At 67.2% G+C, this 55,455-nt stretch carries 59 protein-coding genes and 2 tRNA genes (2 of these 61 running past the window's edge); 30 read left to right on the forward strand and 31 right to left on the reverse strand.

Features of this window, described 5'->3' with window-relative positions; genetic code table 11:
• The 6 genes from AB0J97_RS01390 to AB0J97_RS01415 all read right to left on the reverse strand — a co-directional run.
• Window positions 1-233, reverse strand: the 5' portion of a protein-coding gene (locus tag AB0J97_RS01390; RefSeq protein ID WP_357692867.1) for a DUF742 domain-containing protein. The gene continues 142 nt to the left of window position 1, outside the view; the window shows 233 of its 375 coding nt (coding positions 1-233); its start codon is at window positions 231-233; its stop codon lies beyond the left edge, outside the window.
• Complete coding sequence (locus AB0J97_RS01395) at window positions 230-2,449, reverse strand: nitrate- and nitrite sensing domain-containing protein (protein ID WP_364083071.1); 2,220 nt, start codon at window positions 2,447-2,449, stop codon at window positions 230-232. Before AB0J97_RS01395 ends, AB0J97_RS01390 begins: the two co-directional genes overlap by 4 nt.
• Window positions 2,450-2,505: 56 nt before the next feature.
• Window positions 2,506-3,189 (reverse strand): DUF998 domain-containing protein, encoded by a 684-nt coding sequence (locus AB0J97_RS01400; RefSeq protein WP_364083074.1) that lies wholly within the window; start codon window positions 3,187-3,189, stop codon window positions 2,506-2,508.
• A gap of 185 nt (window positions 3,190-3,374) precedes the next feature.
• Window positions 3,375-4,793 (reverse strand): FGGY family carbohydrate kinase, encoded by a 1,419-nt coding sequence (locus AB0J97_RS01405; protein WP_364083077.1) that lies wholly within the window; start codon window positions 4,791-4,793, stop codon window positions 3,375-3,377.
• 86 nt (window positions 4,794-4,879) lie between these two features.
• The gene (locus AB0J97_RS01410) at window positions 4,880-5,068 is read right to left on the reverse strand and encodes a hypothetical protein (RefSeq protein ID WP_364083080.1); all 189 of its coding nucleotides are present in this window, start codon (window positions 5,066-5,068) and stop codon (window positions 4,880-4,882) included.
• A 70-nt stretch (window positions 5,069-5,138) separates the two neighbouring features.
• A complete protein-coding gene (locus AB0J97_RS01415; protein ID WP_357692879.1) occupies window positions 5,139-5,588 on the reverse strand; it encodes a MarR family transcriptional regulator in 450 nt (149 codons plus the stop codon).
• Between the two features lie 63 nt (window positions 5,589-5,651).
• Here AB0J97_RS01415 and AB0J97_RS01420 point away from each other — a divergent pair, with 63 nt between their 5' ends.
• Together AB0J97_RS01420 and AB0J97_RS01425 are read left to right on the forward strand one after the other, a co-directional pair.
• Entirely contained in the window at window positions 5,652-6,161 is a 510-nt protein-coding gene (locus AB0J97_RS01420; protein WP_364083083.1) for a VOC family protein, read from the forward strand.
• Window positions 6,162-6,204: 43 nt separating this feature from the next.
• Complete coding sequence (locus AB0J97_RS01425) at window positions 6,205-6,435, forward strand: hypothetical protein (protein ID WP_357692883.1); 231 nt, start codon at window positions 6,205-6,207, stop codon at window positions 6,433-6,435.
• Window positions 6,436-6,534: 99 nt separating this feature from the next.
• On the opposite strand, the gene AB0J97_RS01430 is transcribed toward AB0J97_RS01425, so the two are convergent.
• Window positions 6,535-7,815: a TIGR04013 family B12-binding domain/radical SAM domain-containing protein gene (locus AB0J97_RS01430; protein ID WP_364083086.1), complete on the reverse strand. Its 1,281-nt coding sequence runs from the start codon at window positions 7,813-7,815 to the stop codon at window positions 6,535-6,537.
• Window positions 7,816-7,830: 15 nt separating this feature from the next.
• Complete coding sequence (locus tag AB0J97_RS01435; protein ID WP_364083089.1) at window positions 7,831-8,409, reverse strand: NAD(P)H-dependent oxidoreductase; 579 nt, start codon at window positions 8,407-8,409, stop codon at window positions 7,831-7,833.
• A 79-nt stretch (window positions 8,410-8,488) separates the two neighbouring features.
• Between AB0J97_RS01435 and AB0J97_RS01440 the strand changes: the two genes are divergently transcribed.
• Complete coding sequence (locus tag AB0J97_RS01440) at window positions 8,489-8,827, forward strand: helix-turn-helix domain-containing protein (RefSeq protein WP_357692889.1); 339 nt, start codon at window positions 8,489-8,491, stop codon at window positions 8,825-8,827.
• 162 nt (window positions 8,828-8,989) lie between these two features.
• Window positions 8,990-10,159: an MFS transporter gene (locus AB0J97_RS01445; protein WP_364083092.1), complete on the forward strand. Its 1,170-nt coding sequence runs from the start codon at window positions 8,990-8,992 to the stop codon at window positions 10,157-10,159.
• Here AB0J97_RS01445 and AB0J97_RS01450 read toward each other — a convergent pair.
• Window positions 10,116-10,667, reverse strand: a complete 552-nt coding sequence (locus AB0J97_RS01450) for a hypothetical protein (RefSeq protein ID WP_364083095.1) — start codon at window positions 10,665-10,667, stop codon at window positions 10,116-10,118. The two genes, AB0J97_RS01445 and AB0J97_RS01450, sit on opposite strands and share 44 nt — an antisense overlap.
• 164 nt (window positions 10,668-10,831) lie before the next feature.
• On the opposite strand from AB0J97_RS01450, the gene AB0J97_RS01455 reads away from it, so the two are divergent.
• From AB0J97_RS01455 to AB0J97_RS01465, 3 genes are all read left to right on the forward strand, one after another.
• Complete coding sequence (locus AB0J97_RS01455; RefSeq protein WP_364083098.1) at window positions 10,832-11,947, forward strand: S1 family peptidase; 1,116 nt, start codon at window positions 10,832-10,834, stop codon at window positions 11,945-11,947.
• A 164-nt stretch (window positions 11,948-12,111) separates the two neighbouring features.
• Window positions 12,112-12,489, forward strand: coding sequence for a VOC family protein (locus AB0J97_RS01460; RefSeq protein ID WP_364083101.1), 378 nt, complete (start codon window positions 12,112-12,114; stop codon window positions 12,487-12,489).
• 2 nt (window positions 12,490-12,491) lie between these two features.
• Window positions 12,492-12,860, forward strand: coding sequence for a VOC family protein (locus tag AB0J97_RS01465; protein WP_357692899.1), 369 nt, complete (start codon window positions 12,492-12,494; stop codon window positions 12,858-12,860).
• Window positions 12,861-12,995: 135 nt separating this feature from the next.
• Here AB0J97_RS01465 and AB0J97_RS01470 read toward each other — a convergent pair whose 3' ends face one another.
• Window positions 12,996-13,601, reverse strand: coding sequence for a hypothetical protein (locus AB0J97_RS01470; RefSeq protein ID WP_364083105.1), 606 nt, complete (start codon window positions 13,599-13,601; stop codon window positions 12,996-12,998).
• A 460-nt stretch (window positions 13,602-14,061) separates the two neighbouring features.
• On the opposite strand from AB0J97_RS01470, the gene AB0J97_RS01475 reads away from it, so the two are divergent.
• From AB0J97_RS01475 to AB0J97_RS01485, 3 genes are all read left to right on the forward strand, one after another.
• Window positions 14,062-14,637, forward strand: coding sequence for a DoxX family protein (locus AB0J97_RS01475; protein WP_364083108.1), 576 nt, complete (start codon window positions 14,062-14,064; stop codon window positions 14,635-14,637).
• A gap of 293 nt (window positions 14,638-14,930) precedes the next feature.
• The gene (locus AB0J97_RS01480) at window positions 14,931-16,298 is read left to right on the forward strand and encodes a hypothetical protein (protein ID WP_364083111.1); all 1,368 of its coding nucleotides are present in this window, start codon (window positions 14,931-14,933) and stop codon (window positions 16,296-16,298) included.
• On the forward strand, window positions 16,295-16,888 hold the full coding sequence (locus tag AB0J97_RS01485; RefSeq protein WP_364083114.1) for a TetR family transcriptional regulator: 594 nt from the start codon (window positions 16,295-16,297) through the stop codon (window positions 16,886-16,888). The genes AB0J97_RS01480 and AB0J97_RS01485 overlap by 4 nt, the downstream gene beginning before the upstream one ends.
• Before the next feature lie 167 nt (window positions 16,889-17,055).
• On the opposite strand, the gene AB0J97_RS01490 is transcribed toward AB0J97_RS01485, so the two are convergent.
• Window positions 17,056-17,289, reverse strand: coding sequence for a hypothetical protein (locus tag AB0J97_RS01490; protein WP_364083116.1), 234 nt, complete (start codon window positions 17,287-17,289; stop codon window positions 17,056-17,058).
• Window positions 17,290-17,383: 94 nt separating this feature from the next.
• Here AB0J97_RS01490 and AB0J97_RS01495 point away from each other — a divergent pair, with 94 nt between their 5' ends.
• A complete protein-coding gene (locus AB0J97_RS01495) occupies window positions 17,384-18,376 on the forward strand; it encodes a CehA/McbA family metallohydrolase (protein WP_364084215.1) in 993 nt (330 codons plus the stop codon).
• A gap of 138 nt (window positions 18,377-18,514) precedes the next feature.
• Here AB0J97_RS01495 and AB0J97_RS01500 read toward each other — a convergent pair.
• Window positions 18,515-18,603 (reverse strand) — tRNA-Ser (locus AB0J97_RS01500).
• A 164-nt stretch (window positions 18,604-18,767) separates the two neighbouring features.
• The gene (locus tag AB0J97_RS01505) at window positions 18,768-19,328 is read right to left on the reverse strand and encodes a YceI family protein (RefSeq protein WP_357692911.1); all 561 of its coding nucleotides are present in this window, start codon (window positions 19,326-19,328) and stop codon (window positions 18,768-18,770) included.
• Window positions 19,329-19,422: 94 nt separating this feature from the next.
• Here AB0J97_RS01505 and AB0J97_RS01510 point away from each other — a divergent pair, with 94 nt between their 5' ends.
• Window positions 19,423-19,914, forward strand: a complete 492-nt coding sequence (locus AB0J97_RS01510) for a MarR family transcriptional regulator (protein WP_364083121.1) — start codon at window positions 19,423-19,425, stop codon at window positions 19,912-19,914.
• A 12-nt stretch (window positions 19,915-19,926) separates the two neighbouring features.
• Here AB0J97_RS01510 and AB0J97_RS01515 read toward each other — a convergent pair whose 3' ends face one another.
• A complete protein-coding gene (locus AB0J97_RS01515) occupies window positions 19,927-20,469 on the reverse strand; it encodes a SigE family RNA polymerase sigma factor (protein ID WP_364083124.1) in 543 nt (180 codons plus the stop codon).
• Between the two features lie 215 nt (window positions 20,470-20,684).
• Between AB0J97_RS01515 and AB0J97_RS01520 the strand changes: the two genes are divergently transcribed.
• Window positions 20,685-21,632 carry a hypothetical protein gene (locus AB0J97_RS01520; protein WP_364083127.1) on the forward strand — a complete coding sequence of 316 codons (948 nt, stop codon included), beginning with the start codon at window positions 20,685-20,687 and terminating at the stop codon, window positions 21,630-21,632.
• A gap of 5 nt (window positions 21,633-21,637) precedes the next feature.
• The gene (locus AB0J97_RS01525) at window positions 21,638-22,429 is read left to right on the forward strand and encodes a MauE/DoxX family redox-associated membrane protein (protein WP_364083130.1); all 792 of its coding nucleotides are present in this window, start codon (window positions 21,638-21,640) and stop codon (window positions 22,427-22,429) included.
• A 103-nt stretch (window positions 22,430-22,532) separates the two neighbouring features.
• Here AB0J97_RS01525 and AB0J97_RS01530 read toward each other — a convergent pair whose 3' ends face one another.
• Window positions 22,533-23,714 (reverse strand): ATP-binding protein, encoded by a 1,182-nt coding sequence (locus AB0J97_RS01530; protein WP_357692921.1) that lies wholly within the window; start codon window positions 23,712-23,714, stop codon window positions 22,533-22,535.
• A gap of 253 nt (window positions 23,715-23,967) precedes the next feature.
• Between AB0J97_RS01530 and AB0J97_RS01535 the strand changes: the two genes are divergently transcribed.
• Genes AB0J97_RS01535 through AB0J97_RS01545 form a run of 3 tightly spaced genes read left to right on the forward strand, consistent with a single transcriptional unit; the run spans window position 23,968 to window position 26,068 of the window.
• Window positions 23,968-24,420, forward strand: coding sequence for a SigE family RNA polymerase sigma factor (locus AB0J97_RS01535; RefSeq protein WP_364083134.1), 453 nt, complete (start codon window positions 23,968-23,970; stop codon window positions 24,418-24,420).
• Window positions 24,417-25,598: a hypothetical protein gene (locus AB0J97_RS01540; protein WP_364083137.1), complete on the forward strand. Its 1,182-nt coding sequence runs from the start codon at window positions 24,417-24,419 to the stop codon at window positions 25,596-25,598. The genes AB0J97_RS01535 and AB0J97_RS01540 overlap by 4 nt, the downstream gene beginning before the upstream one ends.
• An 11-nt stretch (window positions 25,599-25,609) precedes the next feature.
• The gene (locus tag AB0J97_RS01545) at window positions 25,610-26,068 is read left to right on the forward strand and encodes a MaoC family dehydratase (protein ID WP_357692925.1); all 459 of its coding nucleotides are present in this window, start codon (window positions 25,610-25,612) and stop codon (window positions 26,066-26,068) included.
• On the opposite strand, the gene AB0J97_RS01550 is transcribed toward AB0J97_RS01545, so the two are convergent.
• The 7 genes from AB0J97_RS01550 to AB0J97_RS01580 form a co-directional block, all read right to left on the reverse strand.
• Window positions 26,069-26,278, reverse strand: a complete 210-nt coding sequence (locus AB0J97_RS01550; protein WP_352365768.1) for a hypothetical protein — start codon at window positions 26,276-26,278, stop codon at window positions 26,069-26,071. It abuts the gene before it with no gap.
• Between the two features lie 32 nt (window positions 26,279-26,310).
• Window positions 26,311-27,849 carry a radical SAM protein gene (locus AB0J97_RS01555; RefSeq protein WP_364083142.1) on the reverse strand — a complete coding sequence of 513 codons (1,539 nt, stop codon included), beginning with the start codon at window positions 27,847-27,849 and terminating at the stop codon, window positions 26,311-26,313.
• Window positions 27,846-28,577, reverse strand: coding sequence for a prolipoprotein diacylglyceryl transferase family protein (locus AB0J97_RS01560; protein ID WP_357692929.1), 732 nt, complete (start codon window positions 28,575-28,577; stop codon window positions 27,846-27,848). Before AB0J97_RS01560 ends, AB0J97_RS01555 begins: the two co-directional genes overlap by 4 nt.
• A gap of 3 nt (window positions 28,578-28,580) precedes the next feature.
• A complete protein-coding gene (locus AB0J97_RS01565; RefSeq protein ID WP_364083146.1) occupies window positions 28,581-28,838 on the reverse strand; it encodes a hypothetical protein in 258 nt (85 codons plus the stop codon).
• 276 nt (window positions 28,839-29,114) lie between these two features.
• Entirely contained in the window at window positions 29,115-29,387 is a 273-nt protein-coding gene (locus AB0J97_RS01570; RefSeq protein WP_364083149.1) for a hypothetical protein, read from the reverse strand.
• Between the two features lie 198 nt (window positions 29,388-29,585).
• Window positions 29,586-30,212: a response regulator transcription factor gene (locus AB0J97_RS01575; RefSeq protein WP_357692935.1), complete on the reverse strand. Its 627-nt coding sequence runs from the start codon at window positions 30,210-30,212 to the stop codon at window positions 29,586-29,588.
• Complete coding sequence (locus AB0J97_RS01580) at window positions 30,209-31,600, reverse strand: histidine kinase (RefSeq protein WP_364083152.1); 1,392 nt, start codon at window positions 31,598-31,600, stop codon at window positions 30,209-30,211. Before AB0J97_RS01580 ends, AB0J97_RS01575 begins: the two co-directional genes overlap by 4 nt.
• 133 nt (window positions 31,601-31,733) lie before the next feature.
• Between AB0J97_RS01580 and AB0J97_RS01585 the strand changes: the two genes are divergently transcribed.
• Window positions 31,734-32,279: a hypothetical protein gene (locus AB0J97_RS01585; protein ID WP_357692939.1), complete on the forward strand. Its 546-nt coding sequence runs from the start codon at window positions 31,734-31,736 to the stop codon at window positions 32,277-32,279.
• Window positions 32,280-32,337: 58 nt separating this feature from the next.
• A tRNA-Arg gene (locus AB0J97_RS01590) sits at window positions 32,338-32,410 on the forward strand.
• A gap of 84 nt (window positions 32,411-32,494) precedes the next feature.
• On the opposite strand, the gene AB0J97_RS01595 is transcribed toward AB0J97_RS01590, so the two are convergent.
• From AB0J97_RS01595 to AB0J97_RS01630, 8 genes are all read right to left on the reverse strand, one after another.
• Window positions 32,495-33,793 (reverse strand): site-specific integrase, encoded by a 1,299-nt coding sequence (locus AB0J97_RS01595; RefSeq protein WP_364083155.1) that lies wholly within the window; start codon window positions 33,791-33,793, stop codon window positions 32,495-32,497.
• Window positions 33,793-33,975 (reverse strand): helix-turn-helix domain-containing protein, encoded by a 183-nt coding sequence (locus AB0J97_RS01600; RefSeq protein ID WP_364083158.1) that lies wholly within the window; start codon window positions 33,973-33,975, stop codon window positions 33,793-33,795. Before AB0J97_RS01600 ends, AB0J97_RS01595 begins: the two co-directional genes overlap by 1 nt.
• Complete coding sequence (locus tag AB0J97_RS01605; protein ID WP_364083161.1) at window positions 33,965-35,299, reverse strand: replication initiator; 1,335 nt, start codon at window positions 35,297-35,299, stop codon at window positions 33,965-33,967. Before AB0J97_RS01605 ends, AB0J97_RS01600 begins: the two co-directional genes overlap by 11 nt.
• A 122-nt stretch (window positions 35,300-35,421) precedes the next feature.
• Entirely contained in the window at window positions 35,422-35,580 is a 159-nt protein-coding gene (locus AB0J97_RS01610) for a hypothetical protein (protein ID WP_364083164.1), read from the reverse strand.
• Between the two features lie 166 nt (window positions 35,581-35,746).
• Window positions 35,747-36,088 (reverse strand): hypothetical protein, encoded by a 342-nt coding sequence (locus AB0J97_RS01615; RefSeq protein ID WP_364083167.1) that lies wholly within the window; start codon window positions 36,086-36,088, stop codon window positions 35,747-35,749.
• Between the two features lie 10 nt (window positions 36,089-36,098).
• On the reverse strand, window positions 36,099-36,794 hold the full coding sequence (locus AB0J97_RS01620) for a DUF2637 domain-containing protein (RefSeq protein WP_364083170.1): 696 nt from the start codon (window positions 36,792-36,794) through the stop codon (window positions 36,099-36,101).
• A 6-nt stretch (window positions 36,795-36,800) separates the two neighbouring features.
• Window positions 36,801-38,171, reverse strand: coding sequence for an FtsK/SpoIIIE domain-containing protein (locus tag AB0J97_RS01625; RefSeq protein ID WP_364083173.1), 1,371 nt, complete (start codon window positions 38,169-38,171; stop codon window positions 36,801-36,803).
• Window positions 38,164-38,496 carry a hypothetical protein gene (locus tag AB0J97_RS01630; protein WP_189653360.1) on the reverse strand — a complete coding sequence of 111 codons (333 nt, stop codon included), beginning with the start codon at window positions 38,494-38,496 and terminating at the stop codon, window positions 38,164-38,166. The genes AB0J97_RS01625 and AB0J97_RS01630 overlap by 8 nt, the downstream gene beginning before the upstream one ends.
• Before the next feature lie 144 nt (window positions 38,497-38,640).
• Between AB0J97_RS01630 and AB0J97_RS01635 the strand changes: the two genes are divergently transcribed.
• Window positions 38,641-39,021, forward strand: coding sequence for a winged helix-turn-helix domain-containing protein (locus AB0J97_RS01635; RefSeq protein WP_364083176.1), 381 nt, complete (start codon window positions 38,641-38,643; stop codon window positions 39,019-39,021).
• A gap of 191 nt (window positions 39,022-39,212) precedes the next feature.
• On the opposite strand, the gene AB0J97_RS01640 is transcribed toward AB0J97_RS01635, so the two are convergent.
• Window positions 39,213-40,427 (reverse strand): helix-turn-helix transcriptional regulator, encoded by a 1,215-nt coding sequence (locus tag AB0J97_RS01640; RefSeq protein ID WP_364083179.1) that lies wholly within the window; start codon window positions 40,425-40,427, stop codon window positions 39,213-39,215.
• Window positions 40,428-41,198: 771 nt separating this feature from the next.
• Here AB0J97_RS01640 and AB0J97_RS01645 point away from each other — a divergent pair.
• The 10 genes from AB0J97_RS01645 to AB0J97_RS01690 form a co-directional block, all read left to right on the forward strand.
• Window positions 41,199-41,426, forward strand: a complete 228-nt coding sequence (locus tag AB0J97_RS01645) for a winged helix-turn-helix domain-containing protein (protein ID WP_363943795.1) — start codon at window positions 41,199-41,201, stop codon at window positions 41,424-41,426.
• 134 nt (window positions 41,427-41,560) lie between these two features.
• The gene (locus AB0J97_RS01650) at window positions 41,561-42,028 is read left to right on the forward strand and encodes an SRPBCC family protein (RefSeq protein ID WP_364083182.1); all 468 of its coding nucleotides are present in this window, start codon (window positions 41,561-41,563) and stop codon (window positions 42,026-42,028) included.
• Window positions 42,029-42,928: 900 nt separating this feature from the next.
• Window positions 42,929-44,155 carry a Shedu immune nuclease family protein gene (locus tag AB0J97_RS01655; protein ID WP_364083185.1) on the forward strand — a complete coding sequence of 409 codons (1,227 nt, stop codon included), beginning with the start codon at window positions 42,929-42,931 and terminating at the stop codon, window positions 44,153-44,155.
• A gap of 367 nt (window positions 44,156-44,522) precedes the next feature.
• On the forward strand, window positions 44,523-45,803 hold the full coding sequence (locus AB0J97_RS01660) for an IS110 family transposase (protein WP_364083188.1): 1,281 nt from the start codon (window positions 44,523-44,525) through the stop codon (window positions 45,801-45,803).
• 324 nt (window positions 45,804-46,127) lie between these two features.
• Window positions 46,128-47,738, forward strand: coding sequence for a type I restriction-modification system subunit M (locus AB0J97_RS01665; RefSeq protein WP_364083190.1), 1,611 nt, complete (start codon window positions 46,128-46,130; stop codon window positions 47,736-47,738).
• Between the two features lie 37 nt (window positions 47,739-47,775).
• Window positions 47,776-48,534 (forward strand): hypothetical protein, encoded by a 759-nt coding sequence (locus tag AB0J97_RS01670; RefSeq protein ID WP_364083192.1) that lies wholly within the window; start codon window positions 47,776-47,778, stop codon window positions 48,532-48,534.
• Window positions 48,531-49,748, forward strand: a complete 1,218-nt coding sequence (locus tag AB0J97_RS01675) for a restriction endonuclease subunit S (RefSeq protein WP_364083195.1) — start codon at window positions 48,531-48,533, stop codon at window positions 49,746-49,748. The genes AB0J97_RS01670 and AB0J97_RS01675 overlap by 4 nt, the downstream gene beginning before the upstream one ends.
• A complete protein-coding gene (locus AB0J97_RS01680) occupies window positions 49,745-52,810 on the forward strand; it encodes a type I restriction endonuclease subunit R (protein WP_364083198.1) in 3,066 nt (1,021 codons plus the stop codon). The genes AB0J97_RS01675 and AB0J97_RS01680 overlap by 4 nt, the downstream gene beginning before the upstream one ends.
• Window positions 52,811-53,046: 236 nt before the next feature.
• Window positions 53,047-54,975, forward strand: a complete 1,929-nt coding sequence (locus tag AB0J97_RS01685; RefSeq protein WP_364083201.1) for a DUF6571 family protein — start codon at window positions 53,047-53,049, stop codon at window positions 54,973-54,975.
• A gap of 4 nt (window positions 54,976-54,979) precedes the next feature.
• Window positions 54,980-55,455: the 5' portion of a hypothetical protein gene (locus AB0J97_RS01690; RefSeq protein ID WP_364083204.1), read on the forward strand. 112 nt of this gene lie beyond the right edge of the window; the window shows 476 of its 588 coding nt (coding positions 1-476); its start codon is at window positions 54,980-54,982; its stop codon lies off the right edge, out of view.

Consider the following 55,455-nt stretch of genomic DNA (forward strand, 5'->3'; position numbering starts at 1 on the left):
CCGAGCTCCGAGGCGACCTCGGCGACCGGCCTGGACCGGCCGGACAGGCAGCCCATCAGCCGCCGGTGCTGGCCGCTCAGCTCGGCCTTGGCCGGCGCGGGCCGTCCCGTCGAGACGACGGTCGCCAGCAGATCGAGGGCCGGGGACGAGGGCCTGGTGCGCCCCCGCGCCACGGCGTACGGCCGGACGACGGGCCCGGCCTCCTCGTCAACCCACTCGTGCTCGCGGCTCACGGTCGGGAACCCCCATCCTGGTCGCTGTCCTGCCGCCCCCGCTGCCATCCGGACTGGAGTGAGGAGAGCAGCGCCCTGGCCTCCTCAGGGGAACGCTCCTCCGCCACGGGAACCGGGGACGCCGGCACGGGAGAGGGCGCCTGCCTGAGCCGCTGCCGCTGCGGCAGGTTCGTCTGCCGTTCGCGGCGTGGCAGCTCGGGATCCTCGACCGCGGCGGGTCCCGCGCGCTTGCTGGTACGGACCCGGCGCGGCAGCTCGCCCGGCCCGGTCATCTCCCCCGCGTCCATCGGCCGGTCGGCCCGGAGGACGGAGACGGGCTCGAACTCCAGCGGGCGCGCCGGGGTCGTCATGGGCTCGACCAGCGATCCCGGCACGAGCACGATGGCGGTCGTGCCGCCGTACGGGGACAGCTTGAGCGTCACCTTGATGCCGTGCCTGGCGGCCAGCATGCCGACCACCGCGAACCCCAGCCGCTCGGTCTGCGCGGGGTCGAACTCGGGCGGGCTGGCCAGCCGGTCGTTGATGACCCTGCGGGTCTCCTCGTCCATGCCGAGGCCGCGGTCCTCGATCTCGACCGCGAAGCCCCTGCCGACCATCTCACCGCGCACCGAGACCTCGTTGGCGGGCGAGGAGAACGACGTCGCGTTCTCGATCAGCTCGGCGAACAGGTGCATGAGGTCGGCCACGGCCGAGCCGGACACGCCGCACTCGGGCATCGGGTAGACGCGGACCCGGGTGTACTCCTCGACCTGGGCGGCGGCGCCGCTCAGCACGTCCTCGACCGGGATGACGCCGCGCCACCTGCGGCCCGCCGTGCCGCCCGAGAGCAGCACCAGGCCCTCGGCGTGGCGGCGCATGCGGGTGGTCAGGTGGTCGAGCCGGAACAGGCGCTCCAGGGCCTCGGGCTCCTCGGTCTGGCGCTGCATCTCGTCCAGCATCCGGAGCTGGCGCTGGAGCAGCGACTGGCTGCGCCTGGCCAGGTTCCGCAGCGCCTCGGCCACGCCCTCGCGCAGCCTGGCCTGCTCGACGGCGGCGTCCACGGCGGTGCTCTGTACGCTGTCGAAGGCCGCGGCGAGGTCGGCGACCTCGCTGGTGGCGTCGCCGCCGACCTTGATGGGCGGCGCCTCGGACTCGATGTCCACCCGCTCGCCGGTACGCAGCTTCGCCACCACGTCGGGGAGCCTGACCTCGGCCAGGTCCAGCGCCGTACGGCGGAGCGTGGCCAGCTCCCTGGTGATCCTGCGGCCCACCCGGACGGAGATGAAGATCGAGAAGGCCACCGCGATGAGCCCCAGCGCGCCCGCGATCGCGGCCCTGACCACGATGACCACGCCGGCCGGCTGCATCCGGTTCAGCAGCTTCTCACCGGTGCCCCAGACGGCCTCGCTGTAGTCCTTGAGCACCTGGTCGGCGATGCCGCGCCACAGGTCCATGTCCGCCGGCTGGCCCGCGACGAAGCTCCGCAGCAGGCTCTCCATGGTGATGTACCTGGAGGAGTAGAACAGCTTCTCGAACGGCGCCCGCAGCTCGGTGTCGAGGTTGGCCAGCGCCTTCGGGAACAGGAACGTGCGGGTGCCGTCGATGCCGGCCAGCAGGTGCACGTCGTGCATCGAGGGACGGCCGTTGGAGCCGACGAGCAGGGCGTTCTCGCGGCTGAGCAGCTCGCGCACCTCGTCTGCCGCGATCAGGCCGTGGGCCTGGAGGGAGAGTTCGAGGTCGGTGCTGACGGTCAGCCTGGAGTACAGCAGGTGGACCTCGTCGGAGACCTTGGCGTACTCGGTGACCAAGTTGCCGGGGGTGAGCCGGCGCTCGTCGACCTTGCGTCTGACCTCGGGGAGCCGGTCCACGGTCTCCAGCACGACCTGGAACTGCTTCTTCATGTCCTCGGTCATGGCCGACTGGACGTCCTCCGCCAGGCCCTGCTCGCGCAGGGTCTTCCTGCTGGCGTCCACCTTGGCGCGGGCCTTGGACAGGGCCGCCTGCTCGGTCGCCGTGCCCGCGACGCGTTCGGCGGAGGCCAGGCGTTCGGTCTGGAGGCTGGAGACCAGGTCGTCGGCGTTGTTGATCACGCTCCCCCAGATCGCATCGATCTTGAAGAGGTTCAGCGCCTCACCCGTGGTCGTGCTCGCGGCGAAGCCCCAGAGCGCGACCAGGGAGATCAAGGGGATGACGAGCAGCGTCGAGATCTTGAATCGGATGGATCTGCCCGATGCCATGACACCTGCTCCCGCATAGAAGATCGCGGGAGAGAATAGCATCGAAACAGACGGGATTAAGATCGACTAGCGATAAATCTGTGATATGTCGGGAAATTTGCGTCTACAGGGTGCTTCGGGGCGCGGGGCGGGGCCCACGTGAGCCACAGCGCCCACGCCGCCAGCAGGCCGAGCAACGACACCTCGGCGCCCAGCAGCAGCCGCTCGACCAGCCCGATCATGACCCGCTCCCCCGGCAGGGCCACGTACGTGATCGCCAGCAGCCCGAACCCGCCCGCCAGGGCCACCCACTCCACGGCCCGCGCGACGGGCTTCCAGTGGACGTCCGCGGTCAGCCTGGGCACCAGCAGGGCCCCGGCGGCCGGGAGGCTCACGAACGCGGCGATCGACACGTACCGGTGAACCTGGGCCGCGAGGTCGAGATCGAGGCCGAGGGGGACGGTCGGGATGACCGCCGCCACGACCAGCGCCGCCGACCACACGATGAGCAACTTCTCCGGCAACCCCCGGATCGGCGCCCCCATCCTCCTCAGCGCGGCCAGCAGCGCGAGCGACCCGATCCCGAGCACCGCCATCGCGACCTCCGTGACGCCCCCGCGGTCGGTCACGGCGTACTCGCTGATGGTCACGTTCATGGGGTCGAGGTAGGGGTCGGGCCCGAAGTGACCGACCAGGATCGCGACCACCGAGAACACGATCGATGCACAGGCGATCAGGGGGTAGAGCCTCGCCGGGGTCATGAGGGCCCTCAGGCTCACGCTCCAGGGCGCTCTCGCGACTCTCACTCTGCTGTTCGGCACTGCGGTCATGTGCCCAACTCTCCCGCGCCCAGGCATGGCGGCACATCAGGCGCCGCCCCCGACCCGTCCCTGACTCCGACCCTGAGTCCCTCCCGGCCTCCCCCCGGGGTCGTCCCGCGTCGCCGCTAGTCGAGCACGTGGGACGTGGCCCTGGCGTAGCGGGCGCGGATCTCCGGGACGGCCGGGGCGTCGTAGGTCGCGGTGTCCTCGGTCCGCCAGTCGGGGGTCGTGAGGAGGGCGGCGGCCTGGCGGGCGGCGCCGTCGGCGACGTACTCGCCGGGCGGCGGCACCGCGATCGGCACGCCGAAGACGGTCGGCGCGACACGGCGTACTGCCTCGGAACGGGCCGCGCCGCCGATCAGCAGCACCCGCTCCGGCCGCGTGCCGAGCGCGTCGAGGGCGTCGGCGAGGCCGCACAGCATGCCCTCGACGGCCGCGCGGGCCAGGTGGGCCGGGGTCGAGGTGGCCAGCGTGAGCCCCAGGACCGAGCCCGTGGCGGTGGGCCTGTTGGGGGTGCGTTCCCCCTCCAGGTAGGGCACCAGCGTCAGCCCGCCGGCCCCCGGCGGGGCCTGGAGCGCGAGGTCGCTCAGCTCGTCGAGGCCGACCCCGGCCAGCCCGGCGGCGGCGTCGAGGACCCGCGCGGCGTTGAGCGTGCACACCAGCGGCAGGAAGCGCCCGGTGGCGTCGGCGAACCCGGCGACCGCGCCGGTGGGGTCGGCGCTCGGCGTCTCCGCGACCGCGAACACCGTGCCGGACGTGCCGAGCGAGACCACCACGTCACCCGGCCCGGCCCCGACGCCCAGCGCGGCCGCCATGTTGTCGCCGGTGCCCGGCGCGAGCAGCGGCCCGGCGGAGGCCGGGTCGCCCGCCCGGTCGGCGGGCCCCAGCACGCGGGGCAGCAGCGGGACCGCGCCGAAGGCGGCCTTGAGCAGGTCGGTGCGGTAGGCGCCGGTCGCCGGGGACCAGTAGCCGGTGCCCGAGGCGTCGCCGCGGTCGGTGGCGAGCAGGTCGAGCGGCGGCGGGGGCGCGTCGTGCCAGGCCGCGAGGTCGCCGCCCAGGGCGAACGCACCCGCCAGCCGCCAGGTCAGCCAGTCGTGCGGCAGGCAGACCGCCGCCGTGCGGCGGGCGTTGCCCGGCTCGTGCTCGGCCAGCCACCGCAGCTTGGTCACGGTGAACGAGGCGACGGGCACCGAACCGACCGCCTCGGCCCAGGCCCCCGGCCCGCCCAGCTCCGCCACCAGGTCGGCGGCGGACCGGGCGGATCGGGTGTCGTTCCAGAGCAGGGCGTCGCGCACGACGTCTCCCGCCTCGTCGAGGCAGACCATGCCGTGCTGCTGCCCGGCCACGCTGACGGCCGCGACGTCGGCGAGCCCGCCGGCCTCCTCGACGGCCCGCAGCAGCGCGGCCCACCAGTGGGAGGGGTGGATCTCGGTGCCGGCCGGATGGGCGGCGCGGCCCTGCCTGACCAGCGCGCCCGTCTCGGCGTCACGAATGACGACCTTGCAGCTCTGCGTGGAGGAATCAACCCCAGCGACCAGCGTCACCCGAACTCCTTATGCCTGCTCCAGGGCGAGATGGTTGAGATGGTATCCGCGTCCGGGAGTGACATTAAGGAGCATTTTAGGGCGATTCACAGCCCCGAGGGGTCGCGGCCGACGCTGATCTCCTCGGCGATCTTGCGGATCTCCGCCACCTCGAGACCTGGAGCCTTGGGCAGGTGGCGCAGCAACGCCTCCATGACGACGGGCACGGGCTGACCCGCCATCAGCCCGGCGATGCCGTGGACCATCCGGAACAGCGCCTCTTCGGTGTCGTGCATCGGCAATCCCCTCGTTCGGGCCTCGTCGGCTACCGGGAGAGGCTACGGCCTGGCCACGACAGTTCGCTCGCTACCGCTCCAGCGTGTCCCGTACGGCCGAGCAGATCGCGCCGAGTTCCCGCACCTGCTCGGGGCTGAGGACGTCGAACAGGCTCCGGCGCACCTCCTCGACGTGGCCGGGCGCGGCGGCGGCCAGCGTGGCGAATCCCTCGTCCGTCAGGACGGCGACGTTGCCCCTGCCGTCGGCCGGGCAGCGCTCACGGCGCACCCACCCGCGCTCCTCCAGGCGGGCCACGGCGTGCGAGAGGCGGCTCTGGGAGCTCTGGGCCCTGGCGGCCAGCTCACTCATGCGCATCGCCCGCTTCGGCGCCTCCGACAGCGCCACCAGGATCATGTAGTAGGTGTGCGGCATGCCCGCCTCGCGCTGGAGCTGCCGGTCCAGCGCCTCGTTGATGAGCTGGCCGGCGGCCAGGAAGTGGCGCCAGGTCTGCTGCTCGTCCGGATCCAGCCATCGGGTCACCCTCTCATTTTAGTTGAACTCTCATATACTCTGACCGGGAGAAACAGGTGAAAGGGGACGACCATGCCGGTCCACAGGCTCAACCACGCGGTCCTCTACGTCCGTGACGTGGAGCGCAGCGTGGCCTTCTACCGGGAGGCGCTCGGGTTCGAGGTGGTCATGGGCATGCGCGGCGCCGCGTTCCTCCAGGCCCCCGGCTCCAGCAACGATCACGACCTCGGGCTCTTCGAGATCGGCGAGGGCGCCGGCCCCTCGACCGCCGGCCGCACCGCCGTCGGGCTCTACCACCTGGCGTGGGAGGTCGACACGCTCGACGAGCTGGAGCGCATCGCGGTCACGCTGAGCGAGCTGAACTCCCTCGTCGGCGCCTCCGACCACGGGACCACCAAGGCGCTGTACGCCAAGGACCCCGACGGGCTGGAGTTCGAGGTCTCCTGGCTGGTGCCCGCCTCGCTCATCACGGACGAGACGCTGGCCGCCCGGTCCGCCATCCGCCCGCTCGACCTGGCCGCCGACAAGGAGCGGTACGGCGCTCAGACCCGGGGCGGGGTAGGGGTGTCGATCCCGGCCTGACGTACCGTGGCAGGTATCCGACCGATTTGTTCCGGAGAGGGTCATGCCAAACGATCCGGATCACGTCCTCGACGCCATCGACGGCGTCGTGGACGAATGGGAGACGCTGAGCGCGGACGCCATGCGCTGGGCGCCGCCCGAGCACAAGTCGCCCGACCTGCTCGGCGAGGTGACGGAGATCCTGACCCCGCTCGCCGAGGCGCTCTCCGAGGTGCTGCGACCGCTCGGCGACTCCATCAACCGCGCCCTCGACCGGCTCGGCGACGACGACTGACCGGGCCCGCCGGCACGGCCGGGCCGGGCGAGCCGTCCTGTGGCCGGGGCCGGGCTGTCACGGGCCGGGCGAGCCGTCCTGTGGCCTGGGCGCCGGTCGTCAGTCTGTTCTGCGGCGGCGGGTGCGGCGCGGGTAGGCCTTGGCCGTCTCGGCCAGCCGGGCCGAGTGCTCGGCCTGGCGCCGCCAGTGGCCGTACGCGTCGCCGCGCTGGGCCAGCCTGTCGAGCTCGCGCATGGTCGTGAGCGGGATGAACGCCGGCTCGGCGTCCCGCCACGGCGTGCCGGGCAGCGGCATGAACGTGTGCGTGTGGATGCGGGCGCCCAGCTCGGCCAGATCTCCGGCCAGCACGAGCGACTGGCGCTGGTCCTCCTCCGACTCCCCCGGCATGCCGAAGATGAAGTCGACGTTCGGCCTGAAGCCGTGCTCGACGGCGATCCTCACGGCGTCGCGCACGGGCGAGGTGTCGTGCCCCCGGCCCGAGGCGGCCAGCACCCGGTCGGACCCCGACTGGGCGCCGATGATCAGGTTGTCGTTGGCCACGTACCGCTTGAGCAGCCGCATGGCCTCGGGCGTGACGTGCTCGGGCCGCACCTCGGACGGGAAGCTGCCGAAGAACACCCGGCCGTGCGGCGGCAGCTCCTCCCTGACCCCCGCCAGCAGCTCCTCCACCGCGCCGAGATCCGGGTCGGGGCCCGGCGAGCCGTAGGAGAGCGAGGTCGGCGTGATGAACCGCACGTCACGCAGCCCCTGCTCCACCATGCCCTTGACGTGCGCGCGCACGCTCGCCACCGACCGGTGGCGGAACTGGCCGCCGAACATGAACGGCGTCTGGCAGAACCGGCACGTGTACCGGCACCCCCGCGTGATCTCGATCGGCCCCTTGCGCCCCAGGAACGACGGGAACGCGTCGAGCGGCAGTTGCGGGGCCGGACGCGTCCTGAGGGCGACGCCGTCGCCGTCCTTGACCGCGAGGCCGGGCACGGTCGTCAGCGGCTCGTCCCGCCGCAGCGCCTCGACCAGGGCGATGATCGTGGACTCGCCCTCGCCGATCGCGGCCAGGTCCCAGCCGGCGTCGATGACCTGCTGCGGCTCGGCGGTGGCGTGCACCCCGCCGGCGATGTGCAGCCCCCGGCCGTCGCTGAGCGACCGGACGGTGGCCAGCTCGGCGGCCATGGCCTCGGCGTCGGGCGAGTAGAACGACCAGAGCACGAGCACCCGGTCGGCCCGGCTCGCCGCGATGTGGGCCGCCGTCTCCTCCGGGGTGACGCCCAGCAGTTGCCGGTGCTGCACGCCCGAGGCCTCCAGGGCGGCGAGCACCGCGTGCACGCCGTACGTCACCGCCTTGCGGTAACGGACCACCACATCGACTGCCAGCGCCACGACCGGCAGCGTAGCTCAGGCGGAGGCCAGCCGCATGGGACGCAGCGCGCCGGTGAGCTTGGCCAGCTCGGCCAGCATGGCGTCGGCGGCGGCGGTCATCACGTCGTTGGGCGCCACGGTGCCGTCCTCGGCGATGAACTGCTGGTAGAAGGGGATGTTGACGGCCTCGACCACGGGGATCATCTTCAGTGTGCTGACGACCTGCCGCAGGCCGTTCACCGCCCGGGTGCCGCCGGAGATCCCGCCGTAGCTGACGAACCCCGCCGCCTTGTGCTGCCACTCGTGGTGCAGGTAGTCCAGGGCGTTCTTCAGCACGGCCGTGAAGCTGTGGTTGTACTCGGGGGTCACGAACACGAAGGCGTCGCCCCGGTCCACGGTGGCGCTCCACTCCTTGGTATGGGCGTTCACGTACTGCTTGAGCTTGGGGTGGTTCGGCTCGTCGAGGAACGGCAGGCCCACCTCGGCCAGGTCGACCAGCTCGACGTCGAAGTGGCCGGAGGCGACGGCACGGCTCCTGAACCACTCGGCGACCTCGCGTCCGGCGCGGCCGGGACGGGTGCTGGCGACGATGATCTGCAGGACTGGCTTGTCCATGGGGTCCTCCCTCAGGTGGTTGATACCTCAACATTATTGAGTAGCTAAACATTTCTTAGCAAATGCTAGGATCGTCCCCGTGAGCCCCCATTCCGTCTGCGTCCGGTTCCACGTCGCACTCGAACTGATCGGCGCCCGCTGGTCGGGAGCCGTGATCCACATGATCTTCAAGGGCGCCCACCGCTACGCCGACCTCAAGGCGGCCATCCCCGGCATCAACGACACGATGCTGGCCCGCCGGCTGCGCGAGCTGGAGTCCGCCGGGCTCGTCGAGCGGCGCGTGCTGCCCACGTCGCCGGTGCGGGTCGAGTACCACCTCACGGAGATGGGCCAGGAGCTGCGCCCGGTGCTCGACGAGCTGGTCACCTGGGCGCACAAGTGGATCCCGCTGCCCGAGGAGCCGGCCAGGTCCGCCTAGCGAATACGGGCGAGCGCCGGAGGCGGGCCGGGGGTTAGACTCCCGGGCATGCACTGGCGACATTGATGAACCACCAGCGGCCGACGCGGAAGAAGCGCGCGCGGGCCTCCGAGGTGCCGAGCACCAGACGGAGTCCCTGTCCGCCTCTTCCGAGAGGGTCGCATGTTCGTCCCCAAGCTTTACGTCTACACGTTCCTCGGCGAGTTCGTCCTGCTCTACCCGGTGTACACGCTGTTGTTCACCGATTCCGGGCTCTCGGTGGCCGAGACGTCCTCGCTGTTCGTCATCTGGTCCGTGACCGGCATGGTGCTGGAGATCCCCTCCGGCGCCTGGGCCGACACGATGTCCCGCCGCCTGCTGCTGTTCCTGGGCCCGCTGCTGGCCGGCGCCGGCTTCGCGTTGTGGGTGCTCTTCCCGTCCTACTGGGCCTTCGCGCTGGGCTTCGTGCTGTGGGGGGCCGAGGGCGCGCTCGTCTCGGGCGCCTTCGAGGCGCTCGCGTACGAGGAGCTCGAACACCGGGGCCTCCAGGCGCGGTACGCCGCGATCATGGGCAGGGCCCATTCGCTCGGCATCGTCGCCGCGGCGTCGGCGATCGCCCTTGCCACGCCCGTCTTCGCGGTCGGCGGATATCCGGCGGTGGGGGTGGCCAGTGTGGTGGCCTGTCTCTTGTGTGCCGGTACGGCGTTGACGCTGCCTGAACGTCGTCGGGCGGTAGCGGGTTCGTCCGGTCTGTCCGGGGATTCGGGTGGGCGGTATCTCGCGGTTCTGCGGGCCGGTGTCGCGGAGGCCCGTACCGATCGGAACGTGCTCGAAGCGATCGTCCTGATCTCCGTCGTCACGGCGATCTGGGGTGCGCTGGAGGAGTACGTCCCCTTCCTGGCCGCCGAGACCGGCGCGCCCAGGACGGCCGTGCCCCTGCTCGTCCTGGCCGTCTGGGTCGGGGCCGCGGCGGGCGGCCTGCTGGCGGGGCCCGCCCAGCGCCTGACCGGGCGGCAGTTCGCGCTGGTCCTGGCGCTGGCGGCCGCGGCCATGGCGGTGGGCGCGCTGATCCCGCATCCGGCCGGGTTCGCGCTGGTCGCCGTCTCCTTCGGGGCGTTCCAGATGGCCGGCGTGGTGGCCGACGCACGACTGCAGGAACGCGTCTCGGGCGACCAGCGGGCCACCGTGACGTCGGTGGCCGGGCTCGGCACGAACGTGGTCACCCTGGCCGTCTACACCGCCTACGGCGCGGGCTCGCCGTTCCTCTCCCACGGGACCACGTTCGCCCTCCTGGTCCTGCCGTACGTGGTCATCGCCCTGTGGCTGGCCCGGGAGCGGGTCGCGCCGATGTGATCCTCTTCGACGCGAACGGGACGCGCTTGGGCAGCGGCGGCGGCTCCTCCCCCTCCTTCTCGGGAGCCCCCGCCCCGCCCCGGCGCGCCCGCCAGCGGGACGGGAACATGGAGGCGGCCAGCAGAATGCCGCCGATCATCAAAGACCAGGTATTCAGCAATGCCGCGTACGCGTCCAGATAATCGGCGGGCACCAGATCGAATCCCATTCTGCGGTCGCCTCCCGTGGCGGCCCGTACGAGCGACGCCACGGCCAGGGCCGTGAAAGCCAGACCGGGCAGCAGTGAGGCGACCGGAGAAATCCGGGAACCGGCCAGGACGCCGATGAGGAGCGCGGTTCCGGCCAACGCCGCGGCCGCCGTCCACTCGACCGTCCAGTCGAAGCCGGACGTGGTCGCGCGGGGTCCGTACAGAAGACCGGCCGCGATCAACGGGATCGCGGCCACTCCGACCGCGGCCCCGGCGAAATGACGAACACCATTACCCATAGGGAACACCTCCAGGCCCAATACGATACCGACATACCACCGGTTACAACTTTAGGATGAAAAATCTCCATTTGTGGCCGCTGGCCGGAAGGTCGGGCATATCGCCTTAATAGGAAACATTTGGTATCTCCTCATTTGTCTGTCAGCGGTTACCGTGACAGAACCCCCCATCGAGGAGCGGCGGCATGTTTCGCTGTGCAGTGGCGGGCGCCACCATCGTGGCCGCCTGCCTGGCCAACCCCGGCCCTCCGACGCCCGGCCCCGTGATCGAGGCGCTCTCGCGCGACCTCGGCCTCTCGGAGTCCCAGGTGATCGCCCGGCTGGCGAGCGAACGACATGCCGCCGCCCTGGAGGCCGAACTGACCGCCTCGCTGGGCGACTCCTACGCCGGGTCATGGCTGACCGAGGACGCCTCCGCCCTCGTCGTCGCCACCACCGACCCCGCCCGGACCGCCGCGATCTCGGTCCGGGGGGCGCGCCCTGTCGTCGTGCGGCACTCGCTGTCGGAGCTGGACGCCGTCGTCCAACGCCTGGACCGGGCCGCCCGCCGCCTCCGGACCGGCCCCGCCCTCTGGTACGCCGACGTCCGCGCCAACCGCGTCGTCCTCCAGGTCCCCCGGCCGGAACCCTCGCCCACCGAGGCGTCGTCGGCCCCCGGGGGCCAGGTCGCGGCGGCCCTGGTGGCGGCGGCCCGCAGCACGGCCGTCGCGGTGTCGCCGGCCGCCGAGCTCCCCCGCACGTACGGCGACATCATCGGCGGCGACCCCTTCTACGTCGGCTCGACGCGCTGCACGATCGGCTTCTCGGTCACCAAGGGCAGCGTCCCCGGCTTCGTCACCGCGGGCCACTGCGGCCACACCGGCGACCTGGTGACGTCCCCGCCCGGCACCTTCCAGGGCTCGTCCTTCCCGGTCAACGACTACGCGTGGGTCGCCACCCCCGGGCACACCGCGCAGCCGTACGTCCGCGGTCCCGGCGGGTCGCTGGTGACCGTACGCGGCTCGCTCCCGGCGACGGTGGGCGCGTCCGTGTGCCGTGCCGGCCCGACCACCGGCTGGCACTGCGGCACCGTCCAGCAGCACAACGCCACCATCACGTACGCCCAGGGCACCGTCTACGGCCTGACCCGCACCAACGTGTGCGCCGAACCGGGCGATTCAGGCGGACCGTTCATCTCGGGCGGCCAGGCCCAGGGCGTGACGTCGGGCGGCTCCGGCAACTGCAGCACCGGCGGCACGACGTACTTCCAGCCCGTCAACGAGATCCTCAGCGCGTACGGCCTGACCCTCCGCACCGCCTGACCTCCCCCACCCGCGCCCGCGCACACGCGGCACTCGTGCGACCCCGAACACACGGCACCTCCCGTGAAGCCGAGCGCCCGGCACCGATGAGTTTTCCTCCCCGGTCGAGTCTGCCCTCCCGGAAGCGGATCCCTTCCGCCGTACCCGACCGCAAGGAGGCAGCGATGACGCGCCCCAACCTGAACAGCCTGCTCCTGGCCAGCACCGACCCGGCCCGACTACGCGCCTGGTACACCACGGCCCTCGACCCCGAGTCCGACACCGACGTCACCCATTACGGCGTGCTGAAGTTCGGCGACTTCCACCTGATCATCGACACCCGGGCCGACGTGGCGGACAAGAATCCCGAGCCCGGACGGGTGATACTCAACTTCGACGTCCCCGACGCGCGCGCGATCGCCGCCCGGATGGAGGAGGCGGGCGTGTCATGGCTGGCCGAGCTCGAAGACCGCGACGGCAGCCTGTTCGCCACGGCGATCGACCCCGACGGCAACTACGTCCAGATCATCCAGCTCAGCGAAGACCACCGGAAGGCGATGTGACGATGTTCGGCAAGACGAAGGCGTTCAGCGGATTCTCCGTCAACGACCTGGCCGCCGCGAAGGCGTTCTACGGCGACACCCTGGGGCTGGAGGTCTCGGAGTCGAACGGCCTGCTCACCCTGCACATCACCGGCGGCACCGACATCCTGATCTACCCCAAACCCGACCACGTCCCGGCGACCTTCACCATTCTCAACTTCCCCGTCGAGAACATCGAACAGGCCGTCGACGACCTCACGTCCCGAGGCGTGCGGTTCCAGCGCTACGACCACCTGAAGACCGACGAGAAGGGCATCTTCCGCGGCGGCGGCCCCCTGATCGCCTGGTTCACCGACCCCTCGGGCAACATCCTGTCCGTCCTCCAGGACTGACACCCGCACCAGCGGCCTCGGGCTGGGGTCGGCTCACAGGCTCCTCCCCAGCCAGGCCAGTACATTCCGATCAGATCTGCCACGTAAGAACCTGCGCGAAAGCCACGGCGGCGTGCCACGAGCGTCCGCTGCCGCTCAGAGCAACTGCATGGGTCGCCTCAAGGGATCCCAGTCGATGGTGACGAGAGCGCCATAACGCCTGGCCAGCCTGCGGCGTAGATCCTGGCTGAACGTGTTCGTCTCGACGACGATCCGATTGAGCTCAGGTTCGATGAACATCGCCAAGACCTCGGGTTCGTCGATCGGCCGGCCATGTTCCCTGTCCTCCGTCAAGGCGGTCAGCGCCGCTTCACTGTTCCTCACCGGCCGAACCTGCGGCACGATCCGGTACGGGTCCGGTCTCCCGTATGACCGGTCCACTCCTGAGATGGGCAAGGAAGCCAGCTCCTGCCCTCGGGGCGTGACGTAGGGGGCGACGAGCCGATACGGCGCGTACAGGAGGTAGGGCGGGGCCAGATCGTACGGATGGGTCTCGGCCCGCCGCTCAGCGATTTGGATGGCCTGACTGAACGGCCCGAGGCTCACGTACCACCGAGGCATTGACGACCTGAGTTTGTAGTACACCTCCGCAGCGTCACCTGCCGCCGGTTGCACGATCACTCGCCATTCGCCCGGCATGCTCACGGGCACCGCCGTCACAGCGTAGAGAGCGAACAGCGTCAAGATCACCTTCAGCCGCATGCGGCGAGAGTGTACGACACGATCCCACCGGTGATCATTTGCGCGACATGCGACCGACAGGAACGCGTGGTGCGTGAGGCGAACGTACCTTCACAGTCGGAGACGGGCATCGGCCGAGCCGGTGCTGCGTCGTGCCCCCAGAGGAAGTGCGGAGGTCCGACCTCCGGGCAACGCATGGCCCCTCCGTACCGTCCAGGAAATCCCTCGGCCGAACCCGACCGACCACCGCCGAGCGGTACGCCCGCGCAGGAACCGTCCCGCTCTGCGGTCGCGGTGAAACTCGCGTTTCCGCAGGCAGACCGCGTCTCACGTGTCCCACCCTGTCCCACGGACGATGCGCGCGACCTCGCTCCCGTGCTCGGATGTGCCCGTCACCACGTACCGATGCCACGTGCTGACGAAGGCACGAAGAGCCGGCGAGTTCCCCCGTGAATGCGATCAGGAAAGGCAGTGACAGGACATGAGCCACCACGTCAGCGAGAACGTCCTCAGCGTCAAGGACATCGAGCAGCAGCCCAAGGCGCGCGGAACGCGATTCACCCTCAACGGCGCACTCTGGGCACTCCAAGCGTTGTGGGGCTTCTTCTTCGCCGGCAGTGGCTTCGGCAAGGTGCTGATGTACGACGACATCCTGTTCGCAGCAGCTCCCCGGGCCGTGGCCTGGTACGCGGCGGTGCCTCAGTCCCTGATCGTCTTCATCGGGATCGTCGAGGTGCTCGGCGGCGTCGGCCTGATCCTGCCGTCGATGACGAAGGTCAAGCCGATGCTGACGCCTCTCGCCGCCGCCGGCCTGACGCTGACGATGATCCTCGCGGCCGGTTTCCACATCATCCGCGGCGAATACGAACTGGTGCCCGCCAATCTCCTGCTGGGCGGCGTCGCGGCGTTCATCACGGCCGGACGATGGAAGCTGCGGCCCGTCTCCTCCGCCGCCCTCACCACACCACGCGTACTCACCGCGATCGCGGTCCTGGTCGCACTCGCCCTGCTGACGTTCGCCCCGACGTGGTACACGATGACCAACGCCCAGTTCTGATCACCGACGGATCGAGGGCTTCGCTGACGTAGCCATTGCAACCCGGACGCCGGAAACTCGAAAGGCCCTCCGCCGGACGCGGCGAGAGGGCCTTTCACCTGCGGAGGATCTGAACCCCGGCTGGTTGCCGCCAAGCCGCCCTTGGCAACGCGCGGCACCACCGCTCAGGACACGGTCTTCCTGGAACGGGTTTGCCCCCTTCAACAGTGCCACCGGGCTCGAAGCACAGTCTCCCGCGCCATCAAATCTGTCATTCGACTAACATTTGACATTCATGTGACACAATACTCGGCATGAAGGACACCATTCCACGGCTGCTGCGAGACGCACACCGCACCAGAAGGCGCCACGAGTGGGCAGCAGTCCAGCGACGGCGGCTCGCCGAGATCGTCGAATACGCCCGCACCAACTCGCCCTACTACCGCGATCTCTACAGCGGCCTGCCTCCCGACATCGACGACTCCGCATCGCTGCCCGTCACCGACAAGAAGGCGCTGATGGCGCACTACGACGATTGGGCCACCGACCGCGAGGTGACGCTGGCACGGGCGCGCGCCTTCGCCGCAGATCCGCAACTGGTCGGTGGACGATTCCTCGACCGATACCTGCTGGTCACCACCTCGGGCACCACAGGAAACCCCGCGATCTTCGTCAAGGACGATCGCGACATCGCCGTCAACTACGCCCTCAGCATGCGGATGATGGGGTCCTGGCTGGACCTCGCCGACCTCACCCGGATCGTGGCCGGCGGCGGACGGATGGCCATCGTGGCCGCGACGAACGGCCATTTCCTGGTCTCGGCCGGCGCCGCCCGCATGCGCGCACATCGGCTACAGCGCAAGGCCGTCCGTCTCTTCTCCGTGCACACCCCTCTCGGTGAACTGGTCGAGGCGCTCAACCGGTTCCGCCCCGCCCTGCTGCTCGGCTACGGCAGCGTCCTCAACATGCTCGCCGCCGAGCAGGAGTCGGGACGGCTGCACGTCGCGCCGGTGGTGGTCGAACCCGCCGGCGAGACGCTGACCAGCGGTGACTACGCGCGGATGGCCCGCGCCTTCGAAGCCAAGGTCCGCGACACCTACGGCGCCAGCGAGTGTCCCTTCCTCACCGAGGGCTGCGCGTACGGGTGGTATCACGTCAACAGTGACTGGGCCCTGGTCGAACCGGTCGAAGCCGACCACTCCCCGACCCCGCCGGGCAGGCCGTCCCACACCGTTCTGGTGACCGATCTGGCCAACCGAGTACAGCCGATCCTGCGCTACGACCTCGGCGACAGCGTCCTGCAACGGCCTGACCCGTGTCCGTGCGGCAACCCCCTGCCGGCCATACGGGTACAGGGACGCGTGGCCAACCTGCTCACGTTCACCACCGGACGGGGCGAGGTCGTCATCGCGCCGCTGATGCTCAACACCCTGGTGGACCGCACGCCTGGAGTCCAGCTCTACCAGATCGTCCAAACCAGCCCGGCGAGCCTGCGCATACGGATGCTGCCCTCGCCCGGGGCGGATCCGGAAACGGTGTGGAGGGCGGTGCTCGACGCGATCGGCGGCCTGCTCGCCGACCACAAGCTGGACCATGTCATCCTGGAACGCGCTGAGGAGCCGCCGCAGCAATCCCCCGGCGGAAAGTATCGGACGGTCGTCCCGCTGAAGGATTTCGCATGATGTCAGATTCCCAGCAGCCCGGACTGCGGGAGCGCAAGAAGGCCGGCACTCGCGCCGCCATCCAGCGACATGCGCTGCGCCTGTTCCGCGAGCAGGGTTACGACGCCACCAGCGTCGAGCAGATCGCCCAAGCGGCCGACGTCTCGCACCGGACGGTGTTCCGCTACTTCCCGACCAAGGAAGCGTTGGTCACCCTCGATGACTACGACACCCTCATCGCCGAGGCGTGCGCGGCCCAGCCGCCGGAACTCGGTCCGGTGCCGGCGCTGCGCAACGCCTTCCGGGCCGTGTTCACCGACCTGACCGACGTAGAGGTCGCCGCGAAGCAGGAGCGCCAGGCGCTGGTGCTCAGCGTCCCCTCGCTGTGGGCGGCCAGTCTCGCCAACGTCACCCAGACCAAGCAGACGCTCACCGAACTGGTCGCAGCCAGGCTGGGCCGTCCGCAACGCGACGACCGAGTGCGGGCCGTCGCAGGCGCGGTGTTCGGCATCCTGCTGTCGGTCTGGCTGGACTGGGCCAAGGACCCGGAGTTGGACGCTCCGGCGCTGTTGGACAGCGCGCTCGCCCATCTCGAAAGCTCCGTGAACTAGAGCTGTCCCGACAACCTTCACTCCTTGAGCCGGCCGGCACAGCACGGCCATGCCCACGAGCTCAACCCTGCCCATGGGCGCCAAGCCGGGGATGATTCCGAGCAGGGGGTTTCCTTCTACGACCACGTCGGGCAAGGTTCCGTTGACGTCGGGGTCGAAGAGGTCCTTCACGTCATCCCACAACAGGTCAGGCACAGTACATTGACTTCGACGTCGACCTCAGAGAATTGCAGGGGCAGGAGCGGTTGGATGTCCTGGTGGCTGTCCTCCGCCTGATCGGACAGCGTCTCGGGAAGTCTGTGCTGATGACTGCGGAGGGTTCTCCCGGTCATCCGGATCTCGGCTTCGATGTCGAGGCCGGCCGGGTGGTGCTGATAGTCGGACCGACTGGTCCGGGTCACGAATTCGCTCCAGGCGGCCGTTGAACCACCACCTGGAGCTTGTGGATGTCTCCTGTGGAGTGAGTACGCTGCCGGGATGGTCTCGGACTATGGGATGTCGGGGTCGCAGTTCCCGCCGAGGCGGGTAGCCGGTCGGGGGCGTGGCTGGTATCGAGGTGACTGCCATGTGCACTCGGTTCTCTCGAATGGCGGAGAGCTGACGCCGGAGCAGCTTGCGGCCGGTGCTCGTGCGGCGGGGCTGGACTTCATCGCGACCACCGAGCACAACACCGCAGCTGCGCATGGCGCCTGGGGCTCGCTCGTCGGCGACGACCTACTGGTGATCATCGGCCAGGAAACCACCAGCCGAACCGGGCACTGGCTGGCGCTCGGCATCGATCCGGGGCAGGTGGTCGACTGGCGGTACGGCGTCCGCGACGACGTGATCGGCAAGCATCTGAATCGGGTACATGAGGCCGGTGGGCTGTGCGTGGCGGCCCACCCGCACGCGCCGTACCCCTCTGGTGCCTTCATGTACCCGTTCGAGGGGTTCGACGTGGTGGAGGTGTGGAACGGGCTGTGGAGCTCCGATGAGCCGTGGCAGGCGGACAATGCGGCAGCACTGGCCGAATGGGGTCGCGGCTTGGCCGTCGACATCCGCCGTGGACGGTGGCGACCGGCGATGGGCAACAGCGATGCCCATCTGGAGGGCCAGATCGGCAGACCGCACACCGTCGTGCTGGCCGAGGAATTGAGTGCTGACGCAGTCCTCGCCGGCATCCGTGCCGGCCGGAGCTGGATCGCCGAATCGGCCACGGTTGAGCTCTCGTTCCGGGTCTCTGCTGGTGATGGCAGTGCCGGCATCGGGGGGCGGCTGGATACCCACGGCGGACCTGCTGTGGTCCGGGTGGACGTCCGTGGTGTGCCGTCCGGCACCGTCAGCTTTCACACCGATCGAGGGACTGTGCACCGCGCAGCATTGCCGGGCAATGGATCAGGCGTCCTGGAGTGGCAGACCAACGCGGAGGAATCAGCCTTCGTCCGCCTAGAGGTGCGTCATCCCGACGAACACATGGCGGCGCTCACCAACCCCATCATCCTGAGCTGAGCGAGCGAAAGGTCGGCGCGCGGCGCCCGGGGTCGCAGCGGACGGTTGAAGGTGCCCGTTGCAACCAGAACTGCAACCAAGACGCCCGGAAAGTTCGAAAGGCCCTTCCCCGAAGATCGGGGAAGGGCCTTTCAGCTGCGGAGGATCGGGGATTTGAACCCCGGATGGTGTTGCCACCAAACCGCATTAGCAGTGCGGCGCCATAGACCTGACTAGGCGAATCCTCCTGGAAGCCATCGCGGCTCAGCACAGCGTACCGGCCTTCTGGCGAGGCGGCAAAGCGGTTGCGTGTCGTGCCTTCGCCAAGAGTTATCAACAGCCTGTGGGTAACCTCCTGTGGATGAAGCCCGCCCCATGCTAGGGCGGGCTTCCAGGTTGTGGACAACCCAGCTCAGGCGGGGTTCGCCTCGCCCTCGATCTCGATCTTGACCTTCTTGCCCACGAGCACACCGCCGGCCTCCAGGGTCTGGTTCCAGGTCAGGCCGAACTCCTCGCGGTCGAACTCGGTGTTGATGGAGAAGCCCCACACCGCGGCGCCCCACGGGTTGGTGCCGGCGCCGCCGTACTCGACGGTGAGCTCGACCTGCTTGGTGACGTCGCGGATCGTCAGGTCGCCGACGACGGTGAACTCGTCGCCCGAGTGGCCGACCACGCGGGTGCTCCGGAAGGTGATCTCGGGGAACTTGTCCGTGGCGAGGAAGTCGTCGCTGCGCAGGTGGCCGTCGCGGTCGCCGACGCCGGTGTCGATGCTGGCGGTCTTGATCGTCAGCTCGGCCGTGGACTCCAGCGGGTTCTCCGCGATCGTGACGGAGCCGGTGAAGTCACCGAAGCGGCCGCGTACCTTGCTCACCATCATGTGCTTGACCACGAAGCCGATGCGGGTGTGGGCCACGTCGAGGTTGTACGTGCCGGCGGCGGGAATGGTCAGGGACTCCCAGGTGCGGGTGCTCATCGGGTTCTCCTCGGGAAGGTTGCTGTGCGGATGTCTGCGGCAACAAATGTCTACACGAGGAATATTCCGCAAGTCAACTAACGTCGGTTAAGGTATGGACGTGAAGCACATCGATGACCCCAGGCTGACGGCGATGGGCCTGCTCGCCGAGGTTCACGCAGGTCTGGCAGCCCGGATGCAACCCGTCTTCAGCAGGGCGGGATTGTCGGGCATCGACTTCGAGACGGTCATCCGCCTGGCACGATCACCGCGGCAGGCGCTGCGGATGACCGACTTGGCCGCCCAGACGGGCCTGTCCACGAGCGGCGTGACCAGGGTCGTCGACCGGCTCGAACGTGAGGGCCTGGTGACCAGGCAGGCGTGCGCCACCGACCGCAGAGCCTCTTACGCCGCGCTCACGGACGCGGGACACGAGCGACTGGCGAGCGTCCTGCCCCAGCACCTTGAGGACATCAAGGACAGCTTCACCGGCCTCCTGAGCGAGGCCGAACTCGACGCGTTCCTGCAGACACTCCGCAAGATCAGAGACGTCGTGCGCCCCTGCGCGACGGCCGGCGCGGAGGAGACCACCCACTCGCTCAACTGAGCCGCACGCCGACTACAAGGCCGATGACGAGGACGCCTCCGGAACCCCCGAGCCGCCCGGCTCCGAGGAGATCCCCAAGGCGCTCCTGAGCTTGGCCATCGCCCGTGACACCGTGCTCTTGACCGTGCCGACGCTGATCCCGAGCGTCCTGGCGATCTCCGGTTCGGTCATGTCCTCGTAGTAACGCAGCACGATCGCAGCCCTCATACGTTCGGGCAGCCCCTCCAACGCCTGTTCCAGCAGCTCGTGCACCTCCCCGCAGGCCGGCGGCTCCGCCGCGGCCACCTCGGGCAGGTCGTCCGACGGGTACTCCTCCAGCTTGCGCCGCCGCCACTGCGAGATGTTGATGTTGACCATGGCCCGGCGGACGTACCCGTCCAGCGCCTTGCGGTCCTCGATGTTCCCCCACTTCAGGTACGTCTTGGCCAGCGCGCTCTGCAGCAGGTCCTCCGCGTCCAGCGGATGCCCGGTGAGCTGACGGGCGGCGCGCAGCAGCGCGGGACCGCGAGCCGTGACGTACTCGCGGAACTCCTCTTCCCACCCGGTGGTCTGCATCGTGGCCAGAATCGCAGCCTGATGCCCTTTTGCGACTGAACCACAATTCAGGTTTCGGCCCGACGAAGACAAAGGTCAGTCAAGGTCGGTGGCAGATTGTTCGAAGGCGGGTGTCAACTACCTTCCCCGGGGATGCGTATTTTGCTCCCCTCTGTTCGCCACGGCACGAGCCGCTCCGGAGTCATGTGAACCTAGTACCTGACGAGGGAGGGCGGATGGGCTATCCGAACGTCGAACGCCGCAGGCGGCTCGCGGCCGCCGCGCTGGGCCGCACCCCGGGCATCGCGGGCCCCGACCTGGCCGACGGCGAACCTTTACGCGCCGTCGCCGGCGAGATCCTTGACGTCAGCCCGCATCTCATCGTCATCGAGACCCCCGAAGGCGTCGAGGAGCGGCTTGTGATCGCCCCCTGGGCCACGGCCTGGCACGGCGCGGAGATGGCGCCCGCCGACCTCCCGGCGGGCTCCATGGTGCTCATGCGCACACTGCGCGACGGCCGCGTCGTCGAGCGGATCTGGGCCGACACCACCCGCCTCACCGGCACGATCCTGTCGGTCGAGGGGCGCAAGGAGCTGACGGTCGAGCTCGACTGCGGCCCCCACCGGGGCCCCCGGACGATCGTCATCCCCTACCCGGCCACCGGACGGCTGCAGGTGCGGCATCCGAAGTTCGAGCCGGGCTACCTGTTCGACGCGATCGGGATCAGGCGCGGCGGCTCCGCCCTGGCGCTGCTGCCGGCGACCTCGCAGCCCGCCCACCGGTCGGGCATCGTGCCGGCCCCGGCGCCCGCGTACGCCGGGGCGCAGGCGCGCATCTCCGGCACCGCCACCTGGTCCGACACGTTCGACGAGGAGGAGCGCGGCGCGGCGTACCCGATGCTGGAGCGCGTGGACACCGGCTGCCCCGACGCCGGGCTCTCCTGCGCCGGCCTGCCCTACCTCGCCATCGGTTCGCTGTTGCAGGTCAGGAACACGTGCGCCGACCGCGCGGCCAACCTGCCGGTGGTCGCCTGCGGCTGCCTGGCCGGGCGGTTCTGCGACCGTTGCGTCGAGTGCGACACCTCGCCGCGCGGCCGCGTCGCCGAGCTGTCACCCGCCTCGTTCGTCGAGCTGGGCGGCGAATTGATCAAAGGCTGCTTCAACGCTCAGATCGGATTGGGGTGACGGGCGTGTTCGATTCGCAGATGCCGATCCTGATCGTGCTGCTGGTGATGGGCGCCGGCGCCAAGGTGGTCACGGTGTACCGGGGCGGAGAGCCGGGCACCCTGTCCAGGCTGGGCCCGGCCGTGCTCATGCCCGGCCGCATGCAGGCGCCCTCGCTGCTGGTCTGCGCGGTCGTCGAGCTGGTGCTGGCCGGGGGGCTGCTGTTCGCCACCGCGCCGATCTTCAGGTGGGGGACGGTCGGCTTCTTCGCCATGTGCACGTACGTGCTGGTCGAGCTGCGCAGGCGGCGTCCTGACGCGGGCTGCGGCTGCTTCGGCGAGGTCAGCTCGGCGCCGGTCGGCATACGTTCGATCGGCCGGACGGTCGTACTGACCGGGATGTCCGCGTTGTCGGTGGCCGCGCCGGCGTCGGGCTGGGCGGCGACGGTCCATCCGACCTGGCTCACGGCCGCGGGGTTGGCGGTGATCGCGCTGCTCTCCCCCGAGATCGAGGAGCTGGTCGATCGCGTACGGTACCGCGCCCCCTGCGAGCAGCGCCCCGGCCCCACCGAGCAGGTGATGCTCTCCCGGCTGAGGTCGAGCGGCCCGTGGCGGGCGCACCAGGAGGCACTGACCTCGCCGGAGCCGTACGACAGCTGGCGCGAGCTGTGCTGGCGCTTCTTCGTCTTCACCGGCCGCGACCAGGACGACGTGGTCTTCGCGGTCCACCTGAGCGGACGGCGTCCGGCGGTGCGCGTGGCGGTGGTCAGCAACGACGACAGCGACTCTCTGCCGGAATATACGCCAGTATCGGCGTGACGCTAGAGAGCCCTAGATTTCCGTATCCAGGCACGGCGATATGACTCTATTGGGCTGTCTAGCTTCCCCACTAGACAGCCCAATAGAGGTCTAGGGGCGGCGCTCAAACAGGTTGAGACCGCAGGAACCTTCCGAAGTGCGGCACCGTGAACGCGATCAGACCGCGCTCGGCGCTGTAGATGAGCCCTTTCTTGATGAGGCTGTCACGAGCCGGCGAGAGGCTGGACGGTTTCCGCCCGAGGGCGTCGGCCACGTCGGCGGTGGCGACCGGCTCGTCGCCGATCTGCGCCATGGCGTGCATGTAGTCGCGCTCGGCCGGGGTGGCCCGCTCGTAGCGGCTGCCGAAGAAGCCCACGGCGAGCTCCTCCTCGGCCTCGGGCGCGGAGACCTTGACGTCGTCGAGGGTGATCGGGCTGCGGAGCGCGAGGTCCCAGGCGACCTTGCCGTACGCCTGGACGAAGTAGGGATAGCCGTCGGCGGCCTCGTAGAGCGCGTCGAGGGCTTCCTGGGTGAACTCCACCATCTCCTCCCGCGCGGGGAGGATCAGCGCCATGTCGGCCGCCTCGCGGTCGAGCTTGTCGATGCGCGCGTAGCGGAAGAGCCGTTCGGAATAGCTCTTGCTGGCCGACAGCACGCTCGGCAGGTGCGGCAGCCCCGCGCCCACCACGATCAGCGGCCCGCCCGACTGGGACAGCTCGTGGCAGGCGGCGCAGAGCGCGGACACGTCGGCGGGCTGCACGTCCTGCATCTCGTCGATGAACAGCGCGATGCCCACGCCGAGGTCGGTCGCCACGCCGGCGGCGTCGACGAACAGCTCGGTGAGGTCGATCTCCAGATCGCCCGAGTCGGCGCGCCCGCGGCTGGCGGGCACCTCGATGCCGGGCGACCAGTGGGAGGTGCCTTTGGCCGCGGACGGGTCGCGCATCGCGAACGCCTTCAGCACCCCGAGGAACTCCTCGATGCGCTCGGGCGCGCGGTGGCGCGGGGCCAGCTCGCGGATGGCCATGTGCAGGGCGGCCGCCACGGGACGCCGGATCGACTGGTCGGGCCGGGCCTCGATCTTGCCCGTGCCCCACAGCCGCTGCATGGCCATGGACTTGAAGGTGTTGAGCAGGACGGTCTTGCCGACGCCGCGCAGGCCGGTGACGACCATGCTGCGCTCGGGGCGCCCTCGGGCCACCCGCTCCAGCACCACCTCGAACTGCTGCAGCTCACGGTCGCGCCCGGCCAGCTCCGGCGGACGCTGCCCGGCGCCGGGGGCGTAGGGATTGCGCACAGGGTCCACGCTCTCGGACTTTATTGCCGGATATAGCGGCCGTCTTAGATTTGGGAAGAAAGTGCTACGGCGTGTCCGAGCAGGAGCTGTGGCGAGCATCGTCATCGGACACACCCCCTCTCACCAGGCCGAACCCTTGTTCGATTTCGATACCCAGAACTGTAGCGCGGACTCGAACATGCATGCGATGGTTTCGAGTAAAAGATCTTTGCAACAGTCCGGGACGCCCGTGCGTCTGGGTGTTGTGGAGTTCGAGGAGTTCGTGCAAGCGCGTGGCGCCGCCCTGCTCCGGTACGGATACGTCCTCACCGGAAACCCCGACGACGCCGCCGACCTCGTCCAGGAGGCGCTGCTCAAGCTCGGCGGCACCTGGCGCAAGGTGCGCAACAAGGACAACCCGGAGTCCTACGTACGCACGATCATGACTCGCCAGCACGTGAGCTGGTGGCGCGGGCGGCGCAGGGAGCAGCTCACGGACGAGGTGCCCGAGGGGGCCTACACCGACAGCCACTCCTCCGGCGAGCTGTGGCGAGAGCTGGCGACGCTGCCACGCAGGCAGCGGGTGGTCCTGGTGCTGCGGTACTACGAGGACCTGCCGGACCAGGAGATCGCCGACATCCTCGGCATCTCCCGAGGAACCGTTCGCAGCCAGGCGTCGCGCGCGCTGCACACGTTGAGGATCCGGCCGGCAGTGCTGGAGAGGGAACGGACATGAGGACCGAGAAGGACCTGACCGAGACGCTTCGGGCCGCGGCGGACCACGCACCGGATCCGGGCGGGCTGCTCGCCGGGGTGGAGGGGCAGCGGCGGCGCAGACGGAGGCGGCGTACCCGGGGGCTGGCCGTCGCGACGGCGGTGACGGCCGTGATCGCGGCCGGCACGGTCATGGCGGCGAACGGACGGCAGGCGGCCGCGCCGCCTCTGGCGGCGCGGTTCTTCCCGCAGGCGACGGCCGTGCCGCTGGAGCGGGCGTGGCCGCAGGCCGTCGTCACGATGCCCGCCGTGCGGGCCGACGGCCTGCGGCGCGTCCCGGCCACCGCGCTCGACGCCGCCCGGATCCTGGCCGTCGCCGGGCCCAAGGCCGACACGATCCGCGCGATCGAGGTCTACGACACCACCACCCGGATGTTCCGCGAGATCACCGACATATCGGTTCCGCCAGGCATGAGGATCTACCGCCCCCAGCCCCCGGCGCTGGACGGGCTGAACCTCGCCTGGCACGTGAACGCCGTACGGAAGGACGGCACCGAGGTGCGCGAGATCTGGACGGTCCCGCTCGCCGGCGGCGAGCCCCGACAGGTCGCCGCGATGACGGGAGAGCACCTCCGGATCGAGCGGATCGCCCTCGACGGCGACCGCATCATCTGGTCGGAACGGACCGGCGGCGTGTGGTGGATGCCGCTCGCGGGCGGCGCCCCCATGCGCATTCCGGGCGGCGAGGGCCTGCACCTCGTCAAATGGCCGTGGGCGAGCGACGTCGCCGACGGCGAGGAGCGGAGCCAGACCAGGGTCGTGAACCTGTCGACCGACCACCCCTCCACCAAGGACGTCGTCGCGCCCCTGGACGCCCTGAGGCTGCACTGCGGCCCGTCCTGGTGCCAGGGCGTACGGGGCGGGCGCACGTACCTGCAGAACATCGACGGCAGCGCCGCGGCCGAGCCCCAGGGACTCGGTCTCGTGCTGAGGCTCGGCGACTACCCGCCCCTCGACCGTTTCGTGGTGACCGGCCGCGCGGTCTACGACGTGGCGACCGGCACGCTGGCCACGTTCGACCGGCCCGGCATCTGGTGGGGGAACTTCATGTCCGCCGAGCCCAGCACGACCATGTACTGGAGCGAGCGGGGCGACGAGTACCGGGTGCTCAACTTGGCAGCCGTCCCGCCCGCGCAATAGCGTTCGTGACCATGCGGACCTTCGCGAACGTACAGGAACTCAAGGCGGCCGTGGGCGAGACGTTCGGCCCGACCGAGTGGCGCACCGTCACCCAGGAGCAGGTCAACCTCTTCGCCGACGCCACCGACGACCACCAGTGGATCCACGTGGACGTGGAGCGCGCCAAGGAGGGGCCCTTCGGCGGCACGATCGCCCACGGCTACCTGACCCTGTCGCTGCTGCCGACGTTCATGTTCGAGATGGTGCGCGTCGAGGGCATCGCGATGGGCGTCAACTACGGGCTGAACAAGGTGCGCTTCCCCAGGCCGGTGCCCGTGGGCGCGCGGGTCAGGGCCGTGGGCGAGCTCACCGACGTCAAGGGCACGCCGGCCGGCTACCTGGCCAACCTGAAGATGACGATCGAGATCGAGGGCGAGCGCCGGCCCGCCTGCATCGCCGAGTCGCTCAGCCTGTACGTCCCCGCGCCCTGATCACCGCAGCGACAGGACGATCCCGACCACCGCGGCAAGCCCGATCAACCCGAGATAGGCCAGTACGAGCCGGGTGTCCCTGAGCAGGCATTTGCTCCGGGTCAGCCCGGCCCGCCGCGCCTTCCAGTACCCCGCGAACCCCAGCGCCGCGAACCCGAGCACCGCCCACGGCCCGAGCAGCCAGGCCAGCAGCGCCACGGTGGCGTACACGCACAATCGAAGCGGATCGTACGGCTGGGCCTTCACAGGATCACCAGCCCCGGCCTCGAGGCCACCGCGGACAGCCGCTGCCGTGAGAGCTGCGGCCACGCCTGCACGGCGCAGAACGGCGCGCACTGGTCCTGCTCGGCCCGCGTGCCCACGTGTACGCAGCACTGCGTGAGCCGCTCCTCGATCATGGTCGAGATGTCCATGAACGGCTTGATCGTGATCCGCACCACCCGCTCGCCCAGCATCCTGCGCAGCTTCCTGCGCCGTCCGGGCAACGCCGAGGAGGCGAGGGTGAGCAGCGTGGCGACGCCCAGGTCGCAGTTCTCGCAGATGTCCCGCCACAGGTCGCCGATCTGCGGGTGGGACAGCGACGACTGCTCCGACAGCAACCCGAGCAGCGACTCCTGAACGGCCAGCCGCAGCTCGCGCGGCAGCTCGGTGTCGGCGATGCGGTTGGAGACCAGGCCCAGGTTCTGCTTGAGGCGGTCGTGGCCCATCAGGGCGACCAGCGAGCGCCACTGCTGCGAGTCGTCGCGGATCAGGTAGCCCACCGAGCAGCAGTGGGGGTGCGAGCAGGGCAGGGCGGTCAGGTCGCGCCAGGTCACCAGGCCGTCGGTCTGCGGGCCGAGCCGCTTGAGCACGCCGGTGTGGGTGAGCCGGTCGGACGGGTCGATGACGCCCGACCTGCCCGACCCGAACTGCGGTTGCAGCGACACGCCGCCGACGAAGGGGGTGTCCAGCGCGAGGCGTACGACGTCGCCGATCTCCCCGTCGTTGACGCCCAGGGCCGCGGTCATGACCAGGGTCGTGAAGATCTCCCGCTCCGACAGCCGCCGTACGGCCTCCGCCTTGATCCGGCGCAGGTCGCCGCCGCGATGGTGCTTGGACGCCTCGGCCGACGAGCCGTCGTACTGGAGGTAGACCTCCACCCGGTCCCGGTGCTCGGTGAGCAGGTCGAGCAGCGCGTCGTCCCTGGCGATGAGCACGCCGTTGGTGTTGATCAGGATGCGGGTGACCGGCCGGAGCGCCAGCTCGGCGAGGAGGGTCTTCAGCTCGGGGTGGAGCGTGGGCTCCCCGCCGCTCAGCATCAGGACGTCGAGCTTGCCGTTCTCCCTGGCCAGCCGCTGGTCCACGTTCGCCAGCACGTCCGCGACCGGGACGACGCCGGTCAGGTCGGGCGAGCTGTCGGCGAAGCAGGTGGGGCAGCGCAGGTTGCACGCCTCGGCGATGTCCTCCAGCAGGATGCAGGTGTGCTGGGTCTGCATCTCGGGCAGGCCGTTGAGGTACGCGCCGGGGATCGGGGCGAAGTTTCCGGACACGTCAGGGATGTGCTGCTTGGTGGGAGCGGTCCACTCCTCCAGGTAGGAGAGGATCTCCGGGTCCTCGTCGTACAACGTGCGGATCAGGCCGTGTTCGCGGCAGCCGCGTTCCAGCCACACCTTGCCGTCGCGTTCGGCCAGGTAGCCGCTCAGCCGTTGGACCTGGTCGAGGTCCTGGCCGTGGCATTTCGGGCAGAACGCGTTGACGTACCGGAGGATGCGGTCGCCCCGTAGCCCCATCCCTGCGCTCATGTCATGACCTTCCGCTTGAAAAGGGCATCGTAATGGCCTCGACGCCAGCCATACACGAGCCTGAGCGTGAGCAGCGTCAGGCCCGGGATCAGGAAGCACTGCGGTCCGGTCAGGCCGAGCCACAGCGTCTCGTTCGCCCTGGTGAACTCGACCAGGAACCGGAAGACCGCATATCCGGCGAGGTAGAGCGTGAACAGCTCGCCCGGCTGGGTCAGCCGCTTGCGCGCCCACCGCAGCGCGACGAACGCGGCGAGCTGGAAGACGATCTCGTACACGAACGACGGGTGCATGGCCTGGCCGGTCAGGCAACCCGGACATTCCGGTGTGGACGGCGGCGCGTGCACCCCCCAGGGCAGGTCCGTGGGCCTGCCGGGGGCCTCGGTCAGGTGACAGCCGATGCGGCCGATCGCCATGCCGAGCGCCACCGCCGGGGCGAACAGGTCGCCGGTGCGCTCCCGGTAGCCGATGACCTTCTTCGCGACCAGCACGCCGACGTACGCGCCGGTCAGGCCGCCGAGGATGCTGCGGGAGCCGTACAGCCAGAGGTCGGCGAGGTCGAACGTCTCCAGCCAGCCCGCCAGGCGCATGCCGATGGCGCCGCCGACCAGGGCTCCGGTGACGGCGACGAGCGACTGCTCGTTGAGCGCGCCCCTGGCCCTCGCCTCGCGGACGAAGACCACCGCGGCCACGAGGACGCCCAGGCCGACGAATATCTCGTGATACGGCATGCTTCAGCCGTACAGGCTCGGGTTGAGGCCGGTGCAGATGCCGGCCGTCAGCATCGACCACAGCGCCCAGCCGATCGCGAGCCCCAGCCCGAGCCCCCGCGACCACGGCTTGCGGACCAGGCCGAACCCCAGACCGCCGCCCAGGCCGACGACGGCCAGCAGCACCGCGCCGACGATCACGCCCGCCTTGTTCGTGCCGTCAATGGCGGAGATGAAGACGAAGAAGCCCACGATGCCGTTGACGACGCTGTAGGCGAACATGCCGGCGACCAGCGTCGCGATGAGGACGATCGCGGAGTCGCGGCTGCTGGGCCGCTGCGGTGGCAGCGGCGGCAGCGGTGGCAGCGGTGGCAGCGGCGATGGCCGCGGTGGCTGCGGCGATGGCCGCGGTGGCTGCGGCGGTGGTTGCGGCGGTGGTTGCGACGGCGGCTGCGGCGGTGGCCAGCCTGGGTGCGGCTCCCACGGGCCTTGTGGCGGTGGTGTCGTCATCCCGCCGTCCCCTGGTCGGTGAGGCACTGCTGATCGGTCATGCTTCGCCTACGCGTACATGCCGGGGTTCAGCCCCGTGCAGTATCCGGCCGAGACGATCGACGCCAATGACCACCCGATCATCAACCCGAGCCCCAGCCCGAACGACCACTGCTTGCGCAGGACGACCAGCGTGATGCCCAAGCCGAGGCCCAGAAGCGCCAGGAACCCGGCCGCGACGCCGATTCCCACCGCGGACTGCAGGCTCAGCGCGAGCAGCCCGACCATCACATTGATCACCAGGTAGGCGAAGCTTCCGGCCAGCGCCAACGCGACGGTCAACCCCGGCTGGCGCCGCGGCTGCGGCGCGGGCTGGCCGTGCGGAGGCCCCTGCGGCGGCGGACCCTGCGGAGGCGGTCCGTACGGCGGTTGCCCCGGCGGGGGTGGCCCGTACGGCGGCTGCCCGGGGGGAGGTGGCCCGGATGGAGGCTGCCCCGGCGGAGGCGGCGGCGGCATGGTCACGGCGTTCACCCTACGGGGCTAAAGCGACTCTGAGTAGTAAATCGCTGCCTGGACGCGGCTCTTCAGCCCCAGTTTGTTCAGGAGGCGGCTGACGTGCGTCTTCGTGGTGGCTTCGGCCATGTCCAGCTCTTTGGCGATCTCGGCGTTGGACAGGCCGCGGCCGATGCAGGCCAGCACCTCGCGTTCGCGCGGGGTCAGGGCCTCCGGGTCGGAGGGCTCGCGACGGGGCGGCTGATCGGCGAAGGCCGCGATCAGCCGTCTGGTGACGCCCGGCGCGATCATCCCCTCGCCGCCCGCCACCAGCCTTACCGCTTCCACCAGGGCGTCGGCCTCGGTGTTCTTGAGCAGGAAACCGGCCGCGCCCGCCCGGAGGGCGCCGAAGACGTACTCGTCGACGTCGAACGTCGTGAGGATCAGGACGTCGCTCACCCCCGCCAGCTCCCTGGTGGCGGAGATGCCGTCGAGGCGGGGCATGCGGATGTCCATGAGGACGACGTCGGGACGCAGGTCGTGGGCCAACCGGACCGCCTGCTCGCCGTCGGCGGCCTCACCCACGACCTCGATGTCGTCGGCGCCGTCGAGGATCATCACGATCCCGGCGCGTACGGCCGCATGATCGTCAGCCACCAACACCCTGATACTCACGCCACCCCCCTCTCCCCGTCCGCCGTCCCGGGGCGCCCGCCGTCCGCGCTCTTGAAGCGTCCGCCGTCGCCAGGCGGCTCCCTCGTAACCCGCTCCCCCGAAACCCGGCTGCTCGAAGAACGGTCCCCCGAAGCCGGTACGCCGAGCGACGTCGGGAAGGCCGCCACGACGCGCCAGCCGTCCCCCCATGGCCCCGCCTCGAAGAACCCTCCGACCAGCGAAGCCCGTTCACGCATGCCGATCAGCCCCGCCCCTGCCCCCGGCAGCCGAGCGCCACGCCGGCCGACCCGGTTCTCGATCGTCAGGAGAACCTCCCCGGGTTCGTACGCCAGCGAGACGACAACCGGTGCCTCGCCATGCTTGAGCGCGTTCGTCAGCCCTTCCTGAAGGATCCGATAACCAGCCAGATCCACCGAAGCCGGCACCTCACGCGACTCCCCGTCGACCCGCAGCTCAACCGCCATCCCAGCCCGCCGCGTACGCTCGACCAGGCTCTCCGCGTCAGCCAACCGCGGCCGGGTGGCCTCAAGCTCCTGCCCGTCCCCCTCGCGCCCGCCGTTGGCCTCCCGCAGCAGCCCGATCATGTCCCGCATCTCGGCCATCCCCTTGACACTGTTCTCCCGTACGGACTCCATGACCTTGCGAACCGTCTCCCGATCCAGGTCCTTACGGGACAGAGCAGCCGTCGACTGGATGGCGATGGCGCTGAAATGGTTCGCGATCATGTCGTGCAGCTCACGAGCCATCCGCGTACGCTCGGCCGCGATCGCCGCCTGCCGGTCGAGCTCGGCCAGATGCGCGACCTGCTCCGCCCGCGCCCGTTCCGCGGCCGCCCGGTCACGCTGCTCCCGCAGCACCCAAGCCGTGGTGACCGGCGTGATCAGCACCAACCCTCCCTGGATGCCCATGACGGCCAGCAACCGCCAGTCCGCCGCGATGAACGCCGCCACCGCCCCGCCCACCACGGCCAGCACCGTCGTGATCCCGAGCAGCCAGCGAGCGAACCGCGCCGGCCCGTAGAGCGCCGCGGCGTACAGATTGTCGGTGAACACCAGCACGGTCGCCAGCGACGGCCCCACCACCCCGTCGACCGTGACGGCCACCACCCCCAGCGCCAACGACCACAGCGGAGCCCGCTGCCGCAGCAGCACGGCCGAACAGGTGATCGCCAACGGCACCAGCAGGGCCCACACCGGCACGCCGCGCTGCACGTACGCGCCGGCCAGGATCAGCAGCGCCCCCAGAACGAAGGCCAGCCCGGCCGCCACTGCGGGCCGTACCCGGCCCTTCTCCTGGCCACCGGCCACCCCGCGCACGGCGAACGGCCTCACCCACCGTGCAACCGCCCGCGCCTCGGCGCCACCGCTCTTCACCGCCGCCCGTGTCATGTCCTCATCACACCACTCCCGGCGGCCGCCGCCGTCCTCCGAGGGTCCGCCTGTGGATACACCCTTCGATGTATCCACAGGCTCGTTTTCACCGACGATGTGCCGGGCCGCGAATCCCCCCAAGCTGGAACATGTGATTGTCGCCATCCTCATCGGCTGCGAAATCGGCTTCTGGCTCCTCCTGGGTCTCGGCCTGGCCAGCCGCTACCTCTGGAAGCGCCGCCGGCTCAGCACGGCCCTCCTCCTCTGCGTCCCGCTCCTCGACGTGGTCCTCCTGGCCGCGGCGGTCATCGACATGCGCGGCGGCGCCACGGCGGACCTGCGCCACGGCCTGGCGGCGGCCTACCTCGCCTACTCGATCGTCTTCGGCCACCGGACCATGCGCTGGGCCGACGCCCGCTTCCACCACCGCTTCGCCGGCGGCCCCCCGCCCTGGAAGCCGCCGGCGGGCGGCATGGCCCGCACCCGCTACGAGTGGGGGTTCTGGCTGAAACTGGTCCTGGCGTACGGAATCTTCTGCCTCATCCTGTTCGGCCTCATCTGGCTGGTGAACGACCCCTCCCGCACGAAAGCCCTGATGGACTTCATGCTCAACCTGCTCAAGATCCCCCTCATCGCCCTGCTCTGGCCGGTGAGCTACACGCTCTGGCCGAAGAAGGAACCGTCGGCTCGCCAGTGATCGCGGGTATTCGGTTCGATGCACCGCCCAGAACCCGCTATGCTTGCTTACGCAGCGAGCGGCCGTAGCTCAATGGATAGAGCATCTGACTACGGATCAGAAGGTTGGGGTTTCGAGTACCTCCGGCCGCACAGCAGGTCAAAGGCCCTTCGGGATTATCCCGGAGGGCCTTTTTCATGGCCGTACAGCAGCGTTGTACAGCAACGCCGCCGAGCTTAACCGTCTGATTCGGCGGTCAGACGCTCGTTCAGCCGGTCGAGCGCCTTGCGGGTCTCCGGGCTCGGGATCTGTGTGTAGACGTCCATGGTCATCGAGATCTGCGAGTGCCGCAGGATGCGCATCGCCACACGCGGGTGGACGTCGAGGGCGGCGAGGAGCGAGGCGCAGGTGTGCCGGGTGTCGTGCACACGGATGCGCGGGACGCCCGCTCGGCGGCAGTGGTTCTCGAAGGCCCGGTTGAAGTTGCGCGGCTCGATTGGCGTGCCGGTACGGGTCGTGAACGTCAGATCCGAGGTCTTCCATGCGTCCCCGGCCACTTTCTGCGCCTCCTCCTGGACGCGCTGCCGGTGCCTGAGTGCGGAAACGCACAGGCCAAAGAGTGGCAGCGAAGCGGTCGAGTCCTCTGTCTTGGTGGTGTGCCGATGGAGGAGCCGGCCACCGACCCTGGTGAGCTGGTGGGAGATCCAGAGCTGTTCGCCGACGAGGTCCACACTGTCCCACGTGAGACCAAGGACCTCTCCCCTACGAAGGCCCAGGACGAGGATGAGCACGTACGCCGCGTAGAGAGGGTCTTCGACCTCCCGTAGGTGTTCCAGGAATCTGCGGGCCTCATCGACAGTCCAGACCGTGTTCTGGCGCTTCTTCTTGGTCTTGCTGGCGCTCGGGAGCGTGGTCAGCGAGGCGACGTTTCTCGTGACCAGTTCTTCCCGCAGGGCGTGACCGAGCGCCGAGCGCAGGACCCTCCGGATGCCCGCGATGCTGCTGCGGGAGAGGTAGCCCTTGCAGCACTTGCCGATCGAGCAGCACCGCTGCTTGCGCTCCGGTCGCTTGTGATCCTTCCGCTGGTCGCAGCAGGTACAGAGCGTGGGCAAGGTGTTGAGCCAGGCTTGGACATCCCGAACAGTGAGCTTGTCGAGGCGCTTCTTGCCCAGGCCCGGGACGATGTACAGCCGGACGAGCGGTTCGTACGCCACATATGTCGTCGGCTCCCTGTTGGGCTCGATGACTTCGGCGAGCCAGCGTTTGAGGAAGGCGGCCACCGTTTCGTGCTTGGTGGCAACCGGTCCCCTTCGCGCTTGTTCGTGGAGCTTCAGCCACTTCTCATGGGTCTCCTCGCGGGTCTTGCCGTAGGCCCACTTGCGGGTCTTCTTGCCTTCCGGCGTGGTGACCCAGACGTAACCCGCCCAACCGTTCTTGTACGGGAAGATCGAGCCTTCGTTGTTGGCCCGGGTACGGCGGCTCGTACGCGGACGCTTGGGCTCCTCCGGGGAGGCGAGCACGGTCTTGGCGGGCATCAGACTGCCTCCTCGCAGAGTCGGGTGACGTAGTCGTTCAGAGCGGCTTGAGGAATGCGGCGGCAGCGGACGCCGACGATGACCGAGCCCAATTCGCCGGAGCGGATGAGGTTGTACAGGGTCCACCGGCTGACCTGCAAAGTGGCCATGGCTTGCGGAACCGTGAGCAGTTCAGGCGTCATGTGGTCCCCCTTGGTTCGGCACGCGGTGACCGGTGATGGCGGCGGCGAGGAGTTGATCTCCGAGGGAGAGGCCTTGTCCGGCGTACTCCCAGTGAGCGACGACGAGGACGGTGTCCTCGTCGAAGAGCGGCAGCCGACCGAGGCTGATCTCTTCTGTGCGCATGTGTTCTTCGCGGGCGGCGCGAAGTTCGCCGAGGGTGGTGGAGTAGTGGCGGCTCTTGGTGGAGAAGTGGCCGCGGAAGCCGAGCATGTGGGCCCAGTGGATGAGCCGTAGGTCGGCCAGGTCCTCGTCGCTGCCCAGTCGCATACAGGCGGCGATCAGGCGGCGGGCGTGGTCGCGGATGGGGAGGACGTCAAGGTTGTCGAGGGGTTGGATGCGCCGGTCCAGGGTGCCGACGCATTCGGCGGCCTTGGTGGCGTACTTGGCGATGTAGGCGGCGACGGCCTGTTCGGTGAGGTCGCCGTTCATGGTGATGCGGCGGACGTCGAGTTGCGTGCCCCACTGGAACGTCCGGCCCAGAGGCTTGACCTCGGCGGTCACGACGGCAGCCGCGTGTTGGACTGCTTCGGCCAGGGCGTCGGCGGTGGCCCAGGCGGGCGGTGGTGAGTTGGGGCCGTCGGGTCCGTCGAGGCGGATGACGGCGTGGAAGTGGACGACGCCGCGCCGCTGGTATTCGGCGACCTTGGCGAAGGCGATGGTCGCCTGTTCGCGCAACGCCTTGACGGTCAGGCCGTTGAGACGGGCGAAGCGGCGGCGCAGGGCGAGGGTGAAGCGGCGCCAGAGCTCGGGGCTGATGGCGTTGAACAGGACTGAGCCGTCGTAGTCGTAGCAGTCGGGGCAGAGCGGTTCGCCAAGGCGCGGGTCGTCGGTGCCGTGTCGGTCGGTGCAGGACATGACGCGGCCGTGTGGGCAAGTCTGGGCGTTGCGGCGGGCGTGGCAGGGCTGGACCTTGCCGTTCTTCTCCCGCCGCACATGGACCGCTCCGAAGGAGGGCGCGGTGAGGGTGACGAACAGGCACGGGTGCGAGCTGACCGTCTCGGGTACGCCCTTGCCGCCGACGAGGCCGGCGCGGACGAGCTGGTAGGTGTCGGCGCGGTAGACCTCGGCGCAGGCCGGGCAGCGGGAGGCGCGGCGGGTCTTGCACGGGACGCGCAGGACGCCGTTCGGTTCGCGGTTGGTGGTGTAGCGGTGGAGCAGTTGGCCGGTGGCCTGGTCGAAGTGTTCGACCTTGCCGCGCAGGTGTATGGGCTGTCGGCAGCCGCCGGTGCGCTTGATCTGGTGCGCCCAGCGGTCGTAGTCGGGTTGGTGGAGCCGGTCGATCATCCCGGCTACCGCGTGTGAGTGGTGCAAGATGGATCCGTCCTGTCCGGATGCGTTCTGGAGTGGGATGGCCCCTCACCTGGCGCGGAACTTGGCGGTTGTGTGGCCAGGTGAGGGGATCTCGGCTATGCGCCGTGGTTGTCGATGCCGCTGCCGTCGCAGTCGCGGCAGGTGTCGCTGTCGCCGTCGAGGCCCCTTCCGTTGCAGGTGCAGCAGCGGCCGTTGGCGAGCGGGACGGCGGCGAGGATGTCGGGCCAATCGGTCCAGGGTTCTTCGGTCGTCATGGGCGGTGGTCCTTGCGCGGGGTGATGGTGACGTAGAGGCGGTAGTTCCGCGGTCAGCTCCGGTCGGGGAAGGCCCGCGACATGCTGGTGACGGTGAAGATCTGGCGAAGCTGGATCACGCCGAGGGTGAGTTCGGCGCGGTTGCCTTCGAGGCGGATGCGCATGGTCAGGCCTCCTGGGTGGTGTCGATCTGGATGCAGCCGCGGTAGCTGTCATCGGCGGCGTGACGGGCGCGGGCGGCGGCGAGGATGGCGATGAACTCGTAGCGGACCGGTCCGAAGCCGATGCCGGTCATGTAGTGGTCGTGGGGCAGGTGGTGGTGGTCGATCTCCGTGCCGAGCAGGGCGGCGACCTTGTCGACCTCGGCGCGCATGTCGTCGTCGGAGCCGTTGTCGGGGAAGGCTCGGAGGGTGACGGGTGCTATCGAGGTCGGGATCTGAGGGTGGGCCTTGAGGAAACCGGCCATGGAGATGAGTCCGGCGATGAGGGCGTCTCGGTCGTTGTGCATGGTGCGCCTTTCAGGTGGTTTCTGGGACGGTGTGCAAGGTGTGGAGCAGGTCGGAGGCGAGTTGCTCAGACACGCCGAGGTGGGCGCGAAGGACGTCGCGGGTGATGGGTTTGCCGTGTCGGGTGTGGTGTTCGTCGGCGACGCGGCGGGCGTAGTTGACCAGTGCCGGGGACGGTCCGGGGCGTTCGTCTTGACGGTCCTGGGCGTGGACGAGGGCGGGACGGTCTGCGGACGGGACGGCTACGGGTGCGTCGGGACGTGGAGGGGACGCGGGGACGTCTTCCGGGGACGTTCCGAAGACGTCTGGGGACGAGTCGGGACGCGGGCCGGACGTCCGGCGTTCGAGCATGGAGATGGCGACGAGGAAGGCGGCTGCCGGGGTGGCGGCGGTGATCCAGCCCCAGGCGGTCGGGTCGGCTTGTTGCAGGTTGGCGGCCAGGGACAGGACGATGCCTCCGGTCAGGACGAGGACGGGCCAGGAGATCAGGCCGCGTCGTACGCGGGCGGTCTTCTTGTCGCGTTGCCGCTCGCGGGCGGCCATGACGCAGGTGAGGTCGATGCAGACGGCGATCGCCCAGGCCATCCAGCCGGACTGTCCGTGGTCGCTGGCGGTGTCGCGGATGTGGGTGAAGGACCCGGCTCCGGCGATGAGGGCCAGGACGAGGACGGGGCCGGTGTCGAGCAGCCAGTGGGCGAGGCGTCGCATCGGAGTTCAGGCCTCTCTTGGGTCAGGGATGGAGTTGAGGAACTCGGCGAGATCGGTGTCGGTCACCTGGGCGGCGTGGCCGGCGACGACGTCGGCCCAGGCGGGTGAGCGGTCGGCGTAGGTCGAGGCGGCGAGTTCGGCGGCTTGTTCGCTGACGTAGTAGGAGCGGGCGCGGTACCACTGGCCGTCCTGGGAGGCGACGATGGCGACGCCTGGTGTCTCGGCGGGGATGGCACGAGCTGAGGCGAGGGCGGCGGGGTCGAGGTCGCCGAGCGTCATGGTGGCGGTCTCGGGATCATTGACCCGGTGGCATATCCGCCCGGAGCACTGGGCGCGGAGAGCGGTGACGCCAGGCCCGAGGTCGGAGCCGATGCGCTGGCCGCAGCAGAACAGGTAGATGCCGAACGCCCGCCCGAGCTGCGCGACCCGAAGCAGGGCCGTCGAGGTCTTGGCGATCTCGTCCTTCTCCGACTTGTCGGCCATCAGGTACAGCTCGGCCAGTTCGTCGACCAGGACGACGACGGGTACGGGCCGCTGATCGTCCGGGAGTTGCCAGATGTTGCGAGCGCCGGCCTCCCGGCACTGGGCCATGCGACCGGTCATCAGCCCAACGAGGTCGTCCAGCAGGGCGACGCATTCAGATCGTGTGGTGCCCAGCGCCGACAGGCGAGGGCTGTACGGGGTGAACTCCACGCCGCCCTTGAGGTCGAAGCCGACCAGGGCGACCGGTTGCGGAGCCAGCCCTTGAACCAGGGCGTTGGCCAGGTTGGACTTGCCGGACTGAGTCGCTCCGGCGTTGAGCCAGTGCGGGACGGTCCTGAAGTCGATGGTCCAGGGGCCACCGGTCTCCAGACGTCCCACGGTGACCTTGAGCAGTTCGGGAGAGGAGGGCAGGGTCTCGACCCGGACGAGTGGATCGCGGACGGTGGCGGACAGGACGACTCGTCCAGGACGAGGGGACGAGACGCGGATCGCATGCACGCCCCACGAGTGGGCGAGCCGTTCGGCGACGTCGGCGTAGTCGGCAGGGACCTGTCCTTCCAGGGTGTGCAGGGTGACGCGCCAGCCGTAGCGGGTGGGCTTGGGCAGCCACATGAACGGCTTGGTGTCCACGGCGATGCGCTGCCACTTGCGCCGGACGCGGACGACGCCGGTCGAGGCGACCAGGCCGGGGACGGTGGTGAACCAGAAGCGCTGCCGCTTCTTGGTGAGGTTGCAGCCGAGGGCGACCTTGCGCCAGCTTGCCCGTACGCTCACCGCGACCAGCGGGAAGGCGGCCACGAGCCAGAACGACGGGTAGTGCCAGCGGCGCCAGGCCCAGAGCCCGGCCGCCGCAGCGGCCAGGACTCCGAGCACGAGGAGCGTGGTGTCAGACACGGAGCGGCTCCGTGTCTGCCGGTAGGAGAGCGGCGGCGCGGTAGGAGATGCCCCACCGGCCAGCGATCTCCCAGACGTAGCCGACCATGCCGGACGGGTTGACCTGCTGACCGGCGGCGATCGGGGGTTCCCCCGAAGTGCCGATCTTGACGAGTTCGATCCGGCCGAACTCGTCTTCCACCGAGACGGTGATCTCGTAGACGGTGTTGCCGTTCTTGTCGGTCTTGATCTCGCCGGTGTCCTTGTTGACCAGGCGCGGCTTCGGTGCCTTCACGCAGGTGATGACGAGCTTGGAGGTGTCGACGGGGATCGGGATGGTGCGCATGAGAGCTGGTCTCCTTCAGAGTGACTGTGCTAGTTACAAAGATACCTAGGTATCTAGCTCTGTAAACCGAGATAGCTGAATCGCTTCGAGATTCCTTACAGGTTGCCCAGAGACCTAGGCATCTAGAACCGCTAGAGTTGAGTCATGGCAACCACTGACCGGCGCCGGCCGTACCTGCGGATTGCCGAGGACATCCGGCGCGACATCGCCTCAGGCCGGTATGCAGTGGGAGATCAGCTCCCCGTAGCGCGTGAGCTGTCCGAGAAGTACGGCGTGGCCATGATGACCATCGGCAACGCCCTGGCCGTACTCCGCGACGAAGGACTCATCGAGACCCGCCAGGGGGCGGGCAGCTTCGTCACCCGCACCCCTGACGACGTCGAGGCCGTGCCCGCCCCGGGCGAGCACAGCGAAGAGTTCCGCATCATCTCCGAGCAGTTGCGCGAGATCCGTCAGCACATGAACAAGCTGACGGTCAGGCTGGACGAGCTGGACGCTCGGACTCGCCCTGATCAAGCCGGGTAGAGACCCTGGTCGCACGCCGTTGGAGTTCGGTCAGGTCGACCGCGATCTCCGCCAGCTCGCGAAGCAGGATCTGTCGTTCAGTCTCGCTAAGACCCATGTATCACCCCATCGTGTAGGCAGGACGCCGAAGCGCCCCCGGGTTACCTGCTGGGTGGGGAGCCATTGCGCGGATAGCCCTCCGCTTGTCGTACTCAGAGCAGCCGCATCACCTTGGCGAGGTTGAGAATCTCGCGCTGACGATGCAGCTTGCCGCTGTCTCGCAGGTCGCGCACGATGTTGCGGACCAACGGACGGTTCCGGACGTGCTGGGGCGCGATCCGGTCGGCACGGAGCAGAGCGTCTGCGGCTTCGTTGTCCTTTCTGTTCATGTGGTAGCCCGCCGCGGTGCAGGTCCAGTAGTGGGCCTGGCGTTCGGACGAGGCGATCTCGGCGATCTCGACGTGTTCGGCCCGCGAGATGACCTCACGAGGCCGGCCCAGCTCCATGCTGACCTCGACGGCGTGAATGGTGGTGTTGACCCGGTTGAACTGGGTCTGGAACGCGTTGCCGTCCCGCGGCAGGACCTCGGCGACGCGGCGGGCCTCGTCCAGGTGGCTCTCCGCCTCTCTCTGGTCCCACAGCCTGGAATACGCCACGGCGGCCCGCAGATGCAGGGCACCCCACATCGCCTTGATCGTGTCGTCTCCGCTCACGTACGGCTCGATCTGGTCCAACGCCGACAGGGCCGCGTCCTTGGCCGGGTCGAGCTGCGCTTCGTGCAGCCACACCCCGCACAGGTCCCAACTCGCCGCCGCGATCAGATCAGGTGAGCCCACGTGCTGCGCGGCCACGAGTTCGCGCTGTACCGCCGTCCAGCCGAGATCATGGTGACCCAGCAGGTTCGACGACACCCGCGCCATGTGGCAGGCCCGCAGCATCAACGCCTCGGCCCGGTCGCGATCGGCCGGGGAGCCGTTGATGATCGTGATCAGGTCGGTGAGGATCCTGGGCAGCACCTCACCGAGGGCGGTGAACTTGGCGTCCTGACGAAGTTGCTCCGCCAGGCGGACGTTCGCCTCCAGCTCCTGCAACGTCCGCGGCTCCCCGCGCGCCGGCAGCCCGATCCCGCTGGGCAACGACGCCTGCTGAAGCGCGAGCCGAAGCCCCGGCACGGCCGCGTGCCCGGAGTCGAGCTCCGTCGTCTCGTGCCGGTACGGCTGGCCGGTCAGCTCGCCGACCTCCACCCCGAGCGCCTCGGCGAGCTGCCCGACGACGCTCATCCGGTCCAGCGGCATCCGCCCGTTCTCCACCTTGGACAGCCAGGAGACAGATCGGCCGACCTTCTCGGCGAGGGTTGCCTGATCCCAGCCCTTGCGGTGACGAGCCCGCGCGATCCGCTGGCCCTGCGTCACGTACTCTGTTGCCACGTCGCCGCCCCTCCTTCTCGTCGTCGCCTGCTTCGACGATAAGACGGGTGACCTGCGTCACTGGCAGAAAATCTGCCAGTCGGAGGGCATGCGAAACCGCAGGTCGGCCTTCGACCTGCGGAAACGTTCGTCACTGATCGGCTTCAGAAAGTGACGCTACGTGTGCATGACTTGCCGGATCTGTGTGTCGTCACCTCGCTTCCCCGCACATGAGCTGTCGCCACAGCGTCATGGCATCGACGACCCGCATGCGCGGGCTCTCTGCCAGACCCCAGGGAAAGACAGACCGGTCGTGTCGCCGGACGAAGCCCTGGCCGCCGGCCATGCATTGCTCGAAGACCAGCGGCAGGCATTCGCAGGTGTAGTGCACGACCCGGGCCTGATCCGGAGACCGCTCGACCGGGAGCCACCTCACCGACACCGCATGAGGGCGAGGCGGGGCAGGGTGCGTACCGTGGAAGTCTCCGAAGTCTGCCACCGGGCTCACCGTCCTTCGTAACGCGCGATCGCCAGCTCGGTGCCGGCAGTGCTCGCGGATGTCCCGACCGATGAACAGGCGTTGGTGAGCGAGGAACTGTCTCCAGTCGCACAGCGCATCCTCGTGGAGCGGCAGACCGAAGCGCCCGAACGGAGCCCCACCCGGAGGGACTCCGAACGGCTGCTCACCAACGCCATGTCCGCAACCTATCCCAGCCTGTCTTAACCTGTCTATAGCATTCCTAGCAATGCCTGTTCTATGCCGTTAGGTGCAGGGATACCTAGAGTCGTCCCGTGATCGAATGGGACCCGCGGCTCTACAAGTGGGAGCAGATAGCCAACGTCGTGGCCGAGCGCATCGGCGACGGCACCTACCCGCCCCTCACCCTCATCTCCGAGGTGAAGCTGCAGGAGGAGTTCGACGTCGCACGAGTGACCATCCGCAAGGCGATGGAAGCCCTCAGGGAACGAGAGCTGATCACCACAAAGCCCGGCAAGGGCTCCATCGTGTCCCCACAGTAGCCATGCCTGCCCCCTCAACAGCAGCATCTGAGGCGACACCTGATGGGGGCTATCCACGGCACCTTCAAAGGCGCTGGTCCGGGCTGTCGTTAGGCGAGGATGGGCCTGGGGAGCTTCGGTCCTAGACTCTGGCTATGGCCAGGACTGACCGCGCCAGCCGGCTGATCGCGGCACCACCGGCGACTGTCTACGGCGCCCTCCTCGACCGGGAGTCGCTCGAAGCTTGGCTGCCGCCGGACGGCATTCGCGGGCGGATCGAGCGGTGGGACCCCCGCCCTGGTGGCGGGTTCCGGATGATCCTCACGTACCTCGACCCCACCGACAGCCCCGGCAAGACATCAGACGCGACGGACGTCGTCGATGTCGCGTTCGTCGACCTGGTTCCATCGGAGCGCGTGGTGCAGCGGGCAGTGTTCGAGGCCGATGACCCGTCGTACGCGGGCACCATGACGATGACCTGGCACCTGACTGCCGTCAGCGAAGGAACCGAGGTAACCGTCACCGCCACGGACGTACCACCCGGCATCGACCAAGCCGTACACGAGGCCGGGATAGCCTCTTCGCTGGCCAACCTGGCGTCGCACGTCGAAGAGGCCGGCTGACTCAGGTCGGCTTGCAGCCAAGGGGGGCACTCCCAGCCTGAACGCATCGCCAGCGCGGGAGAACTCGACAAAACAGCAGGTCAGCCGGAGTGCTTCACAACCGGATGAGAACTTTCCCTACGGTTTCAAGGCGCGTGCCGCCTACGGCGTCCCGCGCGCGTCGGGCGGCCGCTGGCCGCGCTGCGGCTCTGCGGCCGGTCGCGACCAGCACCGCCCACGCGTCAAGCCGCCGGCACGAGCCGCAAAAGTGTCAGTAGGCTCAGCTACTCTTGCGTCGGCCATCCAAACCGAAGATCACTATGGGCTGCCCGCCACTCAAGCGACACCGTCACATACGAAGCCAAGTACCGCCTATTCAGGGGGTGTACATGCATGGCTAGTTGGATTATAGGCACGGATAGTACGCGATACTCCCACGTCAGCGCCGTTCGTGATAACTGGAACCTATGGGCGCCATATATTTCACACGACGAAGAGGTGCCACTCCTGGCCAATGGAGACCGGGTAGCAATCTTCCGCCCCGGTCGCGGCGGAGGAATTGTTGCACGTGGAGAAATCAATTCAGTCGCAATCTCCGCCGACTCCCGCAACAAGTCGCTCTCCTATCGAATCAACTATCTTAACGCAACTCCTTCCGAGCCAATTCCGTTGTCTTATCTACGAAACTTCGCCAGCTGGCCAAAGCAACTAAAGGTCGGCTATCCAAATATTCCGATACCGATAAGTGATGACGCGTGGAGTTGCATTCCAGAAAGCATGTCACAGGAGACCAATCCGGGATGGCGGTCTTCCTGGGAGGTAAGGCCCGGCGATCAAGTAAATCGTTATCATTTGAACGATAGATACGGGGGATCGCCACACAGTCGGATATCGCCCAGCGGGCGCTCTCACAATATCTTTGTGTTCCTTGGGGTCCAATCGTCTACGCCTATCCCGCCAGAAGATTGGACGAGCGACGGAGCTCTACTTTTCGCCGGAGTTCCGGAATACGGGAGATCCAATAGCGTCAATGATAACGATGCAATAATTCAGCACATTCGGCGAGGAAAAGCGCTCCGCATTTTCTTGAAAATTCCCACCGCCAAGGACATATATTCATATCTCGGCGAGTTCGTCGTGGACCAGCGCTCGCCCGTTGCGCACTATTGTGAGCTAGCGTCAGAGGAAGAGGCGTATAGAATCGCCAAATCGAGACACCGGCTAATCTCGACCCGTGTGCCATTCCTTCGCGCCTTTCCTGTGACTAATGGCCCTGCTGCTGTTCCTGCGACGGTAGCTAGGCAACTCTACCTTGATGCCAAGATTCAAACCGAGGGAACCTCTGAAGATGCTGGCGATGACGAGCCTCTCCTCCGAGATATTCTTGGCAGCCCAAGTCAACTACTGAAGCTTTACCAGCGACACCCCGACAGATTCCGTGAGCTAATTTCGGATGATGCATCTGCACGCGACGTCATAGCCATCGCGCACCGTCGTGAGCAAGTTGAGCATTTTCGTCGCCTCCTCTTTGAGGACAGTTACTTCGATTCAATGTGTGAGAACTCCTCCGGAAGGGGCCCTGAGTCCGTATGGCAAGAGTTCTTTGAAAAGAACACATGGATTCTGGGAGCCTCTCTTGCGGGACAGCTGCTTACCTCCTGGAATCACGAGAAGCTCGAACAGGTTGTTGTAGGTCAATCTGTATCGGGTGCAGGCAAACGCACGGACGCATTACTGCATACCGCTGGCCGAGTAAAGTCGATGGTCTTTGCGGAGTTTAAGACGCACAGGACGCCTCTACTGGAGAAGCCGTATCGCTCAGGGTGCTGGAGTCCCTCTCGTGACCTGGTAGGCGGAATTGCACAAGTTCAAGGAACAGTTCACCGCTGTGTCCAAGATATCCGCGAGCGGCTCAGCAACCTAGATCTCGATGGGAGTGAGCTCGGCGACTACACATACCTCATCAGGCCAAGATCGTTTCTTATTGTCGGCAGGCTAGATCAGCTGATTGGTCGGTCAGGGGGGGACCACTCTGACCGCATCCGCTCATTTGAGCTTTTCCGACGGAACCTCAGCGAGCCTGAAGTTGTCACCTATGACGAGCTTCTATCGAAAGCCGACTGGATTGTCTCGACAGCTCATCCCTGAACGGCATGCTGCCGCGCCGCTTCCGGTGCTAATGATGGTGGGGCAGGTCACGCCCCACCGGCCGGGCCGCGTGGGATGCCTACTTCCGGTGCAGGATCTTTGAGATCTTTCCGCCCGAGACCGGCGCCTTTGGCCAACCGGCTCGCAGGGCGTGACCGCCTCTGATAGAGCGGAATCGAGGGCCGCTCGCGCAGGGGTATCCCTCTTCATGTCGTGGGCTGTCAGCTCTCAGCAAGGCCGGGACTGCGCGGGTGCCGAGGTCAGCAGACGGCTCATCGGATGGTAGACAACCAAGTCTTGTCATTAGCACGCCGCATGATCTCGGCGAGGACCTCTGCACGCTGCATCAGCAGACGGAGGGAACGTCATGAAGGTCTACTGCGGCATCGACTGGGCCGAGAAGCACCACGACATCGCCCTGGTCAACGAGACAGGCACGATGATCGCCCAGCAACGCATCGCCGAATCGCCTCAGGGCTACGAGGAACTGCTGACCATCTTGGCCGAGGCCGGCGACACCGCCGAGATACCGATCCCAGTGGCCATCGAGACCCCGCATGGCCTGCTGGTCTCCCAGCTTCGCGCAACCGGCCGGCGGGTCTATGCCATCAATCCGCTCAGCGCCGCACGCTACCGCGACCGGCACTCGGTGTCCCGCAAGAAGTCCGACCGGCAAGACGCCGTCGTCCTGGCCAACATCTTGCGCACCGACATGGCACTGCACCGGCCACTGCCCGCCGACAGCCACCAGGCCCAGGCCATCGCGGTGCTCGCGCGCGGACACCAGGACGCCGTCTGGCGCGTCCACCGCATCGGTAACGAGCTGCGCTCGTTGCTACGCGAGTACCACCCGGCCTTCTTGACGCTGTTCGCGGGCCAGGAAGGCGGTATCACCTGCCGCGAAGCCCGCGCAGTGCTCAAGATCGCCCCCACCCTCGCCACAGCGCGCCAACGCACCATCGCCGAACTGCGAGCCGCGCTCAAGGACTGCGGCCGCATCTATCATCTACAGACCTGGGCCGAACGCCTGCACGTCGGCTTCCAAGGCGCCCATCTGCGCCAACCAACCCCGATCGAAGAGGCAATGGGCCGGCAAGCGCTGGCGTTACTGGCCGTTCTCGATGCCGCCTGCCAAGCCGCAGCCGACCTGCACCAGGCCACCGTCACAGCCTTCCGTGACCACCCCGACCACGACATCGTCACCAGCTTCCCCGGCCTGGGCGAGCTGACGGCCGCCCGGCTGTTCGCCGAGATCGGCGATGACCATACTCGCTTCGCCGACGCCCGTGCCCTCAAGGCCTACGCCGGAGCCGCCCCGATCACCCGCGCCAGCGGACGCAGCCGGGCCGTCGTCCACCGCCGGGTCAAGAATCGCCGCTTGGCAGCTGTCGGCTACATCTGGGCTTTCGCCAGCCTGACCGCCTCGCCAGGCGCCCGTGTCCACTACGACCGCCGCAAAGACCACGGCGATCGACATTCAGCGGCACTGCGCAACCTCTACAACCGCTTCCTCGGCTGCCTGTTTCATTGCCTGACCACACGCCAGCCCTACAGCGAACGCCTCGCCTTCCCCACCGCAGCCCCTGGGGGCTCCACCGCCCCCAGACCCCCGCGAACCGCGGCAGCCGACGACGCCCAATCTCGTTGATCACAGCCCGCCGTAGCGTCGCCGGCCACCACGGACCGAGCACGCTTGACATCGCCGCCGATCGGATGTCTCGGGCCTGGAGGCCCTGCGCTCCGGGTCCGCTTGCCACCGGATAACGGGGTTCCCAGCTAGAGGCGTATGGTTCACCGACGCAAGATCCAGTACGCATCATGCGCAGAGCGGCGGAGAGCTTCCACGCTACCGGGGTCGGCTGCTTCCGCGATGTCAGCAGGGTCTGTAGCGACGAGCACTCGCGTTGCGTGATCTTGAGGATCCTCTGCCATTGGTGTCGCGAGATGGCGCGCTCTGGTAAGACTTCATCTTGTGACGAGCGTGCCAGCCTGGACTATCAATGCTGAGGACCGTAAGAAGGAGCAGGAGCGAGCCGAGCTGCACCGGGTGATCTGGAAGATCGCCAACGATCTGCGTGGAAGCGTGGACGGCTGGGACTTCAAAGCGTATGTGCTGGGGATGCTGTTCTATCGGTTCATCTCCGAGAACCTGACGGCCTACCTCAACGAGGCCGAACGCAGTGCAGGCAACGAGGACTTCGATTACCGCTACATGTCAAACGCGGATGCCGAGCTCGGGCGTGAGGAGACAGTCAAGGAGAAGGGCTTCTTCATCCTGCCCCAGGACCTCTTCGCGAACGTGCGCGAGCGGGCTAGCAGGGACGAAAACCTCAACGAGACTCTAGCGCGGGTGTTTACCAACATTGAGGCCAGTGCAGTGGGTACCGCCTCCGAAGATGACATCAAGGGCCTCTTCGCCGACCTCGACGTCAACAGTGGCAAGCTCGGCCCGACCGTCGCGAAGCGCAACGAGAAGCTGGTCAAGCTCCTCGATGCAATCGGGTCGCTGGACTTCGGCAACGGCGAGTTCAACGAGAACACCATCGACCTGTTCGGTGACGCCTATGAGTACCTGATGCAGATGTACGCGTCCTCGGCTGGCAAGTCCGGCGGGGAGTACTACACACCGCAGGAGGTCTCCGAGCTGCTCGCTAGGATCACCGTTGTCGGCAAGACCGAGGTGAACAAGGTCTACGATCCCGCCTGTGGCTCGGGTTCGTTGCTGCTGAAGTTCAAGAAGGTGCTGCCCAATGGGGTCCGGCAGGGTTACTTCGGTCAGGAGATTAACCTGACCACCTTCAACCTGTGCCGGATTAACATGTTCCTGCACGACGTCCCGTACGAGAAGTTCGACATCGCCCACGGCGACACGCTGATTGACCCATACCACTGGGACGATGAGCCGTTCGAGGCGATCGTTTCCAACCCGCCGTATTCCACACGCTGGGAAGGTGACTCGAACCCGCTGCTGATCAACGACGAGCGGTACGCGCCCGCCGGTGTGCTGGCGCCGAAATCGAAGGCTGACCTGGCGTTCACGATGCACATGCTGTCGTGGCTGGCGGTCAACGGCACGGCCGCGATCGTCGAGTTCCCCGGCGTGCTCTACCGCGGCGGTGCAGAACAGAAGATTCGCAAGTACCTGATCGACAACAACTACGTCGACACCGTCATCCAGCTCCCACCGGACCTCTTCTTTGGGGTGACGATCGCGACCTGCATCATCGTGCTAAAGAAGTCGAAGATCGACAATCAGGTGCTCTTCATCGACGCCTCGGCCGAGTTCATGCGTCAGGGCAATAAGAACAAGCTCGCTGCCAGCCACCAAGCCAAGATCTTGGAGGCGTTCACGCGTCGGGAGGCCATCGACCACTTCGCAGCTGTGGTCGACTACGAGATTATCCGCGACAATAAGTACAACCTCGCGGTCAGTTCGTACGTCGCGGCCGAGGACACCCGCGAAACGGTCGATATCAAGGCGTTGAACGCTGAAATTGCGCGGATAGTTGCCCGCCAAGCTGAGCTGCGCACCCAAATCGACGCCATTGTCGGCGACCTGGAATCCGACGATGCGACTGTCTGAATTGTTATCTAAAGCCCCTGCTAATGAGGAGGCACAGGTGGAGCGCTTCCTCGATGCACGCCTGCCTTGGGGCAAACACAAGACGATCGAGGTCGGCAAGGTCGCTATCAATTTCAACTGCAAGACCTGCGACAACGTTCGGACGTTCATGTCGGGTAACAAGCTGTCCTGCCTCGGGGTAGGTGATCGGGTGGTGAGCATCGACGCGTGCCTCAAATGCCCAGTCTGCAAAGCGACCGTAGAAGCTTGGTTCCTCGTGGTGTCCAGGGACGAACTGGACGGACAGGCGCCGACCGTGCGGTTAGAACGCTATGTAGACAACCGGCGCGGTATGGCGAGTCGGGTCGAAGCCAGCGTCGGTGGTTTCGATGACCTGCTGGAGCGTGCGCAGCTCGCCTACGAGTTACAGCTCGGTGCGGGATCCATGGTGTACCTACGGAAGATCTTCGAGGAGATCACCAAGCAAGTCGCCGATATCGCAGGTATACCCACCACCGGCAGAAACGGCGGTCGCAAGCCTTTCCGCGACCTCCTGCAAGAGGTCGATGGTCAGCACCACATCATTCCGTCAGCATTTTCCAGCGATGGCTACAAGTTGTTCAGCGAGCTGAGTGAGATCGTTCACGGAGATTCAAGTGAGGAAGTGGCTCTACAGAAGTACCACCCTTGCCGAAGCTTGGTCATCGGAATCATCCAGAATGTCGCCAGCGATCAGGAGATGAAGCGGGCAATCGATGCACTCGGATGGAATATAAACAGGTTGAATGTGCCTTCAAGTGGGGCGATGGTGCCATGAATGAGATCGAACAGCTGCTTGCCGAGCGCCGCCGGGGCGGTGTTGAGATAATGACGCTCGGCGAGGCCGGAACCTTTGCTCGTGGCCGTCGCTTTACCAAAGCTGACATGGTCAAGGACGGAATCCCCTGTATCCACTACGGTGAGATCTACACAGAATACGGCGTGTCCGCGCGCACATCTGTCTCGTATGTGAGGGAGGACTTGCGTGATCAATTGCGCTACGCCCGCCCCGGGGACGTGATCGTTGCTGGCGTCGGCGAAACAGTCGAGGATGTGGGCAAGGCCGTCGCCTGGCTGGGCGAAGGAGAGGTCGCGATCCACGATGACTCGTTTCTGTTCCGGAGCGAACTCGATCCCACCTACGTCTCCTACTACTTCCAAACCCGCAGCTTCCAGGCCAAGAAGAACCAGCATGTCGCCCGCGCCAAAGTGAAGAGACTATCCAGTAGCGGAATCAGCAGGATCACCATCCCGGTTCCTCCGCTTGAGATTCAACGCGGAATCGTACGAATCCTCGATTCGATGACCGAGCTGCAAGCCGAGCTGCAAGCCGAGCTGCAAGCCGAGCTGCAAGCCCGAACCCGCCAGTACGGACACTACCGCGACCAGGTGCTCTGTTTGGGCCCATCGGTCCCGATTGGACAAGTCGGCGATTTCGTCGACTTTTTCAATGCAAGGGCCCACGAGAAATTCGTTGATCCTGCGGGAACCGTCGCACTGATGACGGCGCGGTTTATCTCGCGTGGCGAGGCTAATCGCTTTGTGCAACCCGAGGATGTGCAAACCCCTGCCTATGAAGGCGATGTTGCATTGGTGATGAGCGACCTGCCAAAAGGAAAGGCGCTCGCCAAGACATTCTATGTAGATTCCGACAACGCGTATGCGGCTAATCAAAGGGTCTGCTTGCTTCGCTCACGTGACGCCCGCGTGCTGCTGCCACGATTCTTGCACCGCATGATGGATCGGAATCCTCAATTGCTTGCATACAACAACGGCATGGACCAGACACACCTCAAGAAGAATGACATCCTGGAGGTGCGAATCCCGATCCCGCCAACTGAGGTCCAGGAACGCGTTGTCACAATCCTTGACCATCTCGAATCTGTTTCGGTTGAGTTGGCGAGCGGCATCGCGTCTGAACTTTCTGCACGCCGCGAGCAGTATGAGTACTACCGGGAGAGGCTATTGACCTTCGAGGAGAAGGCGGCGTGAGCCAGGGCGGCGGTGTGGAGGCACCGGAATCGGCGCTACGGTACGATCCGATCGCAGTGAGCGACGAATCCACCGTCGTGGCGGCGTACGAACCAGATGACGGCCTCGATCAGGGCTACCAGTCTGAGGCTCAGCTTGAGGCTAGGTTCATTGAGCTGCTGGGGCAGCAGGCATACGAGCGTCTCCCCCTTGCGTCGGCGGCTAGCCTGGAGGCGAACCTACGTCGTCAATTGGAGCTGTTGAACAATGTGGTCTTCAGTGACGATGAGTGGAAATGGTTTTTCACCAAGAAAATCGCCTCAAAGAATGAGGGCGTCGTTGAGAAGACAGCGCGCATCCAGGAGGACCCGATCCAGGTCCTTGCGCGTGACGACGGCACGAGCAAGAACATCAAGCTGATCGACAAGTCGAATATCCATGCCAACAGACTCCAGGTGATCAACCAGTACGAGGCGGTCGGTGAGGGTGCTGGGGTAGCTCGCCAGAATCGCTACGACGTGACGATCCTGGTCAACGGGCTTCCGCTGGTGCATGTGGAGCTGAAGCGGCGCGGGGTGCCGTTAAAAGAGGCGTTCAACCAGATAAACCGCTACCAGCGGGAGTCGTTCTGGGCCGATGCCGGACTGTTCGAGTACGTCCAGCTCTTCGTGATCTCCAATGGCACGCACACCAAGTACTACGCGAACACGACTCGTGCCCGAAAGGTGGCTGAGTCCGAGAGCGGCAAGCGTGGCCGGAAGCAGACGTCGAACTCGTTCGAGTTCACCTCGTGGTGGACCGACGCGGAGAACCGACGCATCGGCGACCTGACCGCGTTTACGCGGACCTTCTTCGCCAAGCACACGCTGCTGAATGTGCTGACGAAGTACTGTGTCTTCGACGTCTCTCGTACCTTGCTGGTGATGCGTCCCTACCAAATCGTTGCGGCTGAGCGAATCCTCCGGCGGGTGGTGTCCTCGGCCAACACGAAGGCGACCGGGCCGGGGGCCGGCGGCTATATCTGGCACACCACCGGGTCGGGAAAGACGCTGACGTCGTTCAAGACCGCGCAGCTCGCGTCGAAAATGGAGGGTGTCGACAAGGTTCTCTTCGTGGTAGACCGCAAGGACCTCGACTACCAGACGATGCTGGAGTACAACCGCTTCGAGAGGGATTCGGTCAACGGGTCACGCTCGACCGCCGAGCTCAAGCGGCGACTCCAGGATCACAACGCGTCTATCATCGTCACCACGATCCAGAAGCTGTCGCGGTTCATCGAGCAGAACAAGGGCCATGAGATCACTAACGCTCATACGGTCTTAATCTTCGACGAGTGCCATCGGAGCCAGTTCGGTGAAATGGGGACTGCGGTACGCAAGGCATTCCGCCGCTCCCACCTCTTCGGGTTCACGGGAACCCCGATCTTCCCGGAGAACGCTGGCGGGGCGACTAAGGACACTACGGACAAGATCTTCGGCGACCGACTGCACAGCTACACGATCGTGGACGCGATCAACGACGGCAACGTGCTGCCCTTCCGCGTCTCTTACCAGAACACCGTGCGGGCAGCAGACGACGTCGAAGACAAGCAGGTCGCCGGGATCGACACCGAAGAAGTGCTGCGCCACCCCGAGCGAATTCGGAAGATCGTGGAGTATATCCTCGACCACTTCAATATCAAGACCATGCGCACCCAGGGGTACAGCTTGGGTGAAAAGCGGGTACGGGGCTTCAACTCGATGTTGGCTACCGCATCAGTGTCCGCGTTGAAGATCTACTACGACGAGTTCGCCCAGCAGCAGACCGAGCGCGCAGCCGTAGACCCGTCCTACCAGCCGCTGAAAATCGCCACGATCTTCAGCTACGCAGTCAATGAGGACGAGGAGGTCGGCGGCATCCTCGATGACGAGGCGATGGACGCGGATCGGCTCGACGCCTCCTCCCGCGACTTCCTCGAACGCGCCATCAGCGACTACAACGTTGCCTTCGGCACGATGTACGACACCTCGGCGGCCAAGTTCGAGAACTACTACAAGGACCTCGCGCGCCGAGTGAAGGATCGTGAGGTCGACCTAGTCATTGTGGTTAATATGTTCTTAACCGGGTTCGACGCAACCACACTGAACACTCTGTGGGTGGACAAGAACCTCAAGTCCCACGGGCTAATCCAAGCGTTCTCCCGCACCAACCGGATCCTCAACTCGGTCAAGGCCTACGGCAACATCGTCTGCTTCCGCAATCTGGAGAAGGCCGTCGATGACGCACTAGTGCTCTTCGGCAACTCCGAGTCCCGCGGAGTGGTGCTACTCAAGCCGTACACCCACTATCGCGCCGTGTACGTCAGCCTGGTCGAGCAACTCCTGCAGCAGTGCCCACCCGGAACCGAGCCATTCGGGGAGGCCCAGGAGAAGGCGTTCGTCATGCTCTTCGGTCACATCCTCAAACTGCGCAACATCCTGACCTCTTTCGACGAGTTCGAGCACGACGAGTCGCTGCCACCGAGGCAACTGCAGAACTACATGAGCGTCTATAACGCACTGTGGGAGAGGCACCGCAAGCGCGACACCAGCAAGAAGGAGTCGATCCTCGACGATGTCGTCTTCGAGATCGAGCTCATCAAGCAAGTCGAGGTCAACATCGACTACATCCTGATGCTGGTGCAGAGATGGCATGACGAGGGCCAAGCCAAGATGGGCTGGGAAGGTAGCCCGCCACTACGTGCCATTGAGGACGCCGTCGACGCCAGCCCATCACTGCGGAACAAGAAGGACCTGATCATGGAGTTCGTCGACTCCATATCGGTCACCGGCGAGGTCAGCGACCACTGGCGTATCTTCGTCACCCAGCGACAAGAAGCCGAACTCGCCGAGATCATCGACACCGAGCGCCTCCGGCCTGAGCAGACGAAGTCGTTCATCGCAACGGCCTTCCGCGACGGGGCTATCGCAACCAACGGAACGGCGATCACTCAGATCCTGCCACCGGTCTCTCGCTTCGCGAAGGATAACAATCTCGGCGCCAAGAAGCAGCGCGTCATCACGAAGCTGAACGAATACTTCGAGCGCTTCTTCGGTTTGGCCTGAAAGACACCGCCACTGCGGGTCGTCCGTTTTTCCTTCAGACTTGACGGTCAACCCAAGCCCTGCTCGTACGCGCTGCTTCCTAGACTATGGATCGAACCAGTAGCGTTCGGTTTGCGTACTACTGGTCGAAATGGTGATCGCCATACCGGTACCGCGGGATGCCCTGGACGCGTGCCAGGACGGTCCTAGGCTGGTGAGCGATCCGGACGTGTTCCCGAGGATGCCGGGATCCGCTTATGACGCAACCGACCGATCTTCCGTCGAAGCCGTTCGACGGTGAGTTCTCCGGAATCGATCCATTGTGGATGGATGGGTTCGAGAAGGGGCTTGGCCGTGCCGGGGAACTGCTTCGTAGGAACGAGCCGCTGGTTCGGCGAGTCATGGAGAAACTCGCCCTGGATGTCTCGAAGCTGAGCGCCATACGGGAGGCGGAAGGCTGGATCCGTGCCAAGGTTCCCGAGATCCGGCAGCGGAACGAAACCATCCAGGCTGTGGACAAAACCTGGGGGCCCGAGCCGTCGAAGGGACTGCTCGGCTTCGACGAGGCGCTGTACAAGAAGGTCTCCTACGACGCCGACGCCTACGCAGCGGCCGGCTACCTCGGTAAGGCCGCGGATGGCGAGCATGTCGACGGCAAGACCCTCGATCAGTTGGAGAAGCGCACCGACGATTCGGGCTTCGCGCTCAAGCTGATGAGCGCCTTAGGTCCAGAGCGATTACGGCGTCTCCTGGCCCAGATCGCCGGACGCCAGGACAAGAAGTCCCAGCGTCTGCAGGCGGCCTTGGGCAAGACGCTCGGCAGCGCCAGCGCTCAGCTGAGCTCCCAGTGGCGGAACGGACTGACAGCCGGCCTCTCGCGCACTACCCAGGCCGGGATCGCCGCCGCATTGAAACACGGCACCTACAACAGTACTTTCCTGCTGGAGGTGGCCAAGGCGCTAGATGCGGCCGAACGGAAGCAGGCGACGCACCACGGCGTCGGACGACATCCGATGGCAGATGTGATGAAGGCGCTGAGCAAGAACCCAGACGCCGCGCAAGCGTTCTTCACCAGTGGCGACAGACTCAAGTACTACACGACGATGCTGCCCTTGGGGGATGGAGGCGCGGCGGTGGGCGAAGCGCTGGAGGCGGCGACGATGACCTACCGGGATCGTGCAGGGTCAAGCCAGGATCCGTCGTCCGGCTACCGGTCAGCCAAATTGGCCTCGGACCTTTTCGAACTCGAATACCAGCAGATTCACGCGGGCAGGCCACAGGAAGCGTTTGTCGCGCCTGTCTCCATCGGGCGGATCCTGGCGGCCTACATCCCGGACGTCAATCGGGCGGCGATGGGCGGCCTGGAGCAACCCGGAGTCTACGAACAAGACCATCCCGGCCTGCCCGGACTGGAACCTTGGGGCACAAAGTTCAACCGGGAACACCTGCGCGAGGTGATGAAGAACGTCTTCACGAAGGATGAGAAGGCGTACGGGGTGGTCCTGGCCGCTCAAGTGGTGTGGAGCGCCAAGCTCTTCGACCAGGGCGCTGTGCAGCTCGCCGTGAAACACGACGGGAACACCATGACCACCGCCGCGACCGAAGCAGCCGCGGGTTTCGGGATGCTCGCCTCCGCGGCCGGCCTCGGGAAGATCGAGGCGGGCCGTGAGCTGGACGAAGCTCAGAAACGCAATCTCAAAATCCTCCTAGCAGTGGTCAACACCGGGCTGGCCTTCCCGCAGATGGGAGGGTGGCCGGTGACGGCCAGCGTGGCAGGCGCATGGACAGGAATCATCGAGGACGCCGCGGATGGGACGGCGGAAAAGGATGCCGTCGCATCTGCCAATTTCGCCGCCGAGCAGGCTCGGGAGCTTGCGGATCAGGTTGCGGTACAAGCGATGTTCGACCACGGCCTGTTCGGCTCGGTCGACCCGCCCGCCAAGTCCCATCCCTGGGCGTCGCTGACCGATCTGAAACCCGGCGACGATCCCCGCACCGCGCCCAACAACTTCCTGAAGGACGACGGAAAAACACTGAAGACTCTGGGAGAGATGATGAAGTCGGACCAAAAACCCTATGACGCCTACCGGAGGTGGCTGAAACGGCCGGACAACAACCCATGGTTGAGCCTGGGAATGAAGCAGACCTTGGACTCGACCTTCACACGCAGCTTCCCGAACTTCTAGGCCCATGAGACAACCCATCGTCCGAGTAGCCGGCCTGCTCGCCTGCGCATTGGTTCTGACAACAGCGTGCCAGGAGGACACCCCTCCCGCGGTCGATGCGGCGCCGCTGCCGTCGGCACCCGCCCCTCCCTACCTCTGCGACTACATTCCGAAGGCCGCGGCCAAACTGATGACGGGAGTGAGCGACCCCATCGTGACCGGTTTTCTCAAAGAACCGGTCGATGACGTCGCCGGCCATGGCATCTGCACCGCCTACGAGCCGAGCGGCGAGCGGGCGCAGATACTGAGCGCCATCCTGGACACCGGAGGCATCCGCGGCCAGGTGGACGAATACCTCAAGGACGGCGGCAAACTGCTGCCCGCGATCGTGCCCGGCGGTTACGGAGCCTACGTACGAGATCGTGAAAGAGCGACGCATGTCGGCGCGATACTCGTCCAGGGCAAAGCACGGCTCCTGGTCGAACTCGTCCGGGGCGTCGA

It is taken from the genome of Nonomuraea sp. NPDC049607, from assembly GCF_040675375.1.
Taxonomy (GTDB): Bacteria; Actinomycetota; Actinomycetes; order Streptosporangiales; family Streptosporangiaceae; genus Nonomuraea.

Bases quoted from the DNA above. Each gene is read 5' to 3' on its own strand.
- AB0J97_RS01395 (WP_364083071.1), bottom strand. From the start codon at position 2,449: ATGGCATCGGGCAGATCCATCCGATTCAAGATCTCGACGCTGCTCGTC.
- AB0J97_RS01400 (WP_364083074.1), bottom strand. From the start codon at position 3,189: ATGACCCCGGCGAGGCTCTACCCCCTGATCGCCTGTGCATCGATCGTG.
- AB0J97_RS01410 (WP_364083080.1), bottom strand. From the start codon at position 5,068: ATGCACGACACCGAAGAGGCGCTGTTCCGGATGGTCCACGGCATCGCC.
- AB0J97_RS01420 (WP_364083083.1), top strand. From the start codon at position 5,652: ATGCCGGTCCACAGGCTCAACCACGCGGTCCTCTACGTCCGTGACGTG.
- AB0J97_RS01425 (WP_357692883.1), top strand. From the start codon at position 6,205: ATGCCAAACGATCCGGATCACGTCCTCGACGCCATCGACGGCGTCGTG.
- AB0J97_RS01435 (WP_364083089.1), bottom strand. From the start codon at position 8,409: ATGGACAAGCCAGTCCTGCAGATCATCGTCGCCAGCACCCGTCCCGGC.
- AB0J97_RS01445 (WP_364083092.1), top strand. From the start codon at position 8,990: ATGTTCGTCCCCAAGCTTTACGTCTACACGTTCCTCGGCGAGTTCGTC.
- AB0J97_RS01455 (WP_364083098.1), top strand. From the start codon at position 10,832: ATGTTTCGCTGTGCAGTGGCGGGCGCCACCATCGTGGCCGCCTGCCTG.
- AB0J97_RS01460 (WP_364083101.1), top strand. From the start codon at position 12,112: ATGACGCGCCCCAACCTGAACAGCCTGCTCCTGGCCAGCACCGACCCG.
- AB0J97_RS01465 (WP_357692899.1), top strand. From the start codon at position 12,492: ATGTTCGGCAAGACGAAGGCGTTCAGCGGATTCTCCGTCAACGACCTG.
- AB0J97_RS01470 (WP_364083105.1), bottom strand. From the start codon at position 13,601: ATGCGGCTGAAGGTGATCTTGACGCTGTTCGCTCTCTACGCTGTGACG.
- AB0J97_RS01475 (WP_364083108.1), top strand. From the start codon at position 14,062: ATGAGCCACCACGTCAGCGAGAACGTCCTCAGCGTCAAGGACATCGAG.
- AB0J97_RS01480 (WP_364083111.1), top strand. From the start codon at position 14,931: ATGAAGGACACCATTCCACGGCTGCTGCGAGACGCACACCGCACCAGA.
- AB0J97_RS01485 (WP_364083114.1), top strand. From the start codon at position 16,295: ATGATGTCAGATTCCCAGCAGCCCGGACTGCGGGAGCGCAAGAAGGCC.
- AB0J97_RS01495 (WP_364084215.1), top strand. From the start codon at position 17,384: ATGTCGGGGTCGCAGTTCCCGCCGAGGCGGGTAGCCGGTCGGGGGCGT.
- AB0J97_RS01505 (WP_357692911.1), bottom strand. From the start codon at position 19,328: ATGAGCACCCGCACCTGGGAGTCCCTGACCATTCCCGCCGCCGGCACG.
- AB0J97_RS01510 (WP_364083121.1), top strand. From the start codon at position 19,423: ATGGACGTGAAGCACATCGATGACCCCAGGCTGACGGCGATGGGCCTG.
- AB0J97_RS01515 (WP_364083124.1), bottom strand. From the start codon at position 20,469: ATGCAGACCACCGGGTGGGAAGAGGAGTTCCGCGAGTACGTCACGGCT.
- AB0J97_RS01520 (WP_364083127.1), top strand. From the start codon at position 20,685: ATGGGCTATCCGAACGTCGAACGCCGCAGGCGGCTCGCGGCCGCCGCG.
- AB0J97_RS01540 (WP_364083137.1), top strand. From the start codon at position 24,417: ATGAGGACCGAGAAGGACCTGACCGAGACGCTTCGGGCCGCGGCGGAC.
- AB0J97_RS01545 (WP_357692925.1), top strand. From the start codon at position 25,610: ATGCGGACCTTCGCGAACGTACAGGAACTCAAGGCGGCCGTGGGCGAG.
- AB0J97_RS01555 (WP_364083142.1), bottom strand. From the start codon at position 27,849: ATGAGCGCAGGGATGGGGCTACGGGGCGACCGCATCCTCCGGTACGTC.
- AB0J97_RS01560 (WP_357692929.1), bottom strand. From the start codon at position 28,577: ATGCCGTATCACGAGATATTCGTCGGCCTGGGCGTCCTCGTGGCCGCG.
- AB0J97_RS01565 (WP_364083146.1), bottom strand. From the start codon at position 28,838: ATGTTCGCCTACAGCGTCGTCAACGGCATCGTGGGCTTCTTCGTCTTC.
- AB0J97_RS01580 (WP_364083152.1), bottom strand. From the start codon at position 31,600: ATGACACGGGCGGCGGTGAAGAGCGGTGGCGCCGAGGCGCGGGCGGTT.
- AB0J97_RS01595 (WP_364083155.1), bottom strand. From the start codon at position 33,793: ATGCCCGCCAAGACCGTGCTCGCCTCCCCGGAGGAGCCCAAGCGTCCG.
- AB0J97_RS01600 (WP_364083158.1), bottom strand. From the start codon at position 33,975: ATGACGCCTGAACTGCTCACGGTTCCGCAAGCCATGGCCACTTTGCAG.
- AB0J97_RS01605 (WP_364083161.1), bottom strand. From the start codon at position 35,299: ATGATCGACCGGCTCCACCAACCCGACTACGACCGCTGGGCGCACCAG.
- AB0J97_RS01610 (WP_364083164.1), bottom strand. From the start codon at position 35,580: ATGACGACCGAAGAACCCTGGACCGATTGGCCCGACATCCTCGCCGCC.
- AB0J97_RS01615 (WP_364083167.1), bottom strand. From the start codon at position 36,088: ATGCACAACGACCGAGACGCCCTCATCGCCGGACTCATCTCCATGGCC.
- AB0J97_RS01620 (WP_364083170.1), bottom strand. From the start codon at position 36,794: ATGCGACGCCTCGCCCACTGGCTGCTCGACACCGGCCCCGTCCTCGTC.
- AB0J97_RS01630 (WP_189653360.1), bottom strand. From the start codon at position 38,496: ATGCGCACCATCCCGATCCCCGTCGACACCTCCAAGCTCGTCATCACC.
- AB0J97_RS01635 (WP_364083176.1), top strand. From the start codon at position 38,641: ATGGCAACCACTGACCGGCGCCGGCCGTACCTGCGGATTGCCGAGGAC.
- AB0J97_RS01650 (WP_364083182.1), top strand. From the start codon at position 41,561: ATGGCCAGGACTGACCGCGCCAGCCGGCTGATCGCGGCACCACCGGCG.
- AB0J97_RS01660 (WP_364083188.1), top strand. From the start codon at position 44,523: ATGAAGGTCTACTGCGGCATCGACTGGGCCGAGAAGCACCACGACATC.
- AB0J97_RS01675 (WP_364083195.1), top strand. From the start codon at position 48,531: ATGAATGAGATCGAACAGCTGCTTGCCGAGCGCCGCCGGGGCGGTGTT.
- AB0J97_RS01685 (WP_364083201.1), top strand. From the start codon at position 53,047: ATGACGCAACCGACCGATCTTCCGTCGAAGCCGTTCGACGGTGAGTTC.